General features: G+C 47.0%; 53 protein-coding genes (1 of these 53 running past the window's edge). 29 read left to right on the top strand and 24 right to left on the bottom strand.

Translation table 11 applies throughout. The features are described 5' to 3' along the window. Positions 1-52: 52 nt before the first annotated feature. Positions 53-367, bottom strand: coding sequence for a hypothetical protein (locus tag BS614_RS01100; protein ID WP_074092652.1), 315 nt, complete (start codon positions 365-367; stop codon positions 53-55). After that, positions 357-536, bottom strand: a complete 180-nt coding sequence (locus BS614_RS01095) for a helix-turn-helix transcriptional regulator (RefSeq protein WP_425320288.1) — start codon at positions 534-536, stop codon at positions 357-359. Before BS614_RS01095 ends, BS614_RS01100 begins: the two co-directional genes overlap by 11 nt. A 202-nt stretch (positions 537-738) precedes the next feature. Here BS614_RS01095 and BS614_RS01090 point away from each other — a divergent pair, with 202 nt between their 5' ends. From BS614_RS01090 to BS614_RS01080, 3 genes are all read left to right on the top strand, one after another. Further along, on the top strand, positions 739-3051 hold the full coding sequence (locus tag BS614_RS01090) for an ATP-dependent DNA helicase (RefSeq protein ID WP_074092650.1): 2313 nt from the start codon (positions 739-741) through the stop codon (positions 3049-3051). 175 nt (positions 3052-3226) lie between these two features. Next, positions 3227-4708: an alpha-amylase gene (locus BS614_RS01085; protein WP_074092649.1), complete on the top strand. Its 1482-nt coding sequence runs from the start codon at positions 3227-3229 to the stop codon at positions 4706-4708. 540 nt (positions 4709-5248) lie between these two features. After that, the gene (locus tag BS614_RS01080; RefSeq protein WP_074092648.1) at positions 5249-5881 is read left to right on the top strand and encodes a hypothetical protein; all 633 of its coding nucleotides are present in this window, start codon (positions 5249-5251) and stop codon (positions 5879-5881) included. 79 nt (positions 5882-5960) lie between these two features. Here BS614_RS01080 and BS614_RS01075 read toward each other — a convergent pair whose 3' ends face one another. Both BS614_RS01075 and BS614_RS01070 read right to left on the bottom strand, forming a co-directional pair. Continuing rightward, positions 5961-6239: a hypothetical protein gene (locus tag BS614_RS01075; RefSeq protein WP_036612914.1), complete on the bottom strand. Its 279-nt coding sequence runs from the start codon at positions 6237-6239 to the stop codon at positions 5961-5963. A 64-nt stretch (positions 6240-6303) separates the two neighbouring features. Continuing rightward, entirely contained in the window at positions 6304-7047 is a 744-nt protein-coding gene (locus tag BS614_RS01070) for an MBL fold metallo-hydrolase (RefSeq protein ID WP_074092647.1), read from the bottom strand. A gap of 203 nt (positions 7048-7250) precedes the next feature. Between BS614_RS01070 and uxaC the strand changes: the two genes are divergently transcribed. The 5 genes from uxaC to BS614_RS01045 all read left to right on the top strand — a co-directional run bounded on the left by uxaC (position 7251) and on the right by BS614_RS01045 (position 14755). Continuing rightward, positions 7251-8693: a glucuronate isomerase gene (gene uxaC / locus BS614_RS01065; RefSeq protein ID WP_074092646.1), complete on the top strand. Its 1443-nt coding sequence runs from the start codon at positions 7251-7253 to the stop codon at positions 8691-8693. Between the two features lie 399 nt (positions 8694-9092). Beyond that, positions 9093-9635: a MarR family winged helix-turn-helix transcriptional regulator gene (locus BS614_RS01060; RefSeq protein ID WP_074092645.1), complete on the top strand. Its 543-nt coding sequence runs from the start codon at positions 9093-9095 to the stop codon at positions 9633-9635. Beyond that, positions 9632-11359: an ABC transporter ATP-binding protein gene (locus BS614_RS01055; protein ID WP_074092644.1), complete on the top strand. Its 1728-nt coding sequence runs from the start codon at positions 9632-9634 to the stop codon at positions 11357-11359. The genes BS614_RS01060 and BS614_RS01055 overlap by 4 nt, the downstream gene beginning before the upstream one ends. Further along, on the top strand, positions 11356-13233 hold the full coding sequence (locus BS614_RS01050) for an ABC transporter ATP-binding protein (protein WP_036612899.1): 1878 nt from the start codon (positions 11356-11358) through the stop codon (positions 13231-13233). Before BS614_RS01055 ends, BS614_RS01050 begins: the two co-directional genes overlap by 4 nt. Before the next feature lie 403 nt (positions 13234-13636). Then, positions 13637-14755: an IS110 family RNA-guided transposase gene (locus BS614_RS01045; protein ID WP_074092643.1), complete on the top strand. Its 1119-nt coding sequence runs from the start codon at positions 13637-13639 to the stop codon at positions 14753-14755. Between the two features lie 674 nt (positions 14756-15429). Here the strand turns inward: BS614_RS01045 and BS614_RS01040 are convergent. Then, the gene (locus tag BS614_RS01040) at positions 15430-16023 is read right to left on the bottom strand and encodes a hypothetical protein (protein WP_074092642.1); all 594 of its coding nucleotides are present in this window, start codon (positions 16021-16023) and stop codon (positions 15430-15432) included. A gap of 318 nt (positions 16024-16341) precedes the next feature. Here BS614_RS01040 and BS614_RS01035 point away from each other — a divergent pair, with 318 nt between their 5' ends. Beyond that, positions 16342-17238 carry a diacylglycerol/lipid kinase family protein gene (locus BS614_RS01035; RefSeq protein WP_074092641.1) on the top strand — a complete coding sequence of 299 codons (897 nt, stop codon included), beginning with the start codon at positions 16342-16344 and terminating at the stop codon, positions 17236-17238. A 40-nt stretch (positions 17239-17278) separates the two neighbouring features. Here BS614_RS01035 and BS614_RS01030 read toward each other — a convergent pair whose 3' ends face one another. Beyond that, on the bottom strand, positions 17279-17869 hold the full coding sequence (locus BS614_RS01030) for a GNAT family N-acetyltransferase (protein WP_074092640.1): 591 nt from the start codon (positions 17867-17869) through the stop codon (positions 17279-17281). A gap of 329 nt (positions 17870-18198) precedes the next feature. Here BS614_RS01030 and BS614_RS01025 point away from each other — a divergent pair, with 329 nt between their 5' ends. Further along, positions 18199-18996: an MORN repeat-containing protein gene (locus tag BS614_RS01025; protein WP_074092639.1), complete on the top strand. Its 798-nt coding sequence runs from the start codon at positions 18199-18201 to the stop codon at positions 18994-18996. Between the two features lie 156 nt (positions 18997-19152). Here the strand turns inward: BS614_RS01025 and BS614_RS01020 are convergent, their stop codons facing one another. Beyond that, positions 19153-19779, bottom strand: coding sequence for a TetR/AcrR family transcriptional regulator (locus BS614_RS01020; protein WP_074092638.1), 627 nt, complete (start codon positions 19777-19779; stop codon positions 19153-19155). 178 nt (positions 19780-19957) lie between these two features. On the opposite strand from BS614_RS01020, the gene BS614_RS01015 reads away from it, so the two are divergent. Both BS614_RS01015 and BS614_RS01010 read left to right on the top strand, forming a co-directional pair. After that, positions 19958-22189, top strand: coding sequence for an MMPL family transporter (locus BS614_RS01015; RefSeq protein WP_074092637.1), 2232 nt, complete (start codon positions 19958-19960; stop codon positions 22187-22189). A 269-nt stretch (positions 22190-22458) separates the two neighbouring features. After that, complete coding sequence (locus BS614_RS01010; RefSeq protein WP_017691781.1) at positions 22459-23412, top strand: nucleoside hydrolase; 954 nt, start codon at positions 22459-22461, stop codon at positions 23410-23412. Between the two features lie 226 nt (positions 23413-23638). Here the strand turns inward: BS614_RS01010 and BS614_RS01005 are convergent, their stop codons facing one another. From BS614_RS01005 to BS614_RS00995, 3 genes are all read right to left on the bottom strand, one after another. Then, positions 23639-25357, bottom strand: coding sequence for a methyl-accepting chemotaxis protein (locus BS614_RS01005; RefSeq protein ID WP_074092636.1), 1719 nt, complete (start codon positions 25355-25357; stop codon positions 23639-23641). Positions 25358-25629: 272 nt separating this feature from the next. After that, positions 25630-26376 carry a DUF3105 domain-containing protein gene (locus BS614_RS01000; protein WP_074092635.1) on the bottom strand — a complete coding sequence of 249 codons (747 nt, stop codon included), beginning with the start codon at positions 26374-26376 and terminating at the stop codon, positions 25630-25632. 361 nt (positions 26377-26737) lie between these two features. After that, the gene (locus BS614_RS00995) at positions 26738-27652 is read right to left on the bottom strand and encodes a zinc ribbon domain-containing protein (protein WP_074092634.1); all 915 of its coding nucleotides are present in this window, start codon (positions 27650-27652) and stop codon (positions 26738-26740) included. Positions 27653-28026: 374 nt separating this feature from the next. On the opposite strand from BS614_RS00995, the gene BS614_RS00990 reads away from it, so the two are divergent. From BS614_RS00990 to BS614_RS00955, 7 genes are all read left to right on the top strand, one after another. Further along, entirely contained in the window at positions 28027-28371 is a 345-nt protein-coding gene (locus BS614_RS00990) for a Na-translocating system protein MpsC family protein (protein WP_017691786.1), read from the top strand. A gap of 248 nt (positions 28372-28619) precedes the next feature. Then, positions 28620-29690, top strand: a complete 1071-nt coding sequence (locus BS614_RS00980) for an ABC transporter substrate-binding protein (RefSeq protein ID WP_074096625.1) — start codon at positions 28620-28622, stop codon at positions 29688-29690. A gap of 308 nt (positions 29691-29998) precedes the next feature. After that, positions 29999-30937 carry a nucleoside hydrolase gene (locus tag BS614_RS00975; RefSeq protein ID WP_074092632.1) on the top strand — a complete coding sequence of 313 codons (939 nt, stop codon included), beginning with the start codon at positions 29999-30001 and terminating at the stop codon, positions 30935-30937. Between the two features lie 279 nt (positions 30938-31216). Further along, positions 31217-32038 (top strand): ABC transporter permease, encoded by an 822-nt coding sequence (locus BS614_RS00970; protein ID WP_036612869.1) that lies wholly within the window; start codon positions 31217-31219, stop codon positions 32036-32038. A gap of 4 nt (positions 32039-32042) precedes the next feature. Further along, positions 32043-32834: an ABC transporter permease gene (locus BS614_RS00965; RefSeq protein ID WP_017691790.1), complete on the top strand. Its 792-nt coding sequence runs from the start codon at positions 32043-32045 to the stop codon at positions 32832-32834. 18 nt (positions 32835-32852) lie between these two features. Next, complete coding sequence (locus BS614_RS00960; RefSeq protein ID WP_074092631.1) at positions 32853-33911, top strand: ABC transporter ATP-binding protein; 1059 nt, start codon at positions 32853-32855, stop codon at positions 33909-33911. Between the two features lie 174 nt (positions 33912-34085). Continuing rightward, on the top strand, positions 34086-35825 hold the full coding sequence (locus BS614_RS00955) for an adenine deaminase C-terminal domain-containing protein (RefSeq protein WP_074092630.1): 1740 nt from the start codon (positions 34086-34088) through the stop codon (positions 35823-35825). A gap of 91 nt (positions 35826-35916) precedes the next feature. On the opposite strand, the gene BS614_RS00950 is transcribed toward BS614_RS00955, so the two are convergent. The 3 genes from BS614_RS00950 to BS614_RS00940 all read right to left on the bottom strand — a co-directional run bounded on the left by BS614_RS00950 (position 35917) and on the right by BS614_RS00940 (position 37068). Continuing rightward, positions 35917-36105, bottom strand: a complete 189-nt coding sequence (locus BS614_RS00950; RefSeq protein ID WP_074096624.1) for a hypothetical protein — start codon at positions 36103-36105, stop codon at positions 35917-35919. Between the two features lie 116 nt (positions 36106-36221). Next, positions 36222-36653, bottom strand: coding sequence for an SMI1/KNR4 family protein (locus BS614_RS00945; RefSeq protein ID WP_036612858.1), 432 nt, complete (start codon positions 36651-36653; stop codon positions 36222-36224). A 151-nt stretch (positions 36654-36804) separates the two neighbouring features. Further along, complete coding sequence (locus tag BS614_RS00940) at positions 36805-37068, bottom strand: hypothetical protein (protein ID WP_074092629.1); 264 nt, start codon at positions 37066-37068, stop codon at positions 36805-36807. 287 nt (positions 37069-37355) lie between these two features. Here BS614_RS00940 and BS614_RS00935 point away from each other — a divergent pair, with 287 nt between their 5' ends. From BS614_RS00935 to BS614_RS00920, 4 genes are all read left to right on the top strand, one after another. Continuing rightward, on the top strand, positions 37356-38093 hold the full coding sequence (locus BS614_RS00935) for an HAD family hydrolase (RefSeq protein WP_074092628.1): 738 nt from the start codon (positions 37356-37358) through the stop codon (positions 38091-38093). Positions 38094-38473: 380 nt separating this feature from the next. Next, a complete protein-coding gene (locus BS614_RS00930; protein WP_210436960.1) occupies positions 38474-38953 on the top strand; it encodes a Dps family protein in 480 nt (159 codons plus the stop codon). A gap of 127 nt (positions 38954-39080) precedes the next feature. Then, the gene (locus tag BS614_RS00925; RefSeq protein ID WP_074092627.1) at positions 39081-40292 is read left to right on the top strand and encodes a nitric oxide synthase oxygenase; all 1212 of its coding nucleotides are present in this window, start codon (positions 39081-39083) and stop codon (positions 40290-40292) included. A 155-nt stretch (positions 40293-40447) separates the two neighbouring features. Further along, on the top strand, positions 40448-40915 hold the full coding sequence (locus BS614_RS00920; RefSeq protein ID WP_074092626.1) for an NUDIX hydrolase: 468 nt from the start codon (positions 40448-40450) through the stop codon (positions 40913-40915). A 309-nt stretch (positions 40916-41224) separates the two neighbouring features. On the opposite strand, the gene BS614_RS00915 is transcribed toward BS614_RS00920, so the two are convergent. Further along, positions 41225-42580, bottom strand: a complete 1356-nt coding sequence (locus tag BS614_RS00915; protein WP_074092625.1) for an MFS transporter — start codon at positions 42578-42580, stop codon at positions 41225-41227. A 256-nt stretch (positions 42581-42836) separates the two neighbouring features. On the opposite strand from BS614_RS00915, the gene BS614_RS00910 reads away from it, so the two are divergent. From BS614_RS00910 to BS614_RS00895, 4 genes are read left to right on the top strand one after another with little or no spacing between them, the layout of a single operon-like run. Further along, on the top strand, positions 42837-43946 hold the full coding sequence (locus tag BS614_RS00910; protein ID WP_074092624.1) for an ABC transporter ATP-binding protein: 1110 nt from the start codon (positions 42837-42839) through the stop codon (positions 43944-43946). Further along, positions 43936-44769, top strand: a complete 834-nt coding sequence (locus BS614_RS00905; protein ID WP_074092623.1) for an ABC transporter permease — start codon at positions 43936-43938, stop codon at positions 44767-44769. The genes BS614_RS00910 and BS614_RS00905 overlap by 11 nt, the downstream gene beginning before the upstream one ends. Next, positions 44744-45553 carry an ABC transporter permease gene (locus BS614_RS00900; protein WP_062836831.1) on the top strand — a complete coding sequence of 270 codons (810 nt, stop codon included), beginning with the start codon at positions 44744-44746 and terminating at the stop codon, positions 45551-45553. The genes BS614_RS00905 and BS614_RS00900 overlap by 26 nt, the downstream gene beginning before the upstream one ends. Then, entirely contained in the window at positions 45550-46623 is a 1074-nt protein-coding gene (locus tag BS614_RS00895) for an ABC transporter substrate-binding protein (protein ID WP_074092622.1), read from the top strand. Before BS614_RS00900 ends, BS614_RS00895 begins: the two co-directional genes overlap by 4 nt. A gap of 722 nt (positions 46624-47345) precedes the next feature. Here the strand turns inward: BS614_RS00895 and BS614_RS00890 are convergent. The 5 genes from BS614_RS00890 to BS614_RS00870 form a co-directional block, all read right to left on the bottom strand. Beyond that, entirely contained in the window at positions 47346-47846 is a 501-nt protein-coding gene (locus tag BS614_RS00890; protein WP_074092621.1) for a hypothetical protein, read from the bottom strand. 252 nt (positions 47847-48098) lie between these two features. Next, positions 48099-49100 (bottom strand): cation diffusion facilitator family transporter, encoded by a 1002-nt coding sequence (locus BS614_RS00885; protein ID WP_157115998.1) that lies wholly within the window; start codon positions 49098-49100, stop codon positions 48099-48101. A gap of 143 nt (positions 49101-49243) precedes the next feature. Then, on the bottom strand, positions 49244-49840 hold the full coding sequence (locus BS614_RS00880; RefSeq protein WP_074092620.1) for an SMI1/KNR4 family protein: 597 nt from the start codon (positions 49838-49840) through the stop codon (positions 49244-49246). 526 nt (positions 49841-50366) lie between these two features. Further along, complete coding sequence (locus BS614_RS00875) at positions 50367-51137, bottom strand: DODA-type extradiol aromatic ring-opening family dioxygenase (RefSeq protein WP_074092619.1); 771 nt, start codon at positions 51135-51137, stop codon at positions 50367-50369. Beyond that, positions 51137-51811 (bottom strand): alpha/beta hydrolase, encoded by a 675-nt coding sequence (locus tag BS614_RS00870; protein WP_074092618.1) that lies wholly within the window; start codon positions 51809-51811, stop codon positions 51137-51139. Before BS614_RS00870 ends, BS614_RS00875 begins: the two co-directional genes overlap by 1 nt. 228 nt (positions 51812-52039) lie before the next feature. On the opposite strand from BS614_RS00870, the gene BS614_RS00865 reads away from it, so the two are divergent. Then, positions 52040-52405 (top strand): glyoxalase superfamily protein, encoded by a 366-nt coding sequence (locus tag BS614_RS00865; protein ID WP_074092617.1) that lies wholly within the window; start codon positions 52040-52042, stop codon positions 52403-52405. A 66-nt stretch (positions 52406-52471) separates the two neighbouring features. Further along, a complete protein-coding gene (locus BS614_RS00860; protein ID WP_017691808.1) occupies positions 52472-53011 on the top strand; it encodes a helix-turn-helix domain-containing protein in 540 nt (179 codons plus the stop codon). A 295-nt stretch (positions 53012-53306) separates the two neighbouring features. Here the strand turns inward: BS614_RS00860 and BS614_RS00855 are convergent, their stop codons facing one another. The 5 genes from BS614_RS00855 to BS614_RS00835 form a co-directional block, all read right to left on the bottom strand. After that, a complete protein-coding gene (locus tag BS614_RS00855) occupies positions 53307-54026 on the bottom strand; it encodes a 3-ketoacyl-ACP reductase (RefSeq protein WP_074092616.1) in 720 nt (239 codons plus the stop codon). Between the two features lie 78 nt (positions 54027-54104). Next, positions 54105-55004 carry a DUF4097 family beta strand repeat-containing protein gene (locus BS614_RS00850; protein ID WP_074092615.1) on the bottom strand — a complete coding sequence of 300 codons (900 nt, stop codon included), beginning with the start codon at positions 55002-55004 and terminating at the stop codon, positions 54105-54107. Further along, positions 55001-55594, bottom strand: coding sequence for an HAAS signaling domain-containing protein (locus BS614_RS00845; protein WP_074092614.1), 594 nt, complete (start codon positions 55592-55594; stop codon positions 55001-55003). Before BS614_RS00845 ends, BS614_RS00850 begins: the two co-directional genes overlap by 4 nt. Next, entirely contained in the window at positions 55587-55916 is a 330-nt protein-coding gene (locus BS614_RS00840; RefSeq protein ID WP_036612821.1) for a PadR family transcriptional regulator, read from the bottom strand. The genes BS614_RS00845 and BS614_RS00840 overlap by 8 nt, the downstream gene beginning before the upstream one ends. A gap of 296 nt (positions 55917-56212) precedes the next feature. Beyond that, a protein-coding gene (locus BS614_RS00835) for an FAD-dependent oxidoreductase (protein WP_074092613.1) crosses the window boundary here: on the bottom strand, positions 56213-57671 show its 3' portion. Its footprint extends 86 nt past the window's final position; only the last 1459 of its 1545 coding nucleotides appear in the window; its start codon lies off the right edge, out of view — the gene reads right to left on this strand; the stop codon is at positions 56213-56215.

Genomic DNA, 57671 nt, shown 5'->3' with positions numbered 1-57671 from the left:
AGCATATGGAAATCAGCGAGTCCAATCGGTTCACATGTATCGGACAGGTGGGCTAATTCCGAGCTGAGTAGTACAGGTTTGCCGCAATAGAAGATAAACAATGAATGACAAACACTGCAGTAATAATGAAAAAAGAAAACGATATCCCGTCTAGTATAACTACAAGGATCCAAGCCAGAGCAAGACTGATGGTTGTCGCATTCCAGGAGAAGGCCTTTGCTCTCGTGATACAATAGAGGTACCGCTCATCCAGTCCGTTGTGCTTTTTTGCAATCAACCTTGTGAAAAAAATAATGATTATTGCAAATAACAAACCAGCTACAATTCCACCGATACCGATCATCCGATTCAGTAATTCAGAACTCAATATTCTCATCTCCTTCAAAAATAAATAATTCCTCGATCTGACAGTCAAATAATTGGGCAAGCTTGTGAGCAAGCACAAGAGAAGGTTTGTACTTACCGGATTCCAACGATATGATGGTCTGCCTGGAGACCTTTAGGCGTTGAGACAGTTCTTCCTGTGTGATGTGCATATGTATTCGTTTGTCTCTAATTAGATTTTGCAAGTATATCCTCCCACAAGTAAAGTTTGCTTTACGTAAAGTTAACTTTACTTATGGGACGATGGGAAGTCAATCTCTCTTTATAATATTTTCCACTTCTTCGAGGTGGTGCTGTGTCCAAAAGCATATTTCATGATAAAGTATAGTCACTACAAACAGAACGGGTGATCGTATGACAACAACAATTCGGATATCGGTTAGACCTTTGGTAGAGTATGTGTACCGCAGCGGCAGCATACGTCCAGGGTTTCGGACCAATGCATCGATGCAGGAGGGAACTCGAATTCACCAGCGGGTACAGAAGGAGTACACCGAAGAGGATCTGAAAGAGATTGTGCTCGAAGCTGAGATTCAACATGGGGATTTGACCTATGTGGTGGAGGGACGATGTGATGGCCTGATCCGGTTGGAGGGTCAGTTGACGGTGGATGAGATCAAATCAACTGCGGGCAATCTGGATGATCTGGGAGAAGGTCTTCCCGTACACTGGGCGCAGGCCATGATGTATGCCTACATGTACGCCGTTCAGCAAGATGAACCACGCATGCAAGTGCAGTTGACGTATGTGCATTCGGTAACTCATGAAGAAAGACGATTTCGCCGAATGGCAGAACGAGAGGAACTGGAGCAGTTTGCGGCAGAAGTGATTGCCGGTTATGCGCCATATGCAGAGATGATCGCTGCATATGAAGAAAAGCGTGATATCAGTGTGAAAGAGCTGCCGTTTCCTTTTCGCAAATATCGGGAAGGACAACGGAAGCTGGCAGGAGCCGTATACAAGACGATCCGTGAGGGTCAGGGATTGATGGCCAAAGCACCAACAGGCATTGGTAAAACGATGTCCGTACTGTTCCCCACGGTCAAAGCGATTGGCGAAGGCGAAGCGAGCCGATTGTTCTATCTGACCGCGAGGACGACGACACGGGTGGCGGCAGAAGAAGCTTTTGCCCGGATGCAATCGGAAGGATTGAAGATGCATGTGATCAGTCTGACCGCGAAGGATAAGATTTGTTTTAAGGAAGAAGAAGCTTGTGATACGGGGCAATGCGGCATGTGCGAAGGATATTATGACCGTATTAACGGGGCTGTGCTGGACATGCTGGAACATGAGACATTAATGACACGTACGGTCATCGAGCAGTATGCGCGCAAACATCGGGTATGTCCGTTTGAGTTTTCCCTGGATGCGGCGTATGCAGCCGATGCGGTGATCTGCGATTACAACTATATTTTCGATCCGAGGATCTCTCTGAAAAGAATGTTGGAGGAGCAGAAACGCAAGACGGTGTTACTGGTGGACGAGGCTCATAATCTGGTCGATCGTGGCCGAATGATGTTTTCCGCTGAGCTGGAGAAGGCAGTATTTCTGGATGTGAAAAGAGAGTTCCAGTCGCTGGACAGTAGTGTGCCTGCTGCCAAAGCCATTGTTGACTACACCGGGGCCATTGATAAGTATCTGATTACCCTTCGGAAAAACGGTGGAGAAGAAGGAAAGATCATCCAGCAGGAAGCACCGGAGGAACTGATTGAACGGCTGGAGCCTTTTGTCATGGTTGCGGAGCAATGTCTTGTTGAAGGTGGTTCGGGGAATGCCGAGACGGATCAGCTACTGTTGGATGCCTACTTCACGGCACAGAATTTCCTGCGCATTGCCAAGCTGTATGATGAACGTTTTATTACGTATGCAGAGTGTGTTCGAAGTGAAGTGAGAGTAAAGTTATTTTGTCTCGATCCTTCGGTACTGCTTCGTCAGACGGCCAAAGGATTCCGCTCCCTCATTCATTTTTCGGCCACATTGTCACCCCTTCGCTATTATCGGGATATGCTGGGTGCAGAGGAAGAGGATTATACATTGCAGATTCCATCGCCGTTTCAGCGCGAACAATTGGATGTGAGACTCCTGCCCTTATCCGTGCGTTATAAGGATCGGGAACAGTCCCGGCGCCCCATTGCGGAGATGCTGCAACAGCTGGTAAGTGAATGGCCGCGCAGCAATCTAATGGTCTTCTTCCCTTCCTATCCTTATATGCGCGAGATCTATGAAACCTATGCACAGCTTCCAAGTGAAGCAGATACGGTCATACAAAAGCAAGGCATGAACGAACTGGAACGGGAGCAGTTTCTGGATGGTTTTCAACCCAATCCTGAACGAACACGATTGGTGTTTGCCGTCATGGGTGGCGTATTCTCTGAGGGTGTCGATCTGCCGGGAGACCGCTTGAATGGCGTCGTTGTGGTAGGTGCGGGGCTGCCGCAGATTGGTCTGGAGAACAACGTATTACGTGATTATTATGATCGGACAGGACGCAACGGATTCAATTACGCCTATATTTTTCCGGGTATGAACAAGGTGCTTCAGGCGGGTGGACGGCTGATTCGGACGGAGGAAGACAGGGGTGTGCTGGTGCTGGTCGACGATCGTTTTATCCAAGAACCGTATCGTTCCCTACTGCCCGAGGAGTGGCGGGACTATAAACGAATTTGATGAACGAACTACGAATGAAATGATGCATGTAGCATATATTTTTCGATTTTCTTTCCTTTATATGATTGAAGGGTAGGGTGAAAGGGTTATAACTTGGTTAGCAACGAACGAACAACGGCGATTACCCTATCCGTTCCGCGGTCCGCTTCGATAGCAATCAAGGAGGTCGGTTATAATGAAGAGAAATCATACCATGATGCAGTTTTTTGAATGGCACCTGGCTGCAGACGGAGATCATTGGAAGCGACTGGCTGAAATGGCCCCGGAACTGAAAGCCAAAGGCATTGACTCGGTATGGGTGCCACCCGTAACCAAGGCAGTGTCAGCAGAAGATACAGGTTATGGTGTATATGATCTGTACGATCTGGGCGAATTTGATCAAAAGGGTACCGTACGGACCAAATATGGCACCAAGCAGGAACTGGTGGAGGCCATTGCTGAGTGTCAGAAGAACGGCATTGCCGTCTATGTGGATCTGGTTATGAATCACAAGGCCGGAGCAGATGAGACGGAAGTTTTTAAAGTGATTGAGGTTGATCCGAATGATCGAACGAAGGAAATTTCTGAGCCGTTTGAGATTGAGGGCTGGACCAAATTCACATTCCCGGGTCGCGGAGATCAATACTCCTCTTTTAAATGGAACTCTGAACACTTCAATGGCACGGACTTTGATGCCAGGGAAGAACGAACAGGTGTATTCCGCATCGCAGGAGAGAATAAAAAATGGAATGAGAATGTTGATGATGAGTTTGGCAACTATGACTATCTGATGTTCGCCAATATAGATTATAACCACCCGGATGTTCGGCGCGAGATGATCGATTGGGGGAAATGGCTGATCGATACCCTCCAGTGTGGTGGATTCCGGCTGGATGCGATTAAGCATATCAACCATGAATTCATTAAGGAATTTGCAGCAGAGATGATCCGCAAACGCGGTCAGGATTTCTACATCGTAGGTGAGTTCTGGAACTCGAACTTGGATGCATGTCGTGAATTCCTTGATACGGTGGACTATCAGATCGACCTGTTTGATGTGTCTCTTCACTACAAGTTGCATGAGGCTTCGCTTGCAGGTAGAGACTTTGATCTCTCCAAAATTTTTGATGATACCCTGGTTCAGACGCATCCTACCCATGCGGTAACTTTTGTAGATAATCATGACTCCCAACCTCATGAGGCGTTGGAATCATGGATTGGTGATTGGTTTAAGCCGAGCGCGTATGCGTTGACTTTATTACGTCGCGATGGGTATCCGGTTGTATTTTACGGGGATTATTATGGCATTGGTGGTCCTGAACCTGTGGATGGCAAAAAAGAAATTCTGGACATTCTGCTGTCTGCCCGTTGCAATAAGGCATATGGAGAGCAGGAAGATTACTTCGATCACGCCAATACGATTGGCTGGGTACGTCGTGGCGTAGAGGAAATCGAAGGTTCCGGTTGTGCAGTGGTCATCTCCAACGGGGATGACGGTGAGAAGAGAATGTTCATCGGAGAGCATCGTGCTGGTGAAGTCTGGGTGGATCTGACGAAGAGCTGTGATGATCAGATTACCATTGAGGAAGACGGCTGGGCCACCTTCCATGTGTGCGGTGGGGGCGTCTCGGTATGGGCCCTTCCTGAACAGAATGAGGACTGCGCTGACGCTGAGTAACGGCATGTGCCAGGCAGGATAAGAAAAGGTACACCGACCGCATAAAAACAGTATATAGATAGATCGTTAAACCATCTGAACAGGAGAGCGAGTATACCTGTGTCCAGGTGGTTTTTTGCATTTATCTAGGTACAACTAAAACTCCAACCTAACGAACTGAGTGGACCTTATTTGCACTGAATTAGCGTTATTGAAATTCTATCGAATCTCAGTAACCTTATTACTCTCAAAAACGATTGGAATAGCACCAGTAGGAGCAACACCACCAGATTAACGCGTCTGATATTCGTTAGAATACTGGTAACTCGGATTTCAGCCGAATAAGGCCTCTCAGATTCGTTAACTTCACGTGGGTTAAAGCTCGCCGCCATAGGCAAACGAATCACTACTGTAAGTAAAAACATGAAATGAGAAAGAAACAGTTCGGTTTCACATCCTAATATATGGTACAATAATCCAAATATGGAGTGTTAGAAAACAAAATGAGAGATCATAATAAGCGATATTCTTTACAGAGGATTGGAGAAAAGGAGGGATGGTATGAGTCCTAAAAGAGAGTTGAACCGTTTCTTCCTGTTGGTCATGTATCTATTTGTAATAGCCGTGTGTCTGGGGGCTTGCGGTTTGGGACCAAACCAGGGGCCAGCGGGGGAACCAAAGCGGACCGATGAGTATACGTTGAATTCGGAGCGAAGAGATTTAAATGAGTGGGTTACAAAGAGAGCTGAGTCCTTCCAGAAGGATACGCCTGATGATTATACTTTGACTGCAACGGTGGATGTGAGTCATGAATCCGGAGTTGACCGAATTTCTTATGAGATTTTGGTAAATGAGGCTCGGGTGCCCATGGATAATGTCCTTCAGTCTTTTACCCTCGATCCCAACATGATAAATCGAATAGATGCCGGAGAGTTATTTCATTCCAATGTGAGCAATACACACGAGATTAGTTTAGAGTCTGACAAGGAACCGCTTGGATTGAGTTTGAGCAGAAGTTACGTCTTAAAGCCCAAGGCGGAGATCGACAGCAATATCATCCAGCGTTATGCAGATATGTATATCAAAATTTCTTATGGGCCAAATGATCAGCGAACGGAAGATTATTTTTATATCCATGCCGATCCGTCTCCGAGAACGATTGAGTATATGAAGTCATGGGAGAAAGAAAAATAGGAAAAGGCAGCACTCACCAGTTCCATCTGAGGAATCTGAGTAGACGCTGCCGGTTCATCTATTTGAGATAGTAAAATTATTACTTTTCAAAATACTGATTCATCGTATCCCACATTCGATTGAACTCACTTCGTTCCATTGAAAATGCTCCAGGCTTTTCAGGTTTATGATGAGAAGTTGGCTCAAAGTTTAAGTATTCATGGTGTGTAGTACACTCATAGTTTTTGCTGTTAATAAGGAATTCAATTCTATCCTTAAAGGGTCTTTCCAGTAATTTAACCACCATGATGTCTCCACTACTGGTGCTTCTTGCAGGAGAATATATCAGAAAGTAACCTTGTTCAATTCGATATTCCATAGCAATGACCTCCATTAGAATATAGATCGAATACGATAATATCCGATGCCCTCTCTCCGTTTACCTACTCCAGCTCAAATGATTCCAACGTACCAACCATCCGCAGATCATGCTCGCGGTTGAAATGTTCCCGTTTGTCCGCATCCGCGTACTCGTCATGATAATGCATCAGTACGGTTTTCTGTCTCACTTCCGCGGGTAACTGCTCTAGATCCTTCAATGAGGTATGGGATTTGATCACCAGATCGTGCATATGACATTCATGGAAAATCAGCTGCACATCAGCGGCAACTTGCTCCACCCGTTCCTGATCGAGTGTACTGTCAGCACTGTAATAGAAGTAAGGTTTGGCGAGTAGCCCATTGCTGACCATACCGGGAACATGCTGTGTCCGAAACGTCTCAAAGGTCACACCGCCCAGTTCGAATGTGCCTCCATCTGGCAGGGGAACGACATCGTAGTAATCGCTCATGTTACGTTCACCATCCGTTGTGTAGCGCATGCCGGGGGATAGAATGTTCCAGAGCGGATCTACCAATTGTTCGTGGATGAACAGACGAGGTTTGCGGTCGCCTACGATCTGTGAGTAGTATCCGAGCATCTGTACACCGTTAATATGATCCTCATGCAGGTGGGTAATGAACACGTTGTGGATATCGGTCATGGCGAATCCATATTCCTTAAGTGCTTTAGCATTTGATTCCGGAAAATCAATGACCAGATGCGTGTCTCCGAATTCAGCCAGCATACTATTATGGTGCTGCTCCACGCTGAACATATCTCCTGTGCCGAGAAAAGTAATTTTCATTCAATTTCATCTCCTTGTGTGATCTTCAGATCAGCATCCTTGCGTTAAATCCAGTATACCTTGTTCCCGAATATATGCCTAAATCAACCTTTTTTGATAACGCTATCATTTTATATTGAACTTTGATGATAAACAGTGTAGCGTAAAGATGGGAAGTGAACCCATATGAACGTAAACTCACCTAAAGGGAGCGTGCGAGGCGAATGAAATCTTTTCTGGATGAACAATTTTTGCTGCACAATGAAACGGCGATCAAGTTATATGAGGATTATGCCAAAGACATGCCGATTATTGATTATCATTGCCACCTCAGTCCTCAGGAGATCTACGAGAACAAAACCTTTGGCAATCTTACAGAGGCTTGGTTATACGGTGATCACTATAAGTGGCGGCTCATGCGCGCAAACGGAATTGAAGAGCAATATGTGACCGGCGGCGAAGGAGTGACCGATTACGATCGTTTCCTGGCTTACGCCAAAACGGTCCCTATGATGATCGGTAATCCGCTGTACGCCTGGTCTCATCTGGAATTACAGCGATATTTCGGCGTCTACGAAGTACTGAATGAGACAAGCGCACCAGCCATTTGGGAAAAAGTAAATGCCAAACTTAACAGTGACGGATTCGGTGCACGTGATCTAATTACCAAATCTAATGTTACTGTTGTGTGCACAACCGATGATCCAACGGATTCTCTGGAGTATCATCTGAAGATTCAGGAAATCGAAGGTTTTGATACGGCGGTATTACCTTCTTTCCGCCCGGATAAAGGCTTGGAATTGAACCGGGATACCTTCGTGGAATGGGTGGGCAAGCTGTCGCAGGCATCTGGCACCGCCATTTCAGATTATGAATCCTTCCTTGCTGCGCTGGAGTCACGTGTGGAATTCTTCCATTCTGTCGGCGGCAGAGTCTCTGACCATGCACTCGATTATGTCCCTTACGGCGTGGCTACACGCGAAGAAGCGGGTGCCATTTTTGCCAAGGCACTTGCGGGCCACAAGGTAACTCGTGAGGAAGAGGACAAGTACAAGACAGTGACGCTGACATTCCTTGGCAAACTGTATGCAGAGCGGGGCTGGGTGATGCAGTTCCACATTAATGCAGCCCGTAACAACAATACACGGATGTTTGCCAAGCTTGGGCCGGATACCGGATACGATGCAGTCAATGATACGCCGCTTTCCGCAGCGATGATTGGATTGCTCGATGCGTTGGAGCAGCAACAAGCACTGCCCAAAACAATTCTGTATTCTCTGAATCCAAGGGACAACGAAGTGCTCGCGGCGATCATTGGCAGCTTCCAGGGCGGGGGTATTCCGGGCAAAATCCAGCTTGGTGCCGCCTGGTGGTTCAATGATACAAAGGACGGCATGCTTGCTCAGATGAAGGCACTGGCGAATGTTGGTCTGCTCAGCCGATTTGTCGGCATGCTGACCGATTCACGCAGCTTCCTGTCCTACACCCGGCATGAGTATTTCCGTCGTCTGGTCTGCAATCTCATCGGTGAATGGGCCGATCAAGGGGAGGCACCGCAGGATATGGAGTTGCTCGGTCAGATCGTACAAGGCATTGCCTACAACAATGCAAAAGAATATTTCCCGTTTGCCTCAGTGCCTAAAGCGGTCTCTGCTTCACAGTCTTAATGAGTAACAAACGCACCTAATCATGCAATTTATGTAGTAAGAAGATTCTTTTGAGTCTACTTTTCAATCGTAATAAAATGCTCCCATTTCTTACCCCCGGGTCATCATCCACCGGAGTAAGGAATGGGAACTTCTTTGTAAGTTGAATTCATGGAATTGCACATAATAAGTATAGAATGCTCCAATAACGGCCAAATGACAAAACCCTAATCAAGCGCGTATAGGCTCTTGGTTATGGGTTTATATTGGTTATTTTTAGATGTTTGACATTCGTTTCTTGCGATAATATACTTAGTACACCTAATTAATTGTGCATCTATCTAATTGTACTGCTATTTAATAGATGTCCTATGATATTGGATGTCTATGGAATGATAAAGAAAGAAGGAGGGACCCATTATGACTGGTATAGATCCGGTCGCTCAGAAGCTTTTGTACTCCATTATGCAGTTTAATAAAGGCAAATGGAGGCAACATAAACCTCATGGGCGCAATCATAACGAAATTATGGTGCTGGGTTGTTTACTCCACGGGATGCATCCGGGAGAACAATTGAACTGGCAGGACAATCCGCCTGATTTCAATGACACGATCGAATCCAATCATCCCGGGATGAAAGTCTCGGAAATCAGCGCATTGCTACGAGTGAAGTCACCGACCATTACACCTGTTATTCGTGGCCTTGAAGATGAGGGACTGGTCAAACGGACGATGGACCCGGAGGATCGCCGTGCGGTCCGAATCACGATTACTGAAGCAGGTCGTGAAATTATTCGGGCTGCTCACCAAGAGCGCATGGAAATATTCAATAAGTTAGTTGAGCATTTGGGTGAGCAAGACAGTACTCAGCTGGCTGAGTTGTTGACAAAGGTATACACCTTTTTTGATACATTAACTTCCTTACAAAAGGATGATTCGACAAGAGGAGATGATACGCCATGATGAAACTGTTTCGCATGCTGAAGCCATACCAAATTCCGATTATTTTTATTTTGGTTTTGGTACTGTTTCAGTCGCTTGCTGAATTGTACCTGCCTACGTTAATGGCAGATATTGTGAATGACGGAATCATTAAAGGGGATATCCCGTATATCTGGCAGATTGGTGGATGGATGTTGGTCATCGCGATTGGCGGAACAGCGTGTTCGGTGATCGCGAGTTACCTCTCATCTCGAACAGCGGGTGGATTTGCCAAACAACTGCGTAGCAGAGTTTTCCGCCATGTGGAGAATTTCTCGCTTCAGGAGTTCGATAAGATGGGGACTGCTTCACTGATTACGCGTACGACCAATGACATCACGCAGGTACAGAATGTACTCACGATGATGCTGCGCATGATGATTATGGCTCCGCTCATGTGTATCGGGGGTATCTTCATGGCGGTATCTCAGGACGCCAAATTATCTACGATTTTCCTGGTTGTGCTTCCGGTACTGGGCGGAGCCATTGCGCTGATTGGTGCCAAGGGTTTACCTTTGTTCAAAACCATTCAGAAAAAGCTGGACCGACTCAATCTGGTGCTGCGTGAGCAGTTAACAGGGATTCGGGTTGTTCGTTCCTTCAACCGTGGGGAGCATGAGAAAGTGCGCTTTAACGGGGCCAACACAGAACTGAGAGATTCATCGATCAAAGTTAATGTGCTCATGGCGACCATCATGCCTGTGATGATGCTGGTTATGAACTTTTCGATGATTGCCATCCTTTATTTTGGTGGAATGCGGATCGACAGCGGCAATATGAACATCGGTGCATTGATTGCCTTCATCCAGTATGCAATGCAAATCATGTTCTCACTGATTATGGTTTCCATGATCTTTGTCATGATTCCAAGAGCTTCAGCATCGGCAGAACGGATCAACGAAGTGCTTGATATGCAGCCGGATCTTAGCAATCCCGAGCAGCCTCGTGGTATGAAATCCATGCAGGGTATGATTGAGTTTGACAATGTAACTTTCCGTTATCCGGGCGCAGAGAATCCAGCTTTGTCCGATATATCTTTCACAGCTCGCTCAGGTGAGACAACAGCCATCATTGGCGGTACGGGTTCCGGGAAATCGACATTGCTCAGTCTTATTCCACGATTTTATGATGTGACCGAAGGCAGTGTTCGGGTAAATGGTACGGATGTGCGTGAAATTCGGCAGGAAGATCTGCGTGCCAAAATTGGCTTTGTACCACAAAAGGCAGTCCTCTTTACGGGTACGATTACGGAGAATATCCGTCACGGGAAAGACGATGCCACAATGGATGAAGTTGTTCATGCAGCCCGTACGGCTCAGGCGGAGAACTTCATCACCGAGATGAAAGAGGGATATGATAGTCTTATCGCGCAAGGTGGTAACAACGTATCTGGTGGACAAAAGCAACGTCTGTCCATTGCCCGCGCACTTGTTCGCCGTCCGGAAGTTTATATCTTTGATGACAGTTTCTCTGCTCTCGATTTTAAAACGGATGCTAAACTTCGTGCTGCACTGAAGTCCGAAACGACAGAAGCGGCTGTGCTGATTGTTGCGCAACGCGTAAGTACAGTAATGGATGCCGATCGCATTCTGGTTATGGATGAGGGCCGAATTGTCGGTTCAGGAACACATAAAGAGCTGCTGGAGCACAATGAAGTGTATCGCGAGATTGTATCCTCCCAGCTGACAGAGGAGGAGATCGCATGAGTGAACGTACAGAACGCAAGTCGCCTCGTCCCCATGGTGGGCCGGGTCCAGGTCCCGGAATGGGCATGCGACCTCCCGCTGAGAAAGCAAAAGATTTCAAAGGCACACTGCGTCGCTTGATTCGTTATCTCCAGCCTCATAGTTCTCGTCTGCTAGGTGTGCTGGTTGCAGCCATTTTGAGTACCGTATTCAGCATCATCAGTCCAAAAGTTATGGCCGAAGGAACGGATATTCTCAGTAAAGGCGCCATTGCCATCCTTCAGGGTGTACAGGGAGCCGGGATTGATTTTCCTGCATTGATGAAAGTATTATACCTGCTTGGCGGACTCTATCTGTTCAGTGCTGCATTTATGTATGTTCAGCAATACCTGATGGCCGGTGTGGCCCAGCGTGTTGTATATGACATGCGTGAGCAGATCAGTGCGAAGGTTGGACGCCTTCCTTTGAAATATTTTGACTCCCGCACAACTGGGGAGACACTTAGCCGTGCCACGAATGACGTGGACAATATCAGTAATACACTTCAGCAAAGTTTGGCACAGTTCATTACGTCCATCGTCACAATTGTCGGCGTAATTATCATGATGCTGACGATTAGTCCATGGATGACGCTGATCACGATTTTGACGTTGCCACTCAGTGTGGTTGTTGTCATGCTGGTCGCTTCCCGTTCGCAAAAACACTTTGCCGGTCAACAGAAATCCCTTGGAGAACTGAATGGTCATGTCGAAGAGATGTATACCGGACACAAGGTTGTCAAAGCCTTTGGACGTGAAGAACAATCCGTACAGCAATTTGAGAAGGTCAATGAAGAACTGTATGAATCCGGCTGGAAAGCCCAGTTTATCTCGGGTATTATTATGCCGCTCATGAGTTTCGTAGGTAACTTGGGTTATGTGCTGATCTGTGTGGTTGGTGGGATTTTTGTTACACGTGGTTCTATCTCTATTGGGGATATTCTGGCCTTCACACAATATTCCCGTCAATTCACACAACCGATTAACCAGATTGCAAATATCTCGAATATTATTCAATCAACGATTGCTTCGGCAGAACGGGTATTCGAGTTGCTGGATGAAGAGGAAGAAGTTCCGGAGTCCAAACAACCCGTGCAATTACAGCAGCCTAAAGGTGCGGTTGCATTCCAAGGTGTTAATTTTGGATATAAAGAAAATGAACTGCTCATTCATAACATGAATATTGATGTAAAACCGGGACAGACGGTAGCCATTGTTGGACCAACGGGAGCCGGTAAAACCACCCTGATCAACCTGTTAATGCGTTTCTACGAAATTCAGGATGGTCGGATTACGATTGACGGTGCAGACATTAAGGACATGGAGCGTGGTAAGCTGCGCAGTCTGTTCGGCATGGTGCTTCAGGATACCTGGTTGTTCAACGGAACGATTCGGGACAACATCGCCTATGGTCGAGAAGGTTCTACGGAAGAGGATGTAATCAAGGCAGCCGTTGCGGCACATGCGGATCACTTTATCCGTACACTGCCTGATGGTTATGATACGGTGCTGAATGAAGAGGCGTCGAACATCTCTCAAGGGCAGAAACAGTTGCTGACCATTGCAAGAGCGATTCTGGCGAACCCAGCCATCCTCATTCTGGATGAAGCGACGAGTAGCGTGGATACACGGACCGAAGTATTTATCCAGAAAGCAATGAATGATCTGATGAAGGATCGCACGAGCTTTGTCATTGCACACCGTTTGTCTACCATTCGCGGCGCCGATCTGATCCTGGTTATGGATCATGGTAACGTGATTGAACAGGGTAATCATGATGAATTGATGGCAAGTCAGGGCTTCTACGCGGATCTGTACAATAGTCAGTTTGCGGAGCAGCAACCGCAGGCGATCTGATTACACTGTAACTAACAAGAATAGCCGGGAGCACTCTTAGGGTGCTCCCGGCTATTTGTCGTGTATCCAGAGGAGTGTATTCCAATGTGGAGCTGATTGGATTCGTTTGGATACGATGGATCTATAAGATGTGATGGAACGTTGCATGGTAACTGGGTTAAGGTGCCCGTCAGCCTTTCAGTTGTTTGCGTGAGGTGGAGACAGACCAGGGGAGTCTTCAACTTTCGTCCATGCTAACGAATCGTAGACACCTTATATGGAGGATTATCAAGCACTCCCAATTCTAGCTATGATGAACGTAACCACAAAAAAATAGCCCTCCATATTGCTGCATATCGTAGGTTAAAATGGACAGTAAGAAGACCACCATTTCAGAGCTACACAGCAAAGGAGAGCTATCCCTATGAAGTCTACCACAAAATTCATTGGTTTAGATGTATCCAAAGAAAAAATTTCTGTCGCTATTGCTGACGAGGGTCAAGACAAGCCGCGGTATTACGGCACCATTGCTCATGCGCCTGCTGCCTTACGCAAACTCATCAAAGAATTGGGTCCGGCAAGCTCCCTCTCGTTTTGTTATGAGGCCGGTCCTACAGGATACGAAACCTACCGCTGGATCGAATCCATGGGAGCCACCTGTGTCGTCATTGCGCCTTCACTCATCCCGAAACGCTCCGGCGATCATGTGAAAACAGATCGACGAGATGCCGAGCAACTGGCACGTCTATTCCGTGCAGGCGAACTTACGCCAATTTACGTTCCAGCACGTGAAGATGAGGCACTGCGTGAATTGGTTCGTGCACGCGAATCGGCGAAAGAAGATGCTCACCGGGCCCGTCAACGTGTACTCAAGTTCTTACTGCGCCACCAGATCCATCCACCGGAGAATATCAAACGTCGCTGGACGAAAAAATATCGCGTATGGCTTGGAAAACTGATGTTCCCGCATGCACCCATGCAGATCGCGTTTACAGAGTACCTTCATGCCATGGAAGAGATTGAGCAACGCATCGGTCGACTGGAAAAAGCCTTGATTGAAGAGGCGGCGACCAGTTCCAAAGCCGATTTGATTCAGATTTTACAGTCTCTGCGTGGCATTGGATTTCTCACGGCCGTCACGCTTGCTGCGGAGATTGGTTCCTTTGCCCGTTTCCGTTCCCCTGCTCAGCTCATGGCTTACTTGGGCCTGGTTCCGCGTGAGCATTCGTCTGGAGTCCGTACCCAACGAGGCTCGCTCACCAAAGCGGGAAATGGACGATTGCGTCGCACCTTGATTGAATCGGCATGGAGTTACCGCCATCGGCCTGCGATTAAAGGGGACTTGGCCCGCCGTTTGGAAGGTCTGCCTGCGGACATACAGCTCATTTCCTGGAAAGCTCAGGAACGGCTGCACCGAAAATTCCGCCGTTTAGTTTATGGATTAAACAAACACAAAAATGTCGCGGTCACCGCGGTGGCCAGGGAACTGACCGGGTTCATTTGGGCGGTCGCCCGAACGTTGGAGCTACCGAACGCTCAGTAATCTGTTATTCATCTTGAAGAGACGGATGGTTTAAAAGGAAAAAGGGGAAAACTCCGGAGCCTTAGGCCCGGGAGTTCATGGAAGGTTCAGGAGAGAATGTACGAGGTTCGTTTGCACTAGGCTTTTAATGGGCTGAACGTGCGTGGCTAGCTTGTAAAAGCTCTCCTTGACGAAGGCATACCATGTGGTAACCAACCCACGGATAGCAGCGTGCCAACCGTCGCTCGCATATGGACTCCCGCGCTTAGGGCTTCGGCGAAAAGCAGCATTTTGTGATGGGCTTGACAAAAACGTTCATAGCAACGAACTTGAGACATGTTATTTCTCTGATAAGCAACACAAAGCGGTAAAAGAAACTGCAGAATGAGGAAATAAAGTGTCTACGATTCGTTAGAACGCCGGAATTGTGGAATTGGGCCTATTAGAGTGTGCTGAGTTCGTTAAAACATTCTAGTAAACCTTAGTCATAATTGTCTTACATATGCCATGCTGCACAAAATAAAAACGGGACGAAGCGGTGTAACTACACTGCTTCGTCCCGTTTATTTATATTTTGAATTCATCGTACACCAATCGAGATACAACCACACGGGCATAAGATCACCGATTGGGACATCCAGATTGGTCATGAGATACTTTGTATGCCTCTGTTTGAACAGGGCATGACCCGCATTCTATTGATCCTTAGAATCGTTCGCAGGTTCATCAGTGACATTGCTAGAGACCGACTTTACTTCTGCCTTCACGTCGTCGCTGTTAGCTTCCTCCAGCGCAGACGGAGCGGGTTCACCCGGGATTAATTCGCGCTGCTCAATCATGCGTTTGACGACCTCATAACAGTCATCCACATGTTTGTTACCCACATAGCGCATGGCTGTAAAGCTGAGTGCGGCAGCCAATCCCTGTCCTGCAAAAGGGACAAATTTGGCGACCGATTTGGTAGCTACGCGTACGCCGACTCTTTTCAGAACCTGTACCACCAATTCCTTGGTGATCATACGACCAATGACTTTGCTTCCGATGGACATGACGAATCCATAGATCATGGATTTGGTCTCGGGGTCCATGCCGTCCAGCTGTTTTTGTGATAATCCGAATTTATTGTTAATGGCAGGCAACAGCTGCATCAGCATCCCCACATCAGCCAGTACGTCTGTACCGGGCAGCGGAACGAGTGTTGTACCGGCAGAAGCGGTAGCTCTTTTGCGAACCATGGTACGGCATTCCTTGCGAACTTGCTCCAATTGTTCCAACGTTGCCGGAATCATAGGGAATCCCTCCATTCGTATATGGTATAGATATAACCGTTTTGACTCGATTTGAATGGGTTCTCACCAGCAAAATTTGCGGCCTTATGACATTAAGGTGCGGAGAAACCCTTTTTCTCATGCATACATCTGGTTAAACAAGGAAATGGTTCTATAAGATAAACGGGCCATCTAGCTATTACGAATGAATGAGGATTAGGATGCATACCTGATTGGGAAACCTATTTGGAATCATGATGAGTGCTTAGCGAAGGGCTTGTTTACGGCTTCAACCTTTGTGGGTAAAGGGTTAACAAGCATTGGAATGGAGGAAGAGGGATGGAGTTTAACAAAGCGTTGTTAATTCATCATCATCATTCGGGCAAGGCCAATCGTGAGAACACAGTGGGCCTCGTGGCTGGTGTGCTGGCTCCAGCTGTCCATGAACTCGTCATTGTGCGTACGGATGAACCGGGTGAAGGAGAGAAGCTATGTCGTGAGCGCGGGGAACAATTCGATGTGGTGTTTATCCTGGGTGGGGATGGCACGGTGCATGAATGCGTGAATGGACTGGCTGATCTGCAACATCCTCCGTTGATTGGTATATTGCCTGGAGGCACGTGTAATGACTTTGCGCGTTCGCTCGGCATTTCACCGGATGCAGAGACTGCGGCACAAGAAATGCTGGCAGGTCGGGTGGTATCCATTGATGTTGGAAGAGCTAATGATCGAGTGTTCACGAACTTTTTTGGCATTGGCTTGATCAGTGATGCTTCGCAGAATATTAACGAAAATCTGAAAAGCGCGCTGGGGAAGCTCAGTTATTTTATCAGCACTTTACAGACAATTAGTCATACAGAGCCGTTTCGTTACCAACTGGAGGCGGATGGGAAAGAGATGGAAGGCGAAGCAGTGATGATCTATGCAGCTAATGGCCGTTTTCTGGGAACGAATGCCCTGCCCTTTGCAACGGATGCGTTGCAGGATGGCGAACTGGACGTGCTCATTATTCATGAGACAGGCATTCCGCTGCTGCGAGAGATTCTGTCACACAAGCCGGAGGGAGATTGGCAACCTCAGAGTGAGAGCATTTCATACTTCAAGGCATCTACGTTAAAAGTGAAGACAGATGCGCCGATGTCAGCCGACACGGATGGCGAATTGTATATGAAGACACCCGCCGAGCTGTCGGTGTTGACGGGTCATCTGAAGTTTTTAACCGGGGAGGGTTATTAAATCCCCCGGTTTTTTGGTTTGATTTTGACTGATCGAAAAATCAAACATTCCCTGGCTGATCTTTCATATGACGTTGCCTGAACTCATCCTCCAGCATGCTCATCTGAATGGCATCATGGTATTGATGATTGTAGAACAAGACATCCCGCTTCACACCCTCGCGCTGGAATCCGAGTTTCTCATACGTGCGAATGGCTCGCTCGTTGAAGGCGTACACCTCAAGCTCGATTCGATGCAAGTTACAGATGCCGAAGCCGTAGTCCAGCATAAGCAGTAACGCCTCGCTACCGTAACCTTTTCCTTGATACTCTGCCTGATCAATGGCAACCCGAATATGTGCACTGCGATTCTTGGCATGCATGTCCATCAGAACGACATCTCCGATGATCTGGTCATCTTCCTGTAAAGCAATAAGTAGCATGAGTCTGGTGTCATCCTGTGCTGCATTCTCAACGTAACGTTCAACCTGAGTGCGTGTGAAACTGTTCTGTGTTCCTGTCAGCCTGCGCATCTCGGCGTCAAACAGGCCAGGGAAGTAAGCATCCACATCTGTAATCTCGAAAGGGCGCAGGTATATGCGCGACGTTTCTAGCAGACGTGGGATACGTGGGGATGGTTTTGAATGTGACATTAGTTGTTCCTCCTATGGGTTCAAGGCTAGTGTTATTCATGTTATGTATCGTATTAATCAACGGGAAATAGATAATTAACAACACTTTACCATATTTTCTCATGCTTGTAGCTATAATGGTCGATATAAGTATTGTCGTGCTTGCTAAGTCGAAGAGAAACCTAGTTTGAAGATTCGTATTACTCTGCTCGAATTACATATTTTGATTTGCTGTACTGTATACATAGCTGCGTTGTAGTAAACCAGACATTCATAGTCTTAAAGAGACGTATCAGTTTACCTTAGCAGGCCGATAGATTCTATAAGAATAGAAATGGGGATTTAACGAAATGCGAAGGTTAGAGAATTGTTTGAAGTGGTTTACTGTTTTTTTAATTTTGGTTACACCGCTGTTTACTTCACCTGGACAGGTCTCAGCAGCGAAAAAAGAGATCTATATCACTCTTTCTGGAGAAAAACACAGATATGTAGGAGAAGTCAAAAATGGTGTTCCTAATGGTAAAGGAATATCCTACTTTCCAAATGGGAAGAAGAGCTTTGAAGGTAAGTTTGTAGCGGGGAGGCCTCATGAAGGAAAAAGGTATAACTCTGATGGGAAGCTGTACTCGGATATCTCTAATGGACAGGGAAAGATCTATTACCCAAATGGAAAGTTTAATTATGTTGGTAAGGTGGATAAGGAAACGTGGCTTCCCTCAGGTAAAGGTACCGAGTACGACATAAATGGAACGGTTAAATATAAGGGCGATTTTTTGAATGGTTCGTTTCATGGTCAAGGTAAGTGGTATACAGAATATGGTGAAATGTTCTATCAGGGTACGTTTAAGAATGGTTTGCCACAGGGACAAGGTAAAGCATATCAATATGGAGAAATTGCCTATGTTGGTGCATTTGATAAAGGAGTACCCACGTATTCTGGCAAAATTAAATTGTACGAAGATGGTGTAATCATCTATGATGGGCAGGCTAAAAATGGAGCTATTACCGGCAAAGGTAAAGGGTACTTAAACGGTAAGTTAGTCTATGTGGGCATGTTTAAAAACGGAAGACCAACGGGTGAAGGTAAATTCTATACGGAGAATAGTAGTGATGGCCCTAATATATCTATTTATATCACTGTCGACTAAGTAACAGGTAAGTAATTACAGGATCAATTCAAAACTTTCAGGAGCAGAGTCTTATAATCATGATTAGATTTCAACCAATAAACCATCGGTAGGTGTGTTCATTGCATCGCCCGATGGTTTTTTGGCATAACTGCTTTTGAGATATAGCTATATATTTTAGTTCCGCTTAACCGCTCCATCCAGAAACAGCGCCACCAGTTCCTGCGCGAGTTCCTCAATGCTGCCGCCATTCATGTTGCGTACATCTTCGCGGTTCGCGAGCATCAGCAGTGACGTAAACGCATGGGCAAGCAGCATGGGGTTCCCAACCCGCAAATAACCATTGTCCATCTCCTTCTGAAAATGGATTGCTAGTACTTCGAATATACGAATCTCCGCTTCCCGAATCTGGGCGAGTTGCTCCGTGTCCAGATGTTTCTCAGCTTCTCGCATCATGGTCTCCGTTTCAATATGGGAGTGCTGCATCTTCGCTTCGGCAACCTTAACCAGTCGTTCTTGCAACGTACCAGGTTCATCCAGACGGAGCGAAGTCTGCTGCATGCCCATCGCCATCATGCGGGTGATGGCAACGGTGAACAGATCTGCTTTGCTGGAGAAGTGATAATAGATCGATGCTTTGGTTACATTGCATAGTGAGGCGATCTGCTGGAGAGAGACAGGTTCATACCCGTATTCCATAAACAGACGTGACGCGGTCATCAATATGTTGGTTTGAACAGATGCTTGATCCACAGCTGTTTTGGGTCTACCCGGTGAACGGGGAATGTTTGTTTTTTTGCTCATAAGTACATACCTCTTTACGTATTTAATTGCTTGTTAGAAGTGTTCACAAAATTAGGCATTGCAAAATTAACCTTCCGGTATATATAATTAACTCGATTATACTATGACCCGTGGTTCATTACTACACCATCATATATATTAGGGCTTCATAGAAACAGAATAGGGAGATGAAGAGACAATGCAGGAAGGTTCGGGTTACGGCCGCTGGGTTGCCGGCAAACGAAGCAAATGGATTACGCTGTTGGTATGGATCATTATCGCCGTTGTGCTTGGCATGGTATGGCCTGCTGTAGGTGATCGTGAAACCAATAACGCACAGGATCTGAGTGAATCCAAACCATCGGTTCAGGCAGCTGCACTTGCTGAGAAGGAATTCCCTGGTGGTGAAGGACTGCCCGCGTTGATCGTATGGCGTCAAGCCGGCGGTCTGACGGATGAGCAGATTCAGAACATTCAGGCATTAACGGAGCGACTGGATCAAGATCCGGTAGAACAACAACAGTCCGTTGTGCCACTCTATCAATTACCACCACAGGCATTGAAAGGCCAGCTTTCGGAAGACGGAAGTACTTTGGTTATGCCACTTTTCTTCAATGAAGGTGCCGATTCGGAACAATTGAAGGAAGCTATTGAAGCACTTGAGCAAAAAACACAAGACATCTTCGGGGCAAACCCGTTTGATGTAGCCATAGATGATACCAATACACTGATTGCCCGTGTGACAGGGCCAGTAGGGATATCCATTGATGCGAGCGGGCTATTCTCCTCCGCCGATGTATCCTTGCTGATCGCTACGGTTGTACTGGTATTAGTACTGTTGCTGTTGATCTATCGCTCGCCGGTACTGGCGATTATCCCGATCATTGCCGTTGGATTCGCGTATATGGTGACAAGCCCCATTCTCGGATTCATGGCGGATCAAGGCTGGATTACGGTGGACGCACAGTCGATCTCAATCATGACCGTGTTGTTATTCGGAGCAGGAACGGATTACTGCCTGTTCATGATCTCCAGATACCGCCAAATTCTCTATCATGAGCCGGACAAAAAGAAAGCCATCTTCCAGGCAATTACCGGATCATCTGGCGCCATTGCCATGAGTGGATTCACGGTCGTTGCAGCACTATTGGTGCTGTTGCTGGCTGAATACGGTGCATATCATCGCTTTGCCGTACCATTCAGTCTGTCCATCTTTATCATGTTTATTGCAAGTCTGACACTGGTTCCGGCGCTTCTGGCGATCTTCGGTCGGGGTTCATTCTATCCATTCGTACCGCGTACACATGCGATGGAAGTGGAGCGTGCGAAGAAAAAAGGCAAACCGGCTCCGGCCCCGCGCAAAATCAAGGAAAGCTGGATTGGCCGTGTTGTGGTAACAAAGCCATGGACCGTTCTTGCAATTACGTTGGTATTGCTGGGAGGACTGGCGGCATTCTCTACTCAGGTTAAATTCACGTATGATCTTTTGTCTTCCTTCCCGGAGGATGTGCCTTCCCGCGAAGGTTTCACGGTCATTGGCGAACAGTTCTCCCAAGGTGAGCTGGCTCCAGTCAAAATCATGATCGATGCCGAAGGCAAAGAAACTGATCTGAAGCAGCGTCTCGAATCGCTGGATTACATTAGCAAAGTAGGCGATGCTCAGCAGGGTGCCGAGAATGCCAACATTACCGCCTTTGATGTGGAATTTAATCTGAATCCATATTCCATGGAGGCAATGCAGCATATTCCAGATCTGCGGGCTACTGCGGAACAGGCGCTTCAAGATGCTGGTGTAGCTAATGTGGACAGTCAGGTCTGGATCGATGGTCAGACGGCTGAACAGTATGACATTGAAGTAACCGGAGAACGGGATGCCAAGATCATTATTCCTGTGGTCATCGGCATGATTACATTGTTATTACTATTATATCTGCGTTCAGTTGTAGCTACGGCGTACTTGATTGCAACGGTTGTTCTGTCGTATTTCTCTGCACTGGGTCTGGGTTGGATCATCATTCACTACGGACTTGGCGCAGATGCCATTCAGGGAGCAATTCCGCTGTATTCCTTCGTATTCCTCGTGGCACTGGGTGAAGACTACAACATCTTCATGATCTCTAGCATCTGGCAGAAACGCAAAACGATGCCGCTTCGTCAAGCGATTAGAGAAGGTGTTGGCGAGACAAGCTCTGTTATTACATCAGCAGGTCTGATCTTGGCAGGAACATTTGCGGTACTTGCTACATTACCAATTCAGGTGTTGGTGCAGTTTGGTATTATCACTGCCGTTGGTGTGATGTTGGATACCTTCCTGGTTCGTCCGTTCATGGTACCGGCGATCACCGCATTGCTGGGTAAATGGGCCTTCTGGCCAGGTAAGTATGTGCCGATTGCCGAAAAGAATGAGGAGAAACAGAACCAGTCCATGTAATACATGGATTGGGTGAGATGGATGGCAGGGCTTCAAGCCTGCTGTCCATTTCTTTATTTTCCGAACGATGATGACCTCTACCAGTTGTCCTCCTGAGATGGAATGGTGGAACTGTAAAATATCCGCAGGATGAGACGTAATCCTGGCTTTCTTTGTATGGGGAAGGTTTACGTAACCAAGTGTTTTGGGACATAATAGAGGAAGCGTCGGCCTTGAGCAGACGGATGATTAACATCAATGGGACAACCAGGGGAAGGATGAAAGCAAGCATGACGAACCAACTTAATGTGTATTTTAACCATGACGGCGGCGTGGATGACCTCGTATCGCTGTTCATGCTTCTGCAAATGGACAATGTACATGTAACCGGCGTATCGGTTATTCCGGCAGACGGATATCTGGAGCCAGCAACAGATGCCAGCCGTAAAATCATCGATCGTTTCGGTACATATTCCGTAGAGGTATCCAAATCCAACTCCAGAGGGAAAAATCCATTTCCTGCGGCGTGGAGACTGCACTCCTTCTATGTAGATGCACTTCCTGTACTGAACGAATCCGGCAAAATGGAAGCACCACTCTCTGCCGTTCCAGCACACCAGCATCTGATCGAGAAAGTGCGCAATACCGAAGGCAAAACGTTGCTCCTGTTCACAGGCCCACTGACTGACCTTGCGCGTGCACTCGACGAAGCACCAGACATTGAAGAGAAAATCGACAAGCTGGTATGGATGGGCGGTACATTTGAGCGTGGTAACGTAGAAGAGCCTGAGCATGATGGCACAGCAGAGTGGAACGTATTCTGGGACCCGGAAGCGGCTTACCGTGTATGGCAGAGCGGTATCCAGATTGATCTGGTTGCACTGGAAAGCACGAACAAAGTACCTCTGACTCCAGCCGTTCGTAACCGCTGGGCAGCAGAGCGTCGTTTCGAAGGCGTTGATTTCCTGGGTAACTGTTACGCAGGTTGTCCGCCACTGGTGTACAGTGAGACAAATTCCACATACTATCTGTGGGATGTGCTGACAACGGCTTCCGTTGGACGCGAGGACATCGTGAAGAAGAAAACTGTAAACTGTATTGTCATCCCGGATGGTCCTAGCCAAGGCCGCACGGTGGAGCAAGCAGACGGACGTCCAGTACAACTGGTGTATGATACCGATCCGGAAGCGTTCTTTACGTACATGACGGATTTGGGTAAAAAAGCTGCTCCGCAGCGCTATTAATTCAGGCAGCCTCAGGGCTTGCCAACATTAAAGGTACAACAAAAATAAAGCCGCAGGCAGTGGTCTGGATATGGGGTTGAACCCCATGATCCCGTCCCTGCCGTGCGGCTTTTTGTTTTGGGCTGATTTATATAGATTGATAACAGCGATCGGAAGGTTGTTCTGTCATCGAAGTGGCATGTGTGAATATTCTTAAGTTCAGTCTGTATAACAATCTAGATGCCCGCTATATTTTAAATCGACTAATCAATCCGTTCAGCTCACTGGACAATACCCGCAGAGATTCGGCGGATGCACTCATCTCATCCATGGATTGCAGTTGGCTTCCGGTAGCGTGCGATACCTTCTGGATACTCGAAGAGGATTCGCGTGAGATATGTTCCATATCCTCCACGGAAGCGGATACTTCTTCTGCACTGGCAGACAGCTGCTCGGATGCTGCGGATACTTCGTGCAGACGTTCATTCATCGTCTCAATCCCGGTATGAATGGATGTGAATGAACGGCCTGCCTCCTGAACAACAGCGAGACCGGATTGGACTGCTGATGTGCTGGCAGACATATGTTCTGACAACAGGGCAGTCTGGCGTGTCATCTCGGCGATCAGTTCGGTGACATGCTGGGATGACTGCTCTGATTCCCCCGCAAGCTTGCGAACCTCTGAGGCAACCACCGCAAACCCGCTGCCATACTCTCCTGCACGAGCTGCTTCAATACTTGCATTAAGTGCGAGCAGATTGGTCTGTGAAGCGATGCCTTTCATCAGATGTGCCACCGACTCAATTTTACCTGAGTACTGCTCCAGCTGGGAGGTGGAGGCTACCATCTGGACATTTGCTTGATGAATTTTGTCCATGCTGTCAATCGCCGTGTTGATGTTGGCCTGACCTTGCACTGCGTTATTGGTCGTATCCTGTGAGACATCCGCGACCATAGAAGAAGAATTCGCAATATGCTGCATGCTGCGTGTGATCTCTTCCATGGCTACCGTAACTTCGCCAGCACGAGCCACCTGTTCAGCAGCTCCACTGGCCGTATGATTGGTATGCTCGGCAATGCGCTGGCTGGCTTCAGCAGTCGCCTGTGAATGTTTGGATACTCCTTCTGCAGCTTGTAGCAGAGAGTCGGAGCTTTGACGGATGCCCGTCATGACATCACGGGTACCTGTAACCAGATGTTTGAACTCCGAAGCGAGTTGTCCTACCTCGTCCTTGCGACTAAGTTCAACGTTGACGGTCAGGTCGCCTTTTCCAACCTGGGTGATTAACTTCTTCAACTTTACCAATGGACGGGTCAAGTAGTGGGCGAATCCATAAACCAACAAGACACTCAGCAGAACAATAGCCAAGGCTGTCCAGATCATGGTCATACGGTTGCGGGACATCAGTTCATAGACCGCAGTGGAATCCAGATCCGCACCGACCAATCCTAGTACTTTACCGTCAGCCCCATGGATCGGCACATACGCAGTAATGGTAGCGCCATATTCATCCTGTGTGAGTTCGCCCCGAATAGGCTCATTCTGTTCAAAAGCTTGCAGCATTCCTTCATAATGGGTCTCTTCTGCGGAACCGTAAGGGGAGAAGTCATCCTCTGCCACATCGGCAGCAGCCCCATCCACAACGTAGAAATATGTATTTGTTCCATTTTCTTCGCGTGTACCAAGGGTATACAGATACTTGAGTCCATTGGCCTCGCGCAGCTGACTGAGCTGCTCACGCAATGTGCCGTAATACGCAGTCTCGGCCTGTCCGGTACTGAGTGGTGCATACAGAGAGGTGTCAATTAATGCAGCTGCCCGTTCACCCACAGCCTGTGCCTGCATCCCCATGGATTGCTCGACCAGTTGGGCCGATGAACGGTACATGGTAATGCCAAGAACCGCACCCGCGGCTAGCATCAGACAGGAAAAAAATAAAAAGATCCTCATAAACAAACTGTTCATTGGTAAAAGTGTTCCCCCTTGATCTGTTGAATCAATCGTCTCTTTGTCTCTTTACTTGGTGTTTGTCGTTCTTCTTTGGTTCGTATGTATTGTATATCAAATATACAGTTTTCTACTTGAAATATCGGCATCCGGTCCATAAAGAATTAGCTCCCGAGTCAATTTGATCCGGGAGCTGGTTTTGTTTCAATCCTATATTGACCATGCTCATCATTGGAACACACCTCATTGTCACTACATAGAGGGCTTCACATGACTGGGTGATTACGTCATTACATCGTTCCGCCGCCCTGGCGAACAGAGGCAGGAATCTTTTCAGGTCCCTGATTAATATATTTATTGATAAAAGTACCTACTTTGGCATCGTCGAATTGGTCGAGCTTCATCGTTTTGGTCCATGCGGTCACCACGACTTCACTGCCTTCGGGAATATCCTTGTTGGGTACAGCCAGAATACCTGCTCCGGCTTCGCGGAATTTAGCGAGGTATTTCAGATGTTCCTTCATGTCCTCGCTTGCGTTCTCACGATAATATATGATGATGTCCCCGTGCTCCAGATTGTGTACCAGATAATTATAGCCCGGGAAGTCGGTGTAAAATCCAAACTTGATATCATGCGGATTATGCGGTCCCGATGTTGGAATTGTCATCTCATACTGAATGGGGTCCTCCGTATGGTCTGCCCCGTAATATTTATCGTCCGTCACGTCGATTGTCGCGTTGGATTCCAGATCGGCTACATTATATGTTTTACCTGCTCCTTGCATGAAGAACAGGCCAAACGTAATAATCGACACAGCCATCATTACATGTGCAGCCAGCCGAAGGGATCGACTTTTTTTCTGGATGTCTGCCCGCTCTTTCTTTTTCATGTGGCCCAGAATTTTGCCCTGTGTGCGTGATGCCCAGATATAGGCGGCGATGGAGAACAGCAATACAATCACACCTACGATGAGCCACAGGTAGGATGTACCTGCCTCGTGCTCCATTTGCATATGATTCATATGAGTCATGTCCATAGAGAGTTCCTCTGCTTTCTTTATAAAGTGAGTGATTAATACACTACATAATGTAGTGCTGATGGCGACCGTGAACCGATCCATTACGTAACGGGAGTTGCTGGATTGGTTTATTACGTAAATAAGAACATACCTATTGCACTACACATTATAGTGTATGAATCATGCTCAGCGCAATGCTGCCTTGGAAAACCAAAAAAAGACCTTCCCCGCGTCAGCAGGGAAAGCCATGCTTCGCCTTTATCGCCAGATTTTCATCTTTGTAAAAGTGAATTAAAATAATCTGGAGATAACAGCGATCGGAAGGTTGTTCTGTCATCGAAGTAACAAGTGTAAATAGCTTTATTCCAACTGAACTATTTTACAGACGACCAAACGGTGAAAGCATCATGCCAATCAGTCCAATGATAATCTCACCCAACAATCGATACAGAATAAAGAACACGACCACATTGGCGATCAGCACGCTGTACATGCTGTCGATGGCTGCTTTGGTACGATTCAGTGGATACTGGAACAGCACCGAGTTCAGAGCAACAAAGATAATGATATACGAGACAGCAAGCAATGAAATCGCGATGGAATATGAGATGATAATAAACAGATTCGCCAGAACAAGGGATACGACAGCAGGAACAAGCAATGTACCAAACTGGGCAACCAGTGTTTTGGGACGGAAGGTTATTTTTTCAATCTTCAGAATAGCGTACATCAGTGCAATAGAGGCAATCAGGATAATGACGGTGAACAACAGCGGTCTTAAAAATCCACCAATGAACAAGCTGTCCATGCCTATGCGACTAAAGGTAATTAAGAAGTATGTAGAAGATAGAACTGCAATTAGCGCCATCGTTAGCCATCCGTTTAGTGAATGCTGGTCACCAACGGTTTTCATCGTCTGATAAGGACGGGCCAATACACTGAGGAAATAGGATAGATACTGTTTGCTTACTTCTTTGGCTTGCTGAACTTTCTCATTCTGCACAATATTATTCCACTGATTGGAGCTATTGTCTCCTGCAGAAGCATGGTCATTGGTACCTGTTGATTCTCTTGCCTGTTCCTTGTGAATGGAGATAGATGGTGTGTTGGGTGGAACGGATGCCTGGGAAGAGGTAGCCTGCGTGCTGGACCAACGGGTATATTCGGGTTCGGAAACAGAAGATTCCGAGTTCGGTACAGGAGTTGGTGATGAGGTTGTTTGCGTTAGATTAGAGCCGCACCTCTCGCAAAAATGGGCATCTCCATTTTCGTGATTACATACTGGACATTTCATGGTATAAGCCTCCAATTTCTAGAAAATAAAAACATGTCAACATTGTGTCTCATTTTAACGGTTAATGACGAAGTTTGTCTATGTTTCGCAGGAATTAGTACCCATTTGGGGAAAGTTGAAACAAAGCCTCGAATCCTGTGTATGAAAACGTAGTGTAAAAGCAACAATAGTATAGGAATGACATGCAGGCATATTAATGTAAATTCACTGTGGTTTAAGACGAATTGTTTTTGGCTGTTAATGTCTCATCGTTCGCTTTTATGTGTTATTCTCATGTTAACTATATCTTTTGGGTTGCCTATGATCGTATATTTATGTATAATCAATCGTGTTAACACGTCGAATGTACGGTAGTAAGAGATGTGGGTGAGTTCATGGAACTACTGGACAGCAATGAGAGCAAGAAGAAGATGTGCCAGTATTATAACGAAATTTCGAAGGAACTGTTCGGATTTGGCACCACTCTCCTGAGAGTGACCATTGACCAGAATATTGTGACCTTCTACGCGAAGCACCGACGTTCACCGCGCTCTGATGCCCTGGAAGGGGAGGCCCCCGGCTTAAAGCTGGAAGTGGACTTCCGCATGTCTGTCTTATATAAGAAGAAATTCCGGGAGAAGCTCGAGCAACACATGGGTTTGCCAATTGAAGCTATATTGCGGGATTATGATGCGTCCACTCAGTGGGCAATCACGAATGTGATTCTGGAACAGGCCTAAGATGGATCGGCAGGATTGATTCTTGTTGATGTATACAGAGGTTATGGCCGGATTCATGATCAGGTTCCGTACAATTTCATATGATGGCGTCTGTCTTCGGATTGATTCTGAAGCAGAAACCGATGATGTACCGGCAGCGGGTGTCGCTTTCCTTTGTTTACGAAGAAAAGTGTTCTTGTTTATACAAGAGCACTTTTCTTTTTGTTTTTTCATACACATCACATATATCAGGGGGAATCAGGATCATGATGAAAAAGTGGATTAGCGGTTTGGCAGCAGTGGCAATGACATCGGTATTACTTGCAGGTTGTGGCAGCAGCACGGATGATGCAACAGGCGGATCAGGCAGTGGGGGAACCGCAGCGAACAAATTGGTTATCTCCACTTGGGGCTTCTCTGAAGATTTCTTCAATGAAGAAGTATTTGGTCCATTCGAAAAAGAACATAATGTAGACATCGTGCTCGAAGTCGGCAATAATGCTGAACGTCTGAATAAAATTCGTCAAGGAACATCAAATGTCGATGTTATCTACCTGTCTGATTACTATGCACAACAAGGTATCGATGAGGGTTTGTTTGAGAAAATCGACCGCTCCAAAATTCCAAATGTAAATGACATTTATGATATTGCCAAAGCACCACTTGGTGAAGATTATGGCCCGGCCTACACGGTTGGACAGCTCGGTATCGCTTATAACCCGGATCTTGTATCCAAAGAAGTGACTTCATGGAGTGACCTGTGGGACCCGGCGTTCGAAGGTAACCTGACCATCCCGAATATTACGGCAACAGCAGGCCCAATGGTTGTGGATGCAGCTTCCCGTGTAGCCGGTAACGATACGTTTAATGAAGATGCGGCATTTGCTGAACTGAAAAAACTGAGCGGCAATGTGGTGAAATTCTACAGTCAAACATCCGAATTCGTGAACATGTTCTCCCAAGAAGAAATTGCGGGCGGACCGATCATGGAAATGTATTTCAAAGATCTGAAAGCAGCCGTGCCTAATGCGAAGTTTGTTACACCTAGCGAGGGTGCATATGCCGTGATGAACACAATCAATGTCGTGAAGGGCAGCAAAAACAAAGAGCTGGCTGAAGAGTTCATCAACTGGCAGCTTAGCCAGGATGTACAAACGAAATCTGCTAAAGCCAAAGTCGATTCCCCGGTTAACACCAAGGTTGAACTGACTGCTGAAGAAGCAGAAGGCGTAACATACGGCGCTGAAGTTGTTGAGAAGCTGAACAAACTGGATATGGAATTTGTGAATCAACAGGTTAAAGGCTGGACAGATCGCTGGAACCGCGAGATTGCACAATAAAAACAAGTACCCGACTAAATAGTTATCTTTGATCCTATATAGTTTAACTAAACTTTTTACACGAGAACGGAGAGGGCAGAAATAACGTGAAGAAGCGAAGCGTTTGCCTAAAAGCTTTCTGAAAGAAAGCTGCTTCGGAAGCACGCGCTATCCCCGGATTTTCCCCTTGAAGAAGGGATTCAAAAAAATCTGGGGATAACAGCGATCGGAAGGTTATTCTGTCATCGGAGTGGTAAGTGTAAATATTCTTTAGTTCAACTTATCATTTGCAGCAAGCAACCATATCACCGCATAGGAGTTGAGAACGGATGAGTGAAGCGCAAAATCGCATCATTCTGGACGTGGACACGGGGATTGACGATGCACTGGCGATTTTGCTGGCCGTCAAAAGTCGGAAGTTGGACATTCTCAGCATCACCACAGTCTGTGGGAACGTATCACTCCAGCAGGCAACAGAGAATACATGCAAAATTCTTGAACTCGTGGGTGCACCTGAAATTCCGGTCATTGCCGGAGCAGCTGGGCCGCTCACTCGCAAGTCGCATTATGAACACCGGGTACATGGACAGGACGGATTGGGCGGTGCGCTGCCTGATCCGGCCGTGTCTAAGAAAGCCGAGGAAGGTTTTGCGCCAGACTTTATCGTGGAACAAGCCAAGCAATATCCGGGCGAACTGACATTAATCATGACCGCACCCTTAACGAACTTGGCCCTCGCGCTGATGAAGTGTCCTGAATTACCTTCTTTATTGAAGGAAGTCATCTTCATGGGTGGCGTAGTTCGTGGACATGGCAACATTACACCAACCGCCGAGTACAACACCTACGCTGATCCAGAGGCCGCACGCATCGTACTGCATGCAGGCATCGAGAAGCTTACCCAAGTCGGATTGGATGTGACGCGTCAAACATTGCTGAATGAAGCAACGATTGAGCGTCTCACTGATCCTGCGCTGCGCGCGTACGTGGCTCAGAGCACGGAGATTTACATTAACCGTTACGAACAAATGAACGGCGTCCGCGCTTGCGCTTTACATGATCCACTAGCCGTGGGCGTAGCCCTTGCCCCGGAACTGGTAGGACGCAAATCGTATTATGTCGATGTCGAAACCGCCAGCCGCCTGTGCGATGGTCAAATGGTATGTGACTTCCAAAACCGTTTGGGCGAGCAGCCCAACACCCTCGTCTGCGAAACCGTAGACGCAGAAAGCTTCCTTGAACTGTTTATCAACGCGTTAAACGCGTAGTTATGAACTTCACGGCATTGGAGTTCAGTCTAAAATCAACCCACCTAATTCGCTGGTAGTGTAGGGGACGAAATCGATTCTGAAGAAGCGAAGCGTTCGCCTTTATCCTTGGATTTTTCCTTCTACTAAGAAGGGGATCAAGAAAATCCAAGGATAACAGCGATCGTAAGAACGATTCGTAACCGGAACGGCTGGTGCGATAAACATGGACGTTTATTTTTGAAATGTGCGCCAGTAATACGTGTGAATAAAACCATTTTAAAAGTCAGGAGTATCGCGATGAAGAAATCAGTAATCTACTGGCTATTGCTGCCGGGATTCGTGTTTTTGGCGGCATTTATGATCATTCCGATTGTCCTGACGATCGGGTCGACGTTTTTCCAAGAAAACTCCTTCACATTTGAAGGATACATGCATTTTTTCAGAGACCCATACTTTTTGAAAATATTGCTTACGACGCTGCAAGTCAGCGTGGTCACCACCATCGTCTGTGTGGTGCTCGGATTCCCGACAGCTTATTATATCTCGCAGAAAGCGCCACGCCGCAAAGGCATTTTGCTGGCACTGGCGATCTTCCCGCTGCTGACGAGCCCGGTCGTGCGCTCGTTTAGCTGGATGATCATTCTTGGACGCAAAGGGTTGATCAATAACACCCTTGTTGGTCTGGGTATCGTAGACAAGCCGCTGGATATTCTGTATACACCAGCAGCGATGATGATTGGTCTGACGCATCTGTTCCTGCCACTGATGATTATCTCTCTGGTGGGTGTGCTGGAGAACATTGACGGTGACCTGCTCAAAGCAGCACAAAGTCTGGGTGCATCGCGCATTACGGCATTCCGCCGGGTCGTGTTCCCGCTGGCTGTGCCAGGACTTGTGATCGGAGCCGTGCTTGTCTTTGTCGGAAGCCTGACGGCGTATACCACACCTGCCCTCCTTGGAGGCAAGCAACGTGTAATTGCTACGTTCCTGTATCAAAACGCCATGACCCTCAACGACTGGTATCTGGCCTCGGTTGTTGCCGCGATTATGATTGTAATTACATTTGTCGTGGTCGGTGTCATGAACAAAATGGCCAAAACTTTAAATCCGAAGGGGTAGACATATGCGGGAGAAACATATCGGGCTGGGCCTGTTCAGTCTGCTGGTCTTTATCTTTCTGCTGGGCCCGCTTCTGATCATATCGGTCACTTCGTTTGAACCGGGAACGGTACTCAAATTTCCGCCGGAAGGGTTCTCCTTCCGCTGGTATGAGAATATTTTCAACACAGGCGGTTTCCTTCGCACATTCCAGACGTCCATCATCATTTCCTTACTGGGAAACTTGTTGGCACTGGTGCTCGGAGTTCCGGCTGCGTATGCACTTAGTCGTTACGATTTCAAAGGCAAGTCCGTGCTGAACGCACTGTTCCTGTCCCCGGTACTGATCCCGGGAATCGTGCTTGGTTTTACATTGATGAAATACCTGATCGTAATCTACCATCTGCCGATGTATCTCGGATTGTTGATCGGTCATACGATTATCATGCTGCCATTTATCATTCGGGTTATCGCGTCGAGTCTGTCGAGCTTTGACTTTGCAGTGGAAGAAGCAGCGCTGAGTCTTGGTGCGGGACGGGTAAGAACGTTCTTCACGATCGTGCTTCCTAACATCCGCTCAGGAATTATCGCTGCCGTGCTGATTGCCTTCTTGGAGTCCTTCAACAACGTGGACATCTCGGTGTTCATGACCGGACCAGGGGTAAGCACATTACCGATCCAGATGCTGACGTATGTGGAGAATTATTTTGACCCAACGATTGCAGCGATTTCCGTGCTGTTGATGGTACTGACCGGACTCTTAATGTTCGTGATCGAACGGATCATGGGCGGATTTTCATACTTTACTAAACGTTAATTGGAGGCGCAGAACGCTATGGCATTGCTGACATTAGACCACGTATCCGTGGCATACGATAAGCAGACAATCCTGAAGGATTTTCAGTTGGAGCTGGAAAAAGGTAAACTGCTCTCCCTGCTCGGACCGAGCGGTTGCGGCAAAACAACTACGCTGCGCCTCATCGCCGGATTTCTGGAAGCATCACAGGGCAAGTTTATGTTCGGCGGCAAGGATTATACGAAGGTTCCGGCGAACAAGCGGAACTTCGGATTTGTATTTCAGAGTTATGCGTTATTCCCGCATCTGTCTGTCTATGACAACGTGGCCTTTGGTTTGCGGATGCGTAAAGTAAAAGACAAGGATATCTCTTCCCGTGTGATGCGAATCCTGGAAGTCGTTAACCTGAATGGATTTGAGAAACGTTTTCCACAGGAACTGTCCGGTGGACAGCGTCAGCGTGTAGCCATTGCTCGTGCATTGGTGATTGAGCCTGACCTGCTCTTGTTCGACGAACCGCTCAGTAATCTGGATGCCAACCTGCGTCTTAATATGCGGGTGGAGATTCGCCGGATTCAGCAAGAGCTGGGCATTACAACGCTGTATGTCTCTCATGACCAGGAAGAGTGCTTCTCGATCTCGGATCAGGTAGCGATTATGAACAAAGGCGTGGTCGAGCAGCTCGACCGCCCGGAAACGATTTTTAAATATCCGGCAACGGAGTTTGTCGCACGGTTTATCGGGTTCCATAATTTCATTGAATTCGCGGAGCGCACGGATGCAGGTGAAGTGATTACCCTGACCGCAGGTGGACGCACGTTTACAGCAACCGCGCATCCTGGAACAGCACGTCCCGGTGCCCGCAAAGGTGCGATTCGTCCGGATGATCTGATCGTCAGTGGAGATACCTCTGCGGATGTGATGAACGCCTTGCCGGGCATTATCAAAGTCAGCACCTATCTGGGACGCAGTTATCAGTATGTAATCGAGACGGAACTCGGTGATTTTACAGCAAATCAGGAGATGGAAACACCGTACCTTAGTGGGCAGCGTGTTAGCCTGATCTTCCCACAGGACAAGCTTGTGCTGGTGGAGTAGTCGTGAATGTAAGGAACAGTATTAAGAAATAAGAGCAGCAAAGAAGGCATTTCATGCGGTGATTCCGGACGACGCAGTGGTACGCAATCAAGTGCAGTATAACTGATTAAAGTACAGGTTCATTGTCCAGTCCGGATCGTGGTGAAATGTTTGTGAAGAAGGAGATTATGCCCCATGCGTGCAGATCAACTAATTGTAAATGTACATGTGTATAACAGTTATTATAAACGGTTTGAAATGAACGACGTTGCTGTGTTGGGCGGCAGATTCCTGTATGTTGGACCCGGTGGACCTGAGATGATTCAGGCAGACGAAGTCATTGATGCGCGGGGAAGATACATGATTCCTGGCTTGATTGATATCCATCTGCATATCGAAAGTACGATGGTGACACCGGAAACCTTTTCCCATGGTCTGATTGGCTGCGGGGTAACGTCTATTGTCGCAGAACCGCATGAGATGGCGAATGTATTTGGGCTGGAAGGTGTGCAGGAGATGATGGCTGTGAGTCGGGACACCACCGTGGATATGTTCTATGCGATCCCAAGTTCCGTTCCGGCAACCCCGATGGAGACAACAGGTGGTTCGATTGAAATCGAAGATATGGACGTGCTGCTCGCCACTGGCGAGATCATCTGTCTGGGCGAGATCATGAACTATGTCGATGTCATCCGTGATCCGGAGTGCAAGACCAACCAGATTTTACAGCATATTCGCAAAAACTATCCCGATCTGGTGATCGAAGGTCATACACCGAAACTGCTTGGACTCGATCTGCATCGACTGATCTACGCAGGTATTGATTCCGATCATACTCATCAGAGCATTGAGGGATTACAGGCGCGGATTGCGGCAGGTATGTTTATTGAAATTCAGGAGAAATCAATGACCCCGGAAGTCATGGAGTATCTGATTCAACATGATGTGGCGCAGCATTTCTGCTTTGTAACGGATGATGTGATGCCGGATTCACTGGTGGAGCATGGTCATCTGAATCATATCGTACGTAAAGCGATTCAGATGGGGATGCGTCCGGAAGATGCGATCTACGCCGCAACATCTACCCCTGCCTCCCGGATGAAAATGACTGATCGTGGCAGCGTTGCCCCAGGCAAAGTGGCCGATTATGTGTTGGTATCCAACTTGGATGATCTCTCTATTGATCAGGTGTACAAAAACGGCCGCAAAGCTTATGACGATTACGAACCGTATAAGCAGGAACGCATAACCGGTCAGTTCCCACCTCACTTCTATAAGAGTGTGCAGTTGGAGAAGCTGGATACAGCAGATTTTGCAATTCGTTTATCAGACCCGAAAGTCAGTGGATCAGGGGTTGATCTCGCTAATGAAGGTGAGCACCAGTGCCGTGTCATGATGGTGAAGGATGGTTCTACTTTTGTGGAAGAACATATTGCACCGGTTCAGTCTGCGGATGGCGAATTGTTATGGGAAGAAAGCGGATATGCGCAAATCGCTACCTTTGAACGTTATGGTGTGAACGGCAACCGTGCACATGGTCTGATCGGTGGAGACACCATCAAACGCGGCGCTATTGCAACGACATACTCACACGACAATCACAACCTGCTGGTTGTAGGACGTAATCGTGAAGATATGATATTGGCAGCTAACACGGTAATTTCGAGCCAAGGTGGTTTCTGTGTGGTGGAAGATGGTAAGGTGCTGTCCCATCTGGAACTTCCCGTAGGTGGCATTTTGACGGAAGAACCACTTGCAGTGGTGTCTCATCAAGTGAAGGAATTGAGAGCAGCGATGTTGTCTCTTGGGTACGTGCATTACAACCCGATCATGTCGATTAGCACGCACTCCCTTGCGGTAAGTCCCGCGCTGAAGATTACGGACCATGGCTTGATTGATGTGAATGCAGGTAAGGTTGTATCGTTGATTGTATAGTTTGAAGACACATATGTCGTTATGCACATGAAAAAACACCCTATTTCACAATTGTGAGCTAGGGTGTTTTTGTCTGTACTTATTGGAATTATTATTTTAGCAACTTCTCTGGGTTCTTCACTTTAATGGAAACAACTTCGCCGCAATCCAGACAAACCGTGTACATTTTTTCCATACCGAGAGTCATTTTCTTATCCAATGGACGAAGGATGATGTAATCCGATGCTTCTACGAAAGATGTTCCTCGGCAATCATGACATTTCTTTTCTGATGTACTCATAAGTTCATTCCACTTTTTATTCATTTGTATTGTGTTCATTAATATAATATTCATTAAATGGAAATACAAAATTATCTAATTATTCATCCGTAGATTAGGGTCCGTTAGTCCGTAAATTAAATTTTTATTTTGCCTTCTAAAGTCCACTCCAAATATTTGGACACTGAAGGTGCGACCCATTTTCGGCTGTCATTTTCATGATTCCACACAAACACGTCATCTCTACACGTTCCATCCCCTGTCACAGGAAAAGCAAATAAATCTCCAATCCCACTTTCCCCGAAGAAGAGCAGGTGATCAAAGGGCATATAGTAATCTTGGGAGTGGTCATCCCGATAATGTCTGTTTTCATTCTTAATTCGATCTTCTGACCAGATAAGTCCCAAATCGTAAATAGCTCTGACTCCATTGGTTTCGAGCAATATTTCTTTTAATTCACGAGGGAGCGTAACCTGTAAGGAGTCTTCCACCTTTGCAATGTCATCACCAGATGCAGGGGGACTGAACGTATACTCCTTCGAAATGCTATGAAGATGCTCTTTCCACATGAATAAAGGCCTCCTCAATATATTCTAACTGTCAGTAACGAATGAAACGGTATGTAATTGATTGAAAAAAGGAGTCCTTCTTAACTAAAAAGGCTACTGATTTTGATGTAGCGCAGTAATGTTATGTAAGGACTACTCTTCTAACTCCAGTTTACCAAGTTAGCCAACCGCTCGTTCGTTTATAGTTGTGCAGAAGATCGTATTGCTCGTGGTGCATGAGACGCTTCATTTTGGTTCTATACAGACGATAATCATGTTTACGATCGGGTTTACTTTCTTTGTTGTAATGCGTGCTCTTGATTCCTTTACGGTGATCTTTCAGCTTTTCTTTTCTTGGATCAATGAACTTCTTGTTATGTCTCTGTGCGAAAGCTGTCTCATTTTCCCATAATTGAATCTCTTCCTGTGTGAACATCTTCATCCCCGTTGTACCGGGCTAGATTTTGGCTTGAGTAGCCAGTGCCTTGAGCACAACTAATAGAAAAAGAATTTTGGGTTGAACATCGTCATCACCTCAGATTTAATCATCCTTATTTTAACATATAAAGCCGTCCGATCAATTCTGGTCTAAGCGTTATTATGGGTACTGTTCTGGAGTAGAAGTGATCACGTAACAAATCCCTTTTGGACGAGGCATAGGATTACCTATATAGTAGTAAGAAGAGAATGCTTGAGACAGGAGCAGGGGGATCAGTAACAACTATGAATATAAAAAATGAAGCTAAAACGATATTTTTCGACGTGGATGATACGTTATATGATCACTTGCAGCCGCTTCGTAGCGCGTTGCAGGACGTTCTCGGCCTGCCGGATGAGTTCCCTTATGCTGAGGCCTACCACCGTTTTCGCTATTATAGTGACTGGTTGTCTGCACAAGAAGATCTGTCTGCTGTACCGGAGCCGGATGCGGTGGAGAGAATGCGCCGTCGAAGGTTTGAGTTGACGATGGAGGAGTTTGGACTTCCCCTACAATCGGGACAGGCTGAAGAACTGCAAGCTCAGTATCTGAGCAGACAGTTCGAGATTGTACCTTTTCAAGGAGCATATGAGCTGATAAGAAGGCTTCAGGCAGAAGGTCATACCGTTGGTCTGATCACCAATGGAGAAGGAGAGCATCAGCGGCGCAAGCTTGAAGCACTGGATGTGCTCAGTCTCGTGGACGAGCATCTGATTTTCATCTCCGGTACGACTGGTTATGCGAAGCCGGATCGCAAGTTGTTCGAATATGTGAGTAAGCAGTCCGGGACAGATGCCCGTTCCAGCTATTATATTGGAGACTCGTGGCGTAATGATGTGGTAGGTGCAGTGGATGCAGGCTGGACAGTCATTTGGTTCAACCATCGGGAGGCAGCGCCGGAGTCCGATCATCAACCTCATTTTGTAGCATCGAGCTATGAAGAGATCAGTCGTATTCTGACTTTTGAGTTTGTTAAGCAATAAAATTGTACAGGTGGGTTCATGCAGTCCTATCATCTCGCGGAGATGAAGGGCTGTTTTTGCGTTATTTGCACTGTGAGAATATTCGCAGTATGTGAGCGTAATTGGAGGTATAAATAAACAGTGGGATCTGGTGCAGGCAGTACTACACACCATCATTAATCAGCCGTCTGGCCAGTATAACTCCCTTTTTATAATGATATAGGATGAAGCTCAGCTTCATGGAATCTTCATGTACAAGACAGGGCAAAATCCTTCCCAAACCGTATATGCGGTGTTATAATTAAAACAAGATTTAGATTAAGTCTAAATTAAAAAACGAATCGAAGCAATCCATCATAAAATTCAAATTCTATTTTTATATTCGAGAGGGGATAAATTCCATGAGCACAATCCAAACTAGAAACAACACTTTTGCTAACAACGCCACAGCACTTCAAGAGGTCCTGAACCGTCAGATCGCAGGTTGGTCCGTACTATACACGAAACTGCATAACTTCCACTGGTATGTCCAAGGACCTCATTTCTTCACACTGCATGCCAAATTCGAAGAACTGTACAACTTGGCTACGGCAAATATGGACGAAGTTGCAGAACGTTTGCTTGCTATTGGTGGACGTCCAGTAGCTACGATGGGTGAACAGCTACGTCTGTCTCCGATTGAAGAGGCACAAGGACCGTTGTCTGCTGAGCGTATGGTAGAGTCAGTGGTTGCTGATCTGCGTACGATGGTGGAAGTGATTCATCAAGGCATTCACGAAGCGGGAGAAGCAGAGGATAACGCAACGGAAGATATGCTGATTGGATTCACCGCTGCCCTGGATAAAGAGGTTTGGATGTTAAACGCATTTCTGGGCAAATAAGCAAGGTTACCCTTCATCCTGACAACGATATGTAGAGTCCGTGAACAAAGTGTCCGTTCGCTTACAAATCCGGTGCGCTTGCCGTATAATGATGGCATTCAAGATGTACAGAATGGTGGAATGAACAATGCGGTCAGACCTGGAACAATTGCAGGAAGAAGCTGAACGATTTATATATACATGTTATGAAGAGCTGGGCTATTCGCATGAAGACGCGGAGGCCCGGCTTGTTGCGGTTATGCGCGAGATCGAAGTAACGGGTACTTATGTGCATACCACAGAGGAATTGGAGCAGGGTTGTAAAATGGCATGGCGGAACAGCAACCGCTGTATCGGGCGGCTGTTCTGGGATAAACTTCGGATCGTGGATGCCCGTCATGCCGATACGGCAGGGACGGCAGCAGAAGCTGTGTTGAATCATATTCATGTGGCATCCAACGGAGGCAAAGTAATTCCGATGATTACCATCCTTCCACCGGATGGACCGGAAGGAACTCCGGTACGGCTCTGGAATCATCAGCTCATTCGTTATGCAGGATATGAGACGGAGCAAGGCATTATTGGAGACCCTGCTTCCGTGGAACTGACTAAGGCGGCGATGTCACTTGGCTGGCAGGGGGCAGGTAGCTCATATGATGTGTTACCGCTCATTATTCAGGGGCAAGGACAAGCCCCAGAGTGGTATGTTATACCCGAAGAAGAGATTGTGGAAGTGATGATCGAACACCCGGAGCAGAAGGAGATTGCTGAGCTTGGCATGCGTTGGTATGGGGTGCCGATGATCGCCGATATGCGACTGGAGATTGGTGGCATATCTTATCCGGCAGCGCCGTTTAATGGTTGGTATATGGGTACCGAGATCGGCGCCCGTAATCTGGCGGACACGTTCCGGTATAACAAGCTGCCTGCGGTGGCGGCAGCATTTGGATTGAATACGTCGAGTGAAACGACATTGTGGAAGGACCGGGCTTTGGTGGAGCTGAATGTAGCTGTGCTGCATTCGTTCAAAAAAGCAGGCGTGAGCATTGTGGATCACCACACGGCGGCAGCGCAATTTGCTATGTTTGAACAGCGGGAGGAGAAGGCTGGGCGTGAGCTGACTGGAGATTGGGTTTGGCTTATTCCCCCAGTGTCCCCCGCGACAACGCATATTTTCCACAGCTCCTATCGTAATGAGATTGTGAAGCCGAACTTTTTCCATCAGGATCAGGCGTATACCCTGAAAGATGGCGTGGCATCTGCCGCAGAGCGGCGAAGCAGCGAGCAGCAGAATACACAGGTAGAGAATCCCCAGCCGCAGGCCGGAGATGCACAAATGAAATGCCCGTTTGCACATTAAATTGTGCAGACGGGTTATTTTTTGTGATCCTTTTTTATCAAACGAAGAGCATTAAAATAGGAAAAAAATGAAAAGATTCTTTCTCTATATGGAAATATATAACACACCTATAATGAAGCCATGACTTTGACTTCACATAGGGGAGAGAACAATCCATGGGTTACATTGAAACGTTGCGAGGAATGGTTGGCAATGCTCCTGTTATTTTGGTGAGACCGAGTATATTGATCTTGAACAAGACCGGTGAGATTCTATTAGTTCGACATCTGGATGATACGTGGGGAGTACCGGGTGGAAATATGGAGCTCGGCGAATCGGTGGAAGAGTCAGCAATAAGAGAGGTCAGAGAAGAGATTGGGATAGAGATCAAGAATCTTCATCTGTATGGCGTCTTCTCAGGAAAAGAGTTGTACACGAAATTAAGAAATGGGCATGAATACTACAATGTGGTCATTGGGTATATTTGCACGGAGTATGAGGGAGAACTGAAGCCAGATGGGGTTGAAATTCTTGAAGCGGAATTTTTCAAACCAACGGAATTGCCTGAAAGGACCGACCCTTACTTAAAAAGAAAAATTCAAGAAAATGCAGCACACATAGCAACATTATTGGGGAAAATATAATCGAGAGGTTGCCACCGAAACGGTTTATCTCACGAGTTGTAAAGTTTACGAACCGAGCGCGCCTTACAGGGCGGATTAATTGTGGAATTGTAATTTAACGAACTTCAGTGGCGATATATCGGCATTAACCTGCCTGAAACCGATGAGGGAGCACCATTTCGGAGAAATAGTACTTCTGTGATTCGTTAAAATACCGCCCTGTGGAAATTGAAGCGAATAACACTTGTGTAGTTCGTTAGAAAATAATTACGCCAATAAAGGGATGTCCTCCGTCATATTCATGACTTGTGGGACTTCTCCCTTTTGCATTTACACCCGTTTTGTCTTGTACCGACTCCGCATCGCAGCCTGAACTACAATGGCAGCAGCAATCAGCACCAGATTGAACACAAACACGGAGTACAGCGAGCCAACTTCCATAAGTAGCGCTGCAACCAGTGGAGATACGATGGAGCCGATCTCGGCCGCAGAGACAATTTTGCCTATGACGGAGCTTCGACTCTCGTCCGGGATATGATCACCAATATGAGCAAAGAACGAATCCATGTAACATGCACCGCCAACCCCGCCAATCAACATGCCAACGTAGACCCATAGATGGGAGGACGTGCTTAGAAATACAACAACTTCGATTCCAATCAGGAACATGCCGAGCATGCAAAGCAACAGACGATCGCCTAACCGGTCAGAGAGATAACCGACAAAGGGAGCAGCGGCAAGCGTAGAAATCCCTGAGACGGTGAAGGCGAGACTGGTTGCAAAGGGGTCCCAATGCATGATGTGAGCTGCATACAGTGCAAAATAGGTGAGGAATACCGCATACGCGCTCATCTCCAGAAAATGTACCGTACCGTAGCCAACAAGCTGTTGACGCTGTGTGAGCCTTGCAGACAAATCTTGAGTGTGCTTTGCATCAGACGGTGATGAAGATAAAGGAGGGGCAGTCGATACAGTAGTATCAGGGTGGGAGTCACTTGTGGTGGGTTCTACAACTTCATCCGTGGAGGGTACTGAGTGTGCTGAGTTGTCCAGAGGTTTTTGCTTAATGACAGCCGAATGATCTTCTAATAGGTGATCACTTAACGTATCCCCAGACTCATGAGTAGCTCTAGCTTGTGCCGTCGTCTTCATCCCCATCGCAGCGACCACGGCCATCAGACAACATACGGTAACGAGCAGAAAAGGCACCGACAATGGCCAGTGCAGCGCGAGCCAGCCACTTATGACGGGGCCAAGCACCATACCGCCGCCCTCACTGCTGCTGATATACCCATTGTACAGTCCGCGGTTGTCTGCAGTGCCTCCATCCCCGATGATGGAACGTACGACCACGGTAAGGCCCGTGGAAGCGAGCCCCTGTAGAAGTCGGAGCAGGCCGAATAACACCGCAGCAGTAGACAGCGCGAAGCCGCCCATACAGACAGCCAGCAGGATCAGCATCAGGATGAGAGCCTTTTTACCACCTAGTTTCTTATAAATTGCCGCTGCAGGAACGCCACCAATCACTTTCCCCACATAAAAAAGCGCAAAAATAACCCCCATCATCCAGCCGGACAGGCCGAATTCCTCAATAAACAAAGGAAATAGGGGCAGGATCATGAATCCGCCCATCTGACTTAAGAAACAAATGGTCATCAGCAAAGGCAAGTTACGACGAATATCCAAGAGCCAAGACTCCTCTCACACATAAAATGGAATCCTAAAAATCCTTCATTTACTCCATATGGGTACGTATTATCGACATTACACGTAATGTATGCAGGATTTTTGAAAATAAGAAGAAATGACACGCGGCGTTTACATCAAAACCATTGCGGATATACCTGAATCATATATAATAGATGGGTTATCTATAAGGATGCATGAACGAAAAGTGTACAGACTTAAGAGGTACCTCAAGTATAAGGGGGCGATGTGAAGCATGTCAGAACAACAACCGATTATCCGCTTCGAAGCGGTGACTCAGCAATACGATCAGGATGAAGCCGTATTGAAGGCGGTCAGCTTTGAGATTGAGCGGGGTAAATTTTATACGCTTCTTGGCCCATCGGGCTGCGGGAAAACAACGATATTGCGGCTGATTGCCGGTTTTGCGGAGCCGACACAGGGCAGTATTTATTTTAACGGTGCGCTCATCAACCGGGTGCCTGCTCACCAACGGCAGGTGAATACCGTATTTCAGGATTACGCGTTATTTCCACATTTGAATGTATTTGAGAACGTGGCTTTTGGTTTGCGGATCAAAAAGATGAAAACGGCTGAAATTCGCAGCAAAGTGTTGGAAGCCCTCAAATTCGTCAATCTATCCGGGTATGAAAACCGGGAAATTGGCGAAATGTCCGGCGGACAACGACAACGTGTCGCGATTGCACGCGCCATTGTGAACGAACCTGAAATTCTGCTACTGGACGAGCCGCTCTCGGCACTCGATCTGAAATTACGGACCGAAATGCAGTACGAGCTGCGCGAGTTGCAACAGCGACTGGGCATTACGTTTATCTTTGTTACGCATGATCAGGAAGAGGCCTTGGCGATGTCGGATGAGATCTTTGTCCTGAATGGCGGCGTGATTCAACAGAGCGGTACACCGAATGATATCTATGATGAGCCAATTAACCGCTTTGTGGCAGACTTTATCGGGGAATCGAACATTGTATCAGGCAAAATGAAGCAGGACTTTGTGGTGGAATTCGCTGGCGCACAGCACGAGTGTGTCGATCAGGGTCTCCAGCGGGACGAGCCGGTAGAGATTGTCATTCGCCCAGAGGATCTGGAGATTACAACCGAAGACCAAGGCAAGCTCAAGGTTAATGTGGACTCCCAGTTATTCCGCGGGGTGCATTACGAGATATCCACGTACGATGATGCGGGCAATGAGTGGCTTGTTCATTCAACCAAGAAAGCCATTGTCGGCGCACGGATTGGACTGTATTTTGACCCGGAAGCGGTACACGTCATGCGCTTTAACGAGACCGAAGAAGAGTTCGACAAACGACTCGAAGCCTACCAAGAGGCCGCTCATGCAGACTAAGGCCAGCACACGCAATGCGTATCTGATTCCATATGTATTATGGATGGTGTTGTTTGTTGTGGCGCCGGTTCTGCTGGTCATCTATTACTCGTTCTTCGACGTTGAAGGGAACTTCACGTTTGGCAACTACGCCCGGTTCTTCACACCTGTGTACTTGCAGATGACGCTCAGTTCGTTCTGGTATGCATTTCTGATTACGGCGTTCTCACTGCTTATCTCCTACCCGACGGCGTATATGCTGACCCGGACGAAGCACAAGCAGCTATGGTTGCTGCTGATCATTCTGCCAAGCTGGATCAATCTCTTGTTAAAAGCGTATGCCTTTATCGGCCTGTTCGGAACGTACGGTCTGACCAACTCTCTACTTGAAGTAGTGGGGATTGGTACACAGCAGATTTTGTTCACCGATTTCAGCTTTATTTTTGTCTCGGTATACATCTTCATTCCATTCATGATCCTGCCGATCTTCAATGCGCTGGAAGAGATGAATCCATCGTTGATCTATGCGGCGCGTGATCTGGGAGCCTCATCGTGGCTGACATTCCGCCGAGTTATCTTTCCACTGACGATTAGTGGAGTAAAATCAGGCTGTCAGGCTGTATTTATTCCTGCGCTGTCTCTGTTCATGATTACCCGCCTCATTGCGGGGAACCGTGTAATTACGCTGGGAACAGCGATTGAACAGCATTTTCTCGTCACCCAGGACTGGGGGATGGGTTCAACGATTGCCGTCTTTTTGATTATTGCGATGGCCATTATTATGTTCCTGACTGGATCAGGCAAGAAGGAGGTGCGTAATGGGAAGAAACGGAAAGTTGTCTAACGTCTATCTAGCCGTTGTATTCGCCATATTGTACGCACCGATTGCGTATCTGATCTTCTATTCCTTCAATAGTGGCGGCCATATGCGCAGCTTCGAAGGATTCACGCTTGAATGGTACAGAGAGGTGTTCGCCGATACACGGCTGCTCATCATTGTGCTGAATACATTTATCATTGCGCTCCTGTCATCAGCGATCTCGACGATCCTTGGTGTAGCAGGAGCACTGGCGATCTACCATGTGCGTCGCAAACGGACCAAGAACACGCTACTGTCACTCAATAACGTGCTCATCGTTAGTCCGGATGTCATCATTGGTGCATCGTTCCTGATTCTGTTCACCATGATTGGTATCAAACTGGGCTTCACTTCGGTTCTGCTGTCTCATATTGCATTCAGCGTACCAATTGTCGTAATCATGGTACTGCCGAAGCTGCAGGAGATGAGTCCAACTCTGATGGACGCGGCACGCGATCTGGGTGCTGGTTCATGGCAGATTCTGACGCGTGTGGTGTTGCCATACGTGAAACCGGGTATTTTTGCCGGATTCTTCATGGCATTGACGTACTCGCTCGATGATTTTGCAGTAACATTCTTCGTCACGGGTAATGGATACTCCACACTCTCGGTAGAGATATACTCCAGAGCAAGGCAGGGCGTTTCGTTGTCCATCAATGCTCTGTCTACCCTGTTATTCCTGCTCACGGTGCTGCTGGTGGTTGGATATTACTTCATTAACCGCCGTGCAACACGGATACCTCCAGGAGGAAAGGGGCTGCGACCATGAAGCAACTGGTACGGACATTTGCGCTTGTTTTTGTGGCCGCGTTCGCCCTAATGATCCTGGCTTCGTATCTGAACAAGAGTCAGGGGTATTCTGGCGGCAACACACTGACCATCTATAACTGGGGCGATTATATCGACCCCGATCTGCTCAAGGAATTTGAGGACGAGACTGGCATTAAGGTTATCTATCAGACGTTTGATTCCAATGAAGCGATGCTGACCAAGATTGAGCAGGGGGGAACCACGTTTGATGTGGCGATTCCTTCTGAATATGCGATTAGCAAAATGAAAGAGGAAGACCTACTCGTTCCACTCGATCATAGCAAATTGACCCACCTGGATAACATTGATCCGCGGTTCATGGACTTGTCCTTTGATGAAGGCAACAAGTACTCCATCCCTTATTTCTGGGGAACGGTGGGGGTTGTGTACAATCCCGAACTGGTGGATGGATTAACGTTTGATAGCTGGAATGACCTGTGGGACCCGCGCTTGAAAAATCAAATCCTGCTCCTTGACGGTGCACGCGAAGTCATTGGTATGGGATTGAACAGTCTCGGGTATTCTCTGAACGATACCAACGAAGACCATCTGCAAGAGGCTCTGAAAAAGCTGTCTACACTGACGCCTAACGTCAGAGCGATTGTCGGGGACGAGATCAAGATGCTGCTTGCGAACGAGGAAGCTGCGGTTGGACTTGTGTGGTCCGGAGATGCGTCCGAGATTATGGATGAGAACGACAAGCTTGATTACATGGTGCCTGAAGAAGGCTCGAACCTATGGTTCGATAACATGGTTATTCCGAAGACGGCGAGTAATATTGAAGGGGCACACCAGTTTATCAACTTTATGCTGGACCCGGACCATGCCGCTCGCAATGCGGAGTATGTCGGGTATTCCACACCAAACGCTGAGGCACTTAAGCTGCTGCCAGAGGACATCTCGGAGGATGAACGTTTCTATCCAGACGAGACACTGACAGGCAAGCTGGAGGTCTACGATAATCTGGGCAAAAAAATGCTCTCGCATTATAACGACCTGTTCCTGGAGTTTAAAATGCACAGTAAATAAGAGACGTCAGGCAAATTGGCTGAATACACGGGGATGCGATGGTTGCAATGCAACGAAGTGGAATGCATCGTATGATGCCAATTGCAGAGGTATTCATTCGGTTGAAACAGGGAAGAGCGGTGTGGGACTGGGTGCTCAGATACAGCAGTATGCTGAACCTTATATCTAACAACTCGCCTTTGTCATTCATCTGTCGGTGGATCGTTTAGGTGGACGTACTAAATGCTAACGAACTCACAGCACCTTAATAGGCTGATATGGATAGAGCACCAACTGTAACGAACCTCAGCGACGCTATATCGGTATAAACGGGTGCAAAACGCGGAAGTGAACTCTAAATGTATGGGGTAACGTTTCTCTGATTCGTTAAAACTCAAATAGCAGTAAATAACCGCCAATAGCGTGTGCATAGTTCGTTAGATTTGCAAAAAAAGACAAAAAGGGAGGCTGCTCGTCATTTCATTTGAATGACAAGCAGCCTCCCTTTTTTATTACTTACTTCAGAGCAATAGCGCTCGAAGTGCCATATAAGATGAACATTTAAGATCACACGTTAACGGAGGGGACAGAACAAACGAAGGAAGCGAAGCGGTCGCCTTTATCAACGGATTTTCCCATTGCTAGATGGGATTCAAAAAAATCCGGGGATAACAGCGATCCGAAGTTGTTCTGTCACCGCAGTGGCTTAGTTGATCCCAATTATTTATCTTATATAATTGCCACTACATGCGCTTTTTGCGACCTACCATGATCCATGCCCCGCCCATAATCAACACAATCGCCACAAACGGCTGGATAAAGCTCAAACTGCTCAGCATCGTGCCAATCGACATCACCGCGAAGAACAATAGCGATATCACCGTTAGAATGTTGATGGGGATCAGCAACCATTTGTTCCGACCACCGAACCAGTACAATTCGAACAAACCAACAGCTACAGCCAGAATGAAGCCCGGCCACATCGTACCCCAGTTGTTAAACAGCATAGCGATCTGACAGACGATACCAACCATGAGCAGCAATCCACCAGGAACCAGAAGTCCAACCCCTCTGCCAATCATGGAGAAGTAGAGCCAGTGGAAGAACAGTCCTAGTGGAATCACGAATAACGTGGGCCAGAAGGTCGCAAAGATCGTACCCGGACCGAGTGAACCTCCCTGGTTCAGAATCAGGTACACGCCCAGCAAAATGAGAACAGGCGCAAGGATCGTACGTTTAGCCATAATATCTCTCCTTCTTAATACAAGATCAATTTCCGAACGGTTGTATGTAGAGCAATACTTTCGTTACTCACAGCATACCATGAACTGGAAAAGTCTATCCTCCGTCTTTGGAGTTAAAGTGAACCTAGACCAAAGTCTAGGTAAGTATTTGGGCAACTACCTCTTTGTAGATGAGTGTGTAGTTGAACATACTAAAAACCCACTCTGTTGAAGAGTGGGTTCTGTCATTCTTTTTATCAAAAACGAAGCTTGTTATTTCACCACATCTGAATGTTTCTTGCCCCAGCTGTTCAAACCGTCATCCTCAATAATGGAGATGGCAGCGTCGGCGATATCGGGGTTCGTCATCAGTTTCTCCTGAATACGGAACTTGATGTCATCCGCATCAGCTAGGCTGAGTCCTTTGGTCAGTTCAATCAGACCTTCCACATGATAATAACGGCCTTCCTGAATGATACGCATCATCTGAATGTCAGCAACATGTGTATCTGCCAGAATGGTTTGGGACAATTTGTCTTCAATATCCTGTGGAGCCGCAACACCAATCAATCCGATCATATTATCGTAACCGACACGGAAGGCTACAGCGATCATCAGACATCCAATAATCGTTGTCACAATGCCATCGAGCAATGCAAAATTGGTTAATGCAATGACTACAACGGAGATCAAGGCGAGTGTCGCACCGAGTACTGCTACAACATCTTCGTAGAATACGAGACGGGTTGGTGGCGCAGCACGGCCTACATTTTTGATGGCAGCAGGGACCAAGGCAAATCCGGCGGCTTTGGGTGCGCGTGCTTCTTTTAGAATTTCCTTCATGGCTTTGATCAGGATGGCCCCGTCAATAACAATGTTCAGAACAAGCACTCCGATGTTAATCCAGAGACCGCCGGTATGACCAACAGGATGCTGGAGCAGGTGAATCCCCTCATGAATGGTCTCATAGGCCATAATCGTCACGACAATAACGGCGATCATACAGAAAATGTTGATGACCCGTCCGAATCCGGTCGGGAAGCGGCGTGTAGGTTTTTTCTCGGACAACACACTTCCGACAAAGACAAACCCTTGGTTAATGGCATCAGCGAGTGAATGCATCGCCGAAGCGAACATGGCACCACTGCCACTGAATAGGAAGGCTCCCCCTTTGCACACAGCAAGAACAGCATTACCTGCCATCGCTACAGCGGAGGATGTGTTTCCTTTTTTGACGAGAGACATAAAGCTCTCAGACTTCGGTTGTTCAGCCACTTCGTGTGTTCCTCCCAGATCAATGTATTAGGTGTAGAAAAGGCAGTTTATCTATACAGCATGTGCATTTCCACTAAATGTTATTATAACCGCTTTGACATATCCCAGCATTATGCAAAAAAGGTCATATCATCATGTGCATCTCAGTACTCAATGGCATCCAATTCACGTAAATTCCGGTTGGACTGTTCCAACAGTTCCGTAAACGTCCCAGCGACATAATATACAAAATCCGGATCATGTACGTACATAATAATCTGCCCAACCGTTCCTTGCTCTGTCGGATCAAAGTCGAACATCAGATACAGCGAACCACCTCCAAGCATGCCAAACGTGATCCATTTCTTTTGAAAAAGGTAGGGTTTGATTCGGGGATCAAGCTCACGGATCTCTTCTTCGGTAAAATAATCATCCATGCGGTTCTCCACCAGCGTGGACTGCTCCTTTTGAATTTTTTCCAGGGATAACAGGTAAAATGGCTCGGATTCCCGTCCTTCCTCAAGGCTTGGATACAAGACGTGAAAGCCATAACCACTCCCATTTTTACGTTTATAAAACGCACGAAAATCAGCAGGTAATCGAATACCTTGTTCACGCTCGAATGCGTCGAGCTGCTCATCCGTCACGCCTTCAAACTCGCGGTATGCCTCCAAGAGCTCCCGGTTTTCCTCATCCTGTACCTTCTCCTCCAGCAACATATCCAGTTCTTCCATCAATTCATATATACGCTGTTCTGGCATCCAATTCCCTCCGTATGAGCTATTTAGATAATGTGGTGAGTGATATGCGAGCAAACTGTGCCTAATTTCACCTCATATTATAGTTATAATCCGGAAAAGCACACAAGAAACCGGAGTCCTTGCTTACATGCAACAATGGTCTCATTATTCAAAGGTGGTTGTTGCATATCAGCACACCTGTCTCCATTCCAATCGATTACGTACAATCATCATGAAAGTCACTCCTAACAACAAATAAGCGTGGGTTACAGGGGTAATCCCTGTAACCCACGCTTATTATTTATCTACTTTATAAATGAAACTAATCTTTTACACGAAAACGTAGAGGGCAGAAATAACCTGAAGAAGCGAAGTGTTCGCCTAAAAGATTTCTGCAAGAAAGCTACATCGGAAGCATAAGCTTATCACCAAATTTTCACCTTTATATAAAGTAAATAAAAAAATCTGGGGATAACAGCGATCGGAAGGTTGTTCTGTCATCGGAGTAGCGAGTGTAAATACTTTAGTTCGTTTTACATAGTCCTCTTTATTCAAACTTCCAACAGGACAAGCTCAGATTGCCATACTGATAGGCTTTAAACAGGAGCGATGCACGTTTGTTCTGATCTCCCGCACCCATGGCGAGTAACAGCGGTACAAAATGCTCCGGCGTAGGCACGGCGGCTTGAGCTGAAGGTGCCAGTTTATCATAGGAGAAGAGAGACTCCGTATCCCAGCTCACCAGCTTGTCATGCAGCCAGTTGTCGAACTCTGATGCCCATGGGTCAACGCCGTTACTTTCCCAGTTCAATCGACGTAGATTGTGGACGGTTCCTCCGCTGCCAATGACCAGAATGTCTTGCTCACGCAAGGAAGCGAGCGCTTGTCCGACCTGATATTGCTGCTCACCTGTCAGATAGCGATTCACGGACAAGGCAACTACGGGAATATCCGCATCCGGATAGAGCAGGCGTAGAACAACCCAAGCGCCATGATCCAGGCCACGGACGTCATCGGTCTGTACTGGAACCCCTGCTTCTGCAAATAAACGCTCCACCTCGGCTGTGGTCTCTGCCTGTCCTTGAGCCGGGTACTTGATCTGATACAGCTCGGGCTGGAAACCGCCGAAATCGTAGATGGTCTCGTAGTTGGCTACCGAGGATACAAGCTGAGTTGTGGATTCCCAGTGAGCAGAGAACAATACGATTGCTTTGGGTTTTGGCAGTTCCTGTCCAAGTTTTTGCAAAAATTCGGTGTACGCATTCTCCTCCAGTGCCAGTGATGGGGCACCGTGAGCAATAAACAGAGATGGCATCATTATGAATTCAGTCCTTTCGGGTCTTCGGTAGTCAGATTTGCATCCGTCCGAAGCCAGTGTTGAAATTCTTGATATAGATCGGGGGTCACCTGGTGTCCACCGTTGTAAGGTACATATGTGACGTGATTGGTGTGTTGACGGAAGAAATTGGCGTTATCTTCGCCCAGTTGTAACGGGAATAGATGATCTTGATCTCCATGCGAGATGAACACAGACAGCTCCGAATCGGGTTGCAGCTTGTACTCGTCTTTCACAAATTGCGGGATATACCCACTCATCGCTACAATGCCTTTAATCGCATCTCCCATCACCAGCGATAAAGTCATCGCCATAATTGCGCCCTGGCTGAATCCGGCGATATAACGCCGCGTGGGATCAATAGCATATTTGGCGGACAGATCAACAATCAACTGTTGCAGTCCCTGAACGGAGGCATCATACAATTCACGGATGGGGTTGCCAATGCTTTTAATCTGAAAATAAGCATAACCATTACCCTGAACGATAGGTCCACGGATGGCGACGATAATAAAATCAGACTGCATAGGCTCCATCAAACGAAGCATATCTTGCTCATCTGATCCCATACCATGTAAGGCGAAGATTACAGGATAACGTTGATCTGCATTGTAATGGGACGGTAATCGGACTTCATGTATATAAGGAGAATTCATTGAAAACACCACCTGAAGAGGAATGAGTTAAATATATCGTTCTGACAATAAAGTTCACCAATATGAAATAAATATTCTTATTTATGAACAAAATTTATCATGGTTTCATTGTAGGGTCAATACTTTTTTTGTATGATGAATATATGTTGTTTATAAAAAATCTTGAATGGTTCTACAATAAATGCCGCTGCGCATGGTTCATATCTTATTCCCGAGGACGTGATCAGGATGTTAAAGAGTATCGTGCCTATTTTGAGAATATTTGATGAAAATAAAGCTAGAGAGTTTTACCTTGAATACCTGGGTTTCCAATTGGATTGGGAACATCGATTTGAGCAAGAAATGCCCTTATATATGCAGGTTTCGCTCGATTCCATCGTGATTCATCTCTCCGAACATCATGGAGATTGTACACCTGGAGCTGCCTTGCGCGTGGAAACAGATAACTTGGATACATTCCATGGTGCACTTCGTCAGAAAGAGTACAAACATGCGAGACCCGGTATAGAGGAGAGGCCTTGGCAATCAAGAGAAATGACCGTGACGGATCCGTTCGGAAACCGGATTATATTTGTTGAGGCAAGCGCCGAATAGATAACTTGAAGAAGGGACGCGTACGACTGGTGTCATATATAGACAATAGAAGGGGAGGGACGCGATATGGATATTGGCTTGGCTATTCGTACGATCCGCAAACAGAAACAGATTACGATCATGCAGATGTGTGAGGGAACAGGTTTGTCCAAAGGTTTTATCAGCAACGTAGAAAATAACAAAACGTCACCTTCCATTGCTACGCTTGAAAGTATTGCGGATTATCTGGAAGTGCCACTTCCTTATTTGCTGCTGACACCGGAGCAACGGATGAATGTGGTACGCAAGAACGAGCGCAAGGAGACGACAGCCGGAAGCGGACAGATCAAAGTACAGCAGCTTACAGCCAAAGGTGCAATGCGTATGTCCATTGTGGAGTTACCGCCAGGTGCTTCGACCGGGGTTAGCAAACATGCTGGGGAGGAAAGCCATCTGGTGTTGCAGGGCAAGATTCGTGCGGAGCAATGCGAAGATGTGGAAGTTCTTGAAGTGGGTGATTCGTTTACCTGGAATGCAATCGTGCCCCATGAAGTGACCAATATCGGTGAGGAGCCTGCGGTGGTGCTCATTGCGGTGTCCAAAGAATTGGGTCTGGATCATTTGTAAAATACAAAAAGGACGGCTCCCAAGTCATGAACATGCGAGCCTGCATACATGTACAATGGGAAACGTCCTTTTATATTTCTAACGAACTGAGTGAGCTCTATTAGATGATTTTAAGTAGGTGCAGAGATGTAACGAACCTCATACGCTTTATTTCACTGCTGTGTGTGTATTTTGGCTACATTCCACAGAATTCTGGCGAAATAACGTTGCTGAGATTCGTTACGTTTCTCATTTCCTGCATATGACAACAATAGGGTGCGAGAAGTTCGTTAGAAAAGACAGAGGGAGACTCTGCCTATTGCGGATTAGTCGTCCAGATGCCTGCTGCTTTGACAAAGACACGGTCGGACAGCTTGAGCGTTGCAAGTGCAAGTTCAGCTACATCTTCCGCTTGCATCATGCGATCTTCGTCGCCAATTTTCAGTCCGGCATTGGTCGCAAGCTCCGTATTAACGGTGCTTGGAGTCAGTGCTGTTACACGAATGTTGGACTTGCGCACTTCCTGCATCAGAGATTCGGTCATGCCAAGCAATGCAAACTTGGACGCACAGTATGCCGAACCTGTAGCGAATCCGCGTTCACCTGCAGTGGAAGCAATATTGATAATGCTGCCGCTACTTTGCTTGATCATGCTCGGAAGGACAGCGCGTGTAACGTAATATGTACCCATAACGTTAACATGCAGGATGCGCTCCCACTCTTCCGGCTCCATCTCCATGAACGTTCCGAACTTTCCGATCCCCGCATTATTGATAAGGATATCCACCGCACCGAGTTCCATCTCGATGGCTGCTACAGCGGCTTCGGCCTGCGTGCGATCCGAGATATCTGCTACAGCACTGGTTACTTTCACACCGTATTCTTGACTCAGAGACTGTTGCAGAGCCTGAAGATCGGAAGCGGTACGTGCAATAAGGCCGAGGTGCACTCCTTCTTTGGCAAGAGCTTCAGCGATGGCACGGCCGATACCTTTTCCGGCACCTGTGATGATCGCTGTTTTATTTTTAAGTTCCATGTGGGTAATTCCTCCTTAGAAATGGACTAGCATTCAATTATACTATTATTACCCACAGTTCGGAAATTGGCTTCATCACTATTTGGTAATCTCGATGCTGCCAGAAGAAGTACGGGCCTTGATCACTTCCCGGCTCACCATTGGCGATTCAGGTACATCGACAGTTCCGGAAGTAGCCTTAGCGTCGTAGATTCCGTCAAAATCAGGTGCAGCTTGAATGAAAATATCGCCTGATGTTCCAGAAGCATTAATTGGGGCGGAATGGGACTGTTCAATATGAATGCTACCCGAAGTGAATTGAACATCGGCCGCACCATTCAATTCAGTGATCTCAATATCTCCTGATTGAATCTTACTGTTTACTTGACCGGCAATCTGATCTGCCGTGAAACTTCCGGATGTCTGTTTCACGGTCATGTCTCCATTAATCATGGAAGCGTTAATGTCGCCAGAAGTTAGAGCCAACTCAATATTGGGTACCTTGATGTTTGCCAGACGTATGGAACCTGAGGTGTTATTCAGCTCAAGCTGATTGGCACGCAGATCCGTTAGATCCCAGTCACTTGAAGAGGAGTCCAGCTTAACCTCATTTAATTGGTGTTCTTCAGGCAGGGCAACGGTTATTGTGGAGTCTTGATCATTCCAGTACAAGGTGAAAAATTGCAATCGTTCACGTTCTGTCTGTGCCAGTTGGAATGTGCCGTTGGATATGGTGGCCTGTTCGAAGCTTTTGACAACGGTAGGGTCCCATTTACCATCCACTTCGATATAACCATTCGAATCCGGGCTTACAACAAATTCAATATCTGCACTGAAATTAGCATTCATGATAATGTTCTGTAATTCATCTTCTTTGAAATCCCATCGTTTGGAATAATGCTCCCGTTCATCCCCGAACTGAACGCCATAGATGGATGTCCCAAGTAAACCTATTCCGATACATATCACGGCAAGCGCAAGCCATTTTTTGGTACTCATGCGGAAACATCTCCTTTCATCGTGTTTTTATTCCATCTAATATATTGAAGAGTGACGATTTTGAAGGCTCTAAAGACATACTTCGATGCGATGGCAAACAAAATGCCGACACCGAAAGCGCCAATCGCAACGAAGATCTCTGCTTTATCGAGTTGGCTTAGGAATACGAAATCCACAACCGCTGCCACAGGAGCCAATACCAGCAAGGATAGGCTGGCAATAACAAGCCATACCGACCACATCATGAGACCAAGAGGAATGCCAAGAATCAGATTCAGGAATAACAGGCCGATGGCTGTGAAAAAGTTGCGAGTGGCTCTGGTGCTGTTTCTAGGTGACCGCATTTCGCGATACGTCGGTGCATAGAACGCATCTGAACCCGGTGTATGAATGTCATAACGATCACCAAGTGCTTCCTTGGCGATCTCTTCCGGGTGTCCCAGTTCCCGAGCGATCTCTTCTTCCAGCCTGCCTTCTCGTAGTCCAAGCTCGAAATGTTGATCATAGTCTGCGAGCAATTCGGCCCGTTCCTGCTGTTCCATCGGCCGTAGATGAATTTCCATGGCTTTCATAAATTGTTGTCTATTCATTGGGGATTCCTTCCTCAATCAGATTTGCGACATTGCGCACAAATTCATTCCATTCTGTCGTCAGTGCCGTCATGTAGTCGCGACCTGTATCGGATAGTCGGTAATACTTGCGCGGCGGGCCTTCAGTTGATTCTTGCAGATAGGTGGTGCAGTAACCGTCATTCACAAGCCGGCGAAGCAAGGGATACAGTGCACCTTCAGCAACTTCGATATGTTTGGAGACCGCCTGAGCCAGTTCGTAGCCATACCGATCCTGGCGGTTAATTAATACCAGGACGCACAGCTCCAATACTCCTTTTTTGAACTGGATGTTCACATTCACACAGGTTCCTCCTTAGTAGCTTCATTTATCGCTAGTGTATATTGTTCAGTAGTGGTGAATTTATCATAGCACCCAGTACTGTTTAATGCAAGGTAGTGACTTTAAAATAGTTCCGTATCACGATTGATCGATAATAAGTTCGTTTAATACTGATGCTTAGCTGAAGCTGTCTGTTTAGCTATAATTCAGCATACGCAAAAACCGGATCGGTTACTTCCGTCTGGAGGCGGATTCCGATCCGGTCTGTGAGATGAACTTTTGTTTCTTTGGTTTACAGGTTAATCGCTAAATGTCGGTTATTCTTGTGCATCCAGAACTTTAAGGTCTTCCACAGCAGGGCCCTCAATGACATGGCCTGCATAATCGAAGCGGGAACCATGGCATGGGCAATCCCACGAACGTTCCCCCTCGTTCCATTCGACTTCGCAACCTAGATGGGTGCAGGTGGTATCCACCAGAAACAGCTTGCCACTGGTGTCCTTGTAGGCGCCAGCACGTTTGCCATTATGACGAACGACGGCTCCTTCGTCTTCACCAATATCGCTAACCTTTTTGTGCACAATGCCTACTTTACCGGAGATTAATTCTTTGGCTACATTCACATTTTCCACAATAAAGTGTTTCATACCAGGATCGGCCTTGAATCTTGCCGGATCGAATATGGCAGCATGAGGGTTGTCACGTCCGGTGATGCGATCTGCGAGAATATGACCGGCCATGGTACCCGTTGTCATTCCCCATTTGGCAAATCCGGTCGCCACATATACACGTTCATGTCTTCCGGTAATCGGTCCAATGTAAGGCACCTTGTCAATGGAGATCAGATCCTGGGCTGACCAACGAAAAGGGATGTTGCGAATGCCAAATGTCTCCGCTGCGAACTGCTCCAGGCGTTCATAATGACCGAAGGTGCAGATACCTTGTCCGGTTTTATGATTTTCGCCGCCAAAGAGGATAAGTTCCTTGCCGTCATGTAAGACGGTACGCAAGGAGCGGTACGGTGTATCGTCCGAGATGTACATGCCGCCCGCATAGGGTTTCTCCGGTTCGACTAATACAGCGTAGGATCGTTCGGCGTGTAATCGTGTGAAATAAAATCCGGGATCATAGACGGGAAAATGAGAGGCCACGACAATATGTTCCGCTGTTACGGATGGGCCATCTCCATAAGTTCTGACATGTAGTGAAGCATCCTCCTCCACATCGGTTACGGTGGTGTGCTCATAGATACGAACCCCTTGTTTCACAGCGGAATCGAGCAAGTAGTGCAGGTAGGCCAGCGGATCAAAGCGTGCCTGACCCGGCATGCGGATACCTGCCCTTGCGGGAACTGGAATAGGGAGTGGGTCTACCCACTCACCAGGGATATTGAGTTTGCCATAGGCGGTCAGCTCGATCTCCAGTTTTTTGATGTTTTCTTCCGATTGAATGTAGACGTAGGCATCTTCCTCTGCCCACTGGCAATTAATCTGTTTTTCCTTCACCAAATTGCGCATCCACTTCGCGGCATCGGCATTGCCTTCATAGTACATCCGAGCCTGTTCCTGTCCGAAGTGATGCATAATTTCATCAAATATGACGCCGTGCTGTGCAGATACCTTGGCAGTGGTATGACCGGTCGTGCCATCCAATACTTTTCCAGCTTCCAGCACGACTACACGCATACCCGTCTGCGCGAGCAGATAGGCTGTAGTGATCCCGGCAATACCGGCACCAATAATCGCTAAATCCGCGGTGATATCTTCGGTCAGTTTT

Origin of the sequence: Paenibacillus xylanexedens (genome assembly GCF_001908275.1) — a bacterium.
Taxonomy (GTDB): domain Bacteria; phylum Bacillota; class Bacilli; order Paenibacillales; family Paenibacillaceae; genus Paenibacillus; species Paenibacillus xylanexedens_A.
This window is presented reverse-complemented; position numbering and strand designations above follow the sequence as displayed.

Excerpts from the sequence above, each read along its gene's own strand:
- BS614_RS01095 (WP_425320288.1), bottom strand. The coding sequence starts at position 536 with ATGCACATCACACAGGAAGAACTGTCTCAACGCCTAAAGGTCTCCAGG.
- BS614_RS01090 (WP_074092650.1), top strand. The coding sequence starts at position 739 with ATGACAACAACAATTCGGATATCGGTTAGACCTTTGGTAGAGTATGTG.
- BS614_RS01085 (WP_074092649.1), top strand. The coding sequence starts at position 3,227 with ATGAAGAGAAATCATACCATGATGCAGTTTTTTGAATGGCACCTGGCT.
- BS614_RS01080 (WP_074092648.1), top strand. The coding sequence starts at position 5,249 with ATGAGTCCTAAAAGAGAGTTGAACCGTTTCTTCCTGTTGGTCATGTAT.
- BS614_RS01075 (WP_036612914.1), bottom strand. The coding sequence starts at position 6,239 with ATGGAATATCGAATTGAACAAGGTTACTTTCTGATATATTCTCCTGCA.
- BS614_RS01070 (WP_074092647.1), bottom strand. The coding sequence starts at position 7,047 with ATGAAAATTACTTTTCTCGGCACAGGAGATATGTTCAGCGTGGAGCAG.
- uxaC (WP_074092646.1), top strand. The coding sequence starts at position 7,251 with ATGAAATCTTTTCTGGATGAACAATTTTTGCTGCACAATGAAACGGCG.
- BS614_RS01060 (WP_074092645.1), top strand. The coding sequence starts at position 9,093 with ATGACTGGTATAGATCCGGTCGCTCAGAAGCTTTTGTACTCCATTATG.
- BS614_RS01055 (WP_074092644.1), top strand. The coding sequence starts at position 9,632 with ATGATGAAACTGTTTCGCATGCTGAAGCCATACCAAATTCCGATTATT.
- BS614_RS01050 (WP_036612899.1), top strand. The coding sequence starts at position 11,356 with ATGAGTGAACGTACAGAACGCAAGTCGCCTCGTCCCCATGGTGGGCCG.
- BS614_RS01045 (WP_074092643.1), top strand. The coding sequence starts at position 13,637 with ATGAAGTCTACCACAAAATTCATTGGTTTAGATGTATCCAAAGAAAAA.
- BS614_RS01040 (WP_074092642.1), bottom strand. The coding sequence starts at position 16,023 with ATGATTCCGGCAACGTTGGAACAATTGGAGCAAGTTCGCAAGGAATGC.
- BS614_RS01035 (WP_074092641.1), top strand. The coding sequence starts at position 16,342 with ATGGAGTTTAACAAAGCGTTGTTAATTCATCATCATCATTCGGGCAAG.
- BS614_RS01030 (WP_074092640.1), bottom strand. The coding sequence starts at position 17,869 with ATGTCACATTCAAAACCATCCCCACGTATCCCACGTCTGCTAGAAACG.
- BS614_RS01025 (WP_074092639.1), top strand. The coding sequence starts at position 18,199 with ATGCGAAGGTTAGAGAATTGTTTGAAGTGGTTTACTGTTTTTTTAATT.
- BS614_RS01020 (WP_074092638.1), bottom strand. The coding sequence starts at position 19,779 with ATGAGCAAAAAAACAAACATTCCCCGTTCACCGGGTAGACCCAAAACA.
- BS614_RS01015 (WP_074092637.1), top strand. The coding sequence starts at position 19,958 with ATGCAGGAAGGTTCGGGTTACGGCCGCTGGGTTGCCGGCAAACGAAGC.
- BS614_RS01010 (WP_017691781.1), top strand. The coding sequence starts at position 22,459 with ATGACGAACCAACTTAATGTGTATTTTAACCATGACGGCGGCGTGGAT.
- BS614_RS01005 (WP_074092636.1), bottom strand. The coding sequence starts at position 25,357 with ATGAACAGTTTGTTTATGAGGATCTTTTTATTTTTTTCCTGTCTGATG.
- BS614_RS01000 (WP_074092635.1), bottom strand. The coding sequence starts at position 26,376 with ATGGACATGACTCATATGAATCATATGCAAATGGAGCACGAGGCAGGT.
- BS614_RS00995 (WP_074092634.1), bottom strand. The coding sequence starts at position 27,652 with ATGAAATGTCCAGTATGTAATCACGAAAATGGAGATGCCCATTTTTGC.
- BS614_RS00990 (WP_017691786.1), top strand. The coding sequence starts at position 28,027 with ATGGAACTACTGGACAGCAATGAGAGCAAGAAGAAGATGTGCCAGTAT.
- BS614_RS00980 (WP_074096625.1), top strand. The coding sequence starts at position 28,620 with ATGAAAAAGTGGATTAGCGGTTTGGCAGCAGTGGCAATGACATCGGTA.
- BS614_RS00975 (WP_074092632.1), top strand. The coding sequence starts at position 29,999 with ATGAGTGAAGCGCAAAATCGCATCATTCTGGACGTGGACACGGGGATT.
- BS614_RS00970 (WP_036612869.1), top strand. The coding sequence starts at position 31,217 with ATGAAGAAATCAGTAATCTACTGGCTATTGCTGCCGGGATTCGTGTTT.
- BS614_RS00965 (WP_017691790.1), top strand. The coding sequence starts at position 32,043 with ATGCGGGAGAAACATATCGGGCTGGGCCTGTTCAGTCTGCTGGTCTTT.
- BS614_RS00960 (WP_074092631.1), top strand. The coding sequence starts at position 32,853 with ATGGCATTGCTGACATTAGACCACGTATCCGTGGCATACGATAAGCAG.
- BS614_RS00955 (WP_074092630.1), top strand. The coding sequence starts at position 34,086 with ATGCGTGCAGATCAACTAATTGTAAATGTACATGTGTATAACAGTTAT.
- BS614_RS00950 (WP_074096624.1), bottom strand. The coding sequence starts at position 36,105 with ATGAGTACATCAGAAAAGAAATGTCATGATTGCCGAGGAACATCTTTC.
- BS614_RS00945 (WP_036612858.1), bottom strand. The coding sequence starts at position 36,653 with ATGTGGAAAGAGCATCTTCATAGCATTTCGAAGGAGTATACGTTCAGT.
- BS614_RS00940 (WP_074092629.1), bottom strand. The coding sequence starts at position 37,068 with ATGTTCACACAGGAAGAGATTCAATTATGGGAAAATGAGACAGCTTTC.
- BS614_RS00935 (WP_074092628.1), top strand. The coding sequence starts at position 37,356 with ATGAATATAAAAAATGAAGCTAAAACGATATTTTTCGACGTGGATGAT.
- BS614_RS00930 (WP_210436960.1), top strand. The coding sequence starts at position 38,474 with ATGAGCACAATCCAAACTAGAAACAACACTTTTGCTAACAACGCCACA.
- BS614_RS00925 (WP_074092627.1), top strand. The coding sequence starts at position 39,081 with ATGCGGTCAGACCTGGAACAATTGCAGGAAGAAGCTGAACGATTTATA.
- BS614_RS00920 (WP_074092626.1), top strand. The coding sequence starts at position 40,448 with ATGGGTTACATTGAAACGTTGCGAGGAATGGTTGGCAATGCTCCTGTT.
- BS614_RS00910 (WP_074092624.1), top strand. The coding sequence starts at position 42,837 with ATGTCAGAACAACAACCGATTATCCGCTTCGAAGCGGTGACTCAGCAA.
- BS614_RS00905 (WP_074092623.1), top strand. The coding sequence starts at position 43,936 with ATGCAGACTAAGGCCAGCACACGCAATGCGTATCTGATTCCATATGTA.
- BS614_RS00900 (WP_062836831.1), top strand. The coding sequence starts at position 44,744 with ATGGGAAGAAACGGAAAGTTGTCTAACGTCTATCTAGCCGTTGTATTC.
- BS614_RS00895 (WP_074092622.1), top strand. The coding sequence starts at position 45,550 with ATGAAGCAACTGGTACGGACATTTGCGCTTGTTTTTGTGGCCGCGTTC.
- BS614_RS00890 (WP_074092621.1), bottom strand. The coding sequence starts at position 47,846 with ATGGCTAAACGTACGATCCTTGCGCCTGTTCTCATTTTGCTGGGCGTG.
- BS614_RS00880 (WP_074092620.1), bottom strand. The coding sequence starts at position 49,840 with ATGCCAGAACAGCGTATATATGAATTGATGGAAGAACTGGATATGTTG.
- BS614_RS00875 (WP_074092619.1), bottom strand. The coding sequence starts at position 51,137 with ATGATGCCATCTCTGTTTATTGCTCACGGTGCCCCATCACTGGCACTG.
- BS614_RS00870 (WP_074092618.1), bottom strand. The coding sequence starts at position 51,811 with ATGAATTCTCCTTATATACATGAAGTCCGATTACCGTCCCATTACAAT.
- BS614_RS00865 (WP_074092617.1), top strand. The coding sequence starts at position 52,040 with ATGTTAAAGAGTATCGTGCCTATTTTGAGAATATTTGATGAAAATAAA.
- BS614_RS00860 (WP_017691808.1), top strand. The coding sequence starts at position 52,472 with ATGGATATTGGCTTGGCTATTCGTACGATCCGCAAACAGAAACAGATT.
- BS614_RS00855 (WP_074092616.1), bottom strand. The coding sequence starts at position 54,026 with ATGGAACTTAAAAATAAAACAGCGATCATCACAGGTGCCGGAAAAGGT.
- BS614_RS00850 (WP_074092615.1), bottom strand. The coding sequence starts at position 55,004 with ATGAGTACCAAAAAATGGCTTGCGCTTGCCGTGATATGTATCGGAATA.
- BS614_RS00845 (WP_074092614.1), bottom strand. The coding sequence starts at position 55,594 with ATGAATAGACAACAATTTATGAAAGCCATGGAAATTCATCTACGGCCG.